Genomic DNA, 57,163 nt, shown 5'->3' on the forward strand with positions numbered 1-57,163 from the left:
GAGCCGCAGATCAAGGAAGAACAGCTTAATCTCGATACGGGTCGTCGCCCGGTCGATCTCATGGACCGGCGCGGTCCGGCGGTCTTTGCCCGCGATGGGGAAGGGCGGCGCATGGAGCATCCGACGCGGCTTCTGACATCGGAAAGCGGGCTGGCCGTGCTTGGTCAGTCGGGCCATTATCCCGAGATCGGCGACCTCGCGGCGCAACTGCGTGGCTGGCGATTTTATCACGGCTTCCGAAGCGACCGCGACGCTCCTGCACGCCAGCCTTCCATTGCGGCCACCGCAGCCATGCTGGACGAGGATGGCGGCAATCTTGCCTCAGTCTTTGCCACGCTTGCGCATATCCGTCAGGATACGGTCGATCTGGATCGCTTTATAGAAGAGGCGCTGGATGGTGCGAAACTGGTCGTTCCTTATCCGGAAGAAACCGCCAGTTTCGGCCTGAATTTTCCAGCTTTCCCGCCCCGCATCTTTCGACCCGGCGAATTGTCCGACGGACAGATTCGCCTATTGGCGCTGGCGGGCGCGCTTTTAGCCTACCGCCTGCCGCCATTGATCGCGCTGAACGAACCGGAAGCAAGCCTGCACCCGGACATGATCCCGTCACTTGCGAGAATGATCGCGCAGGCATCCGAGCGCAGCCAGATCTGGGTTGTAACCCATTCCAGCGCTCTTGCCAGCGCTATAGCCGAGCATTGCGGCAGCAGGCCGATTCGGGTCAGCAAGCAGGATGGTGAAACGGTTCTGGAATAAAAAAGCGGGCCGAAGCCCGCCTTTCATTTGTTTCGCAAAAATCGCTGATTAAGCGATCTTCTGACCGGTCTTCGCCCAATCGGCGAGGAAGGTTTCGAGGCCCTTGTCGGTCAGCGGATGCTTGACGAGCGCCTTGAGCGTTGCCGCAGGCGCGGTCACGACATCGGCACCGATCAGCGCTGCTTCCTTGACGTGATTGACGGTGCGAACCGAAGCGGCAAGAATTTCGGTGCGGAAATCGTAATTGTCATAGATCGTGCGGATTTCCGCAATCAGTTCCATGCCGTTGATAGCCATATCGTCGAGACGACCGATGAACGGCGAAATGAAGGTCGCGCCAGCCTTGGCTGCAAGAAGCGCCTGATTGGCCGAGAAGCAGAGCGTCATATTGACCTTGTGGCCATCGGAAGACAGAGCCTTACAGGCCTTCAGTCCGTCGAAGGTTACGGGCAGCTTGATGCAGATATTATCTGCATATTTGGCGATGTGGGCAGCTTCCTTCATCATCTGCTCATATTCGGTCGCGGCAACTTCGGCAGAAACCGGACCCTTGACGAAGGAGCAGATTTCCTTGGTAACTTCCTCGATATTGCGACCCGACTTCAGGATGAGGGATGGGTTGGTGGTCACGCCATCGACCAGTCCAAGGTCGTTCAGTTCGCGGATTTCCTTGACGTCCGCAGTGTCCACGAAAAACTTCATAACAGCGTTCCTCCATAGTGAGCGCGGGTGGTTTTGGGAGCTAAATCCGTTTAAGTCCCGGAAGGTGGCTTTTCTTTAGCGCAAAGCCGCGCCAAGGTCACGCGATCATGTCGAAAGATTCGCACGATATTGCTAACCCTGTTCTGGGCCTGTTTTCGGACGCGCTGCCGGGCTTCACGCCGCGCGTGGTTCCCGTGCTGGTGCCTATGCCAGCAGAACGGCCTTATTCTTATATGGTCCCGGAGGGCATGAACGTCCAGCCCGGGTCGATCGTGCGCGTCCCGCTCGGACCGCGTGAAGTCGCGGGCATCGTCTGTGAGGGCGAAACCGATGCGGTCGACGCCAAAAAGCTCAGAGCGATTTCCGAAGTGTTCGATTGTCCGCCGGTGGATGGCGAGATGCTCCGCTTCATGCGCTGGGCTGCGGATTACACGCTTTCGCCGCCCGGCATGGTGGCGCGTATGGTTTTGCGCGTGCCTGCCGCCTTCGACCCCGAGCCGTCTGTGCCGGGCCTGCGTTATTCCGGCGGTGAACCGGAGCGCATGACCGACGCGCGCGCCCGCGTGATGGAGCTTGCCCGCGACGGGCTTGCCTGGACCCGGTCGGGTCTCGCCCATGCGGCGGGCGTTTCGGCAACGGTCGTAGAGGGATTGAAGGCGCAGGGCGTCTTTGATGAAGTGATGCTGCCACCGCCCGCCGTAGTGGCGAAGCCCGACACGGATTATGCCCGCGCCACGCTCTCGGAAGACCAGCAGGCAGCTGCCGAAATGCTTTCTGATTCCGTCGCGGCGGATTGTTTTTCCGTTTCCCTCCTCGATGGCGTGACGGGATCAGGCAAGACCGAAGTTTATTTCGAAGCTGTCGCCAAGGCGCTCGATCAGGGCAAGCAGGTGCTGATTCTCCTGCCCGAAATCGCGCTGACACAGCAGTTTCTCGACCGCTTTCATGATCGTTTCGGTGCCAAGCCCGCCGAATGGCATTCAGACCTTGCGCCCCGCACCCGCGAGCGCGTCTGGCGTCAGGTCACGGAAGGCACGGTACGGGTGGTTGCGGGCGCCCGTTCGGCGCTGTTTCTGCCCTTCAAGGAACTGGGGCTGATCGTGGTCGATGAAGAACATGATCCGGCTTACAAACAGGAAGACCGGGTTTTCTACAATGCCCGCGATATGGCCGTCGTGCGCGGCCATATTGGCGGTTTCCCGGTGGTGCTGGCTTCGGCGACACCCTCCATTGAAAGTCAGGTCAATGCGGATCAGGGCCGCTACAAGCAGATCAAGCTTTACGGGCGCTATGCGGAAGCCGCACTCCCCGATCTTAAAACCATCGACATGCGGCGGTCACCGCCGCCGCCGGGACGCTTTCTGTCGCCCGCACTCACCGAAGCGGTCGGCAAGACCGTCGCGCGCGGCGAACAGGCCCTGCTGTTCCTCAACCGTCGCGGCTATGCGCCGCTGACATTGTGCCGGGTGTGCGGTCACCGCTTTCAGTGCCCGCAATGTTCAAGCTGGCTGGTCGAGCATCGCTTTCGCGGCCAGCTGATGTGCCATCAGTGCGGTTATCATGAGCCGACGCCGGAAGCCTGTCCCGAATGCGGCACGCTCGATCATCTGGTCGCCTGTGGCCCCGGCGTGGAACGGATCGCGGAGGAAGTTGCCGCGACGTTCAACGAAGCGCGAATCATAGTGCTTTCGTCTGATATGGCGGGCGGCGTGAAGCGGCTGCGTCTGGAACTCGACGCCATTGCGAAGGGCGAGGCGGATATCGTCATCGGCACGCAGCTCGTCGCGAAGGGGCACAATTTTCCCAATATGACGCTGGTAGGTGTGGTGGATGGCGATCTGGGGCTGGCCAATGGCGACCCGCGCGCCGCCGAACGCACGTTCCAGCTTCTCAATCAGGTGACGGGCCGTGCGGGCCGTACGGGTCGCAAGAGCCTCGGTTTGATCCAGACCTATCAGCCGGATCATCCGGTGATGCGCGCCATTGTCAGCGGCGATGCGGAAGCCTTTTATGCCCGCGAAATCGAGGAGCGGGAGCGCAGCGCTCTGCCACCATTCGGACGGCTTGCTGCGCTGATCATCTCGGCCGATAACCGCCCGGATGCGGAAAACCATGCGCGCGCGCTTCGCCGCGCCGCGCCGTCCTCTTCGGAGGTTTCCGTACTCGGTCCCGCTGAAGCGCCGCTGGCGCTGGTGCGCGGCAGGCACCGCTTCCGAATATTGATCCACGGGACAAAACGCGCGGATATTCAATCCTTTATCCGTGCTTTGCTGGCTGCATCACCCAAGGAGCGAGGCTCAATCCGGGTGCAGGTTGACATCGACCCGCAAAGCTTTTTGTAAGGTTGGGCAACTATCGACGTTCATGCAAGAAATAGGGGTTTGCTTCTCTAGTCGCTAGAGGATGCAGACTGGCTTTCAAGGTTCCAATGAGGCTTGAGACCAATGAAATATACCCCTTCCCAACCCGCGCAATCATCAGCGAAGAATGGTCCCGGATTCTGGCTGGTCGCCCTTTTTGGGCTGGTGGTCTGGACATTGTTAATGTGGTTTGCCTATTCCATCTCGGATGCTGTGATCGTCTGGATCAGCGGCAACGGAGCGGTTCTGGCCGAGACCGGAAAAAGCCTGATCGGCTCGGAAGTAACAGCGCTGCTGGATACGACCAAACTGGACCAGATAGCCGGTTCAGGTATTGAATTGCTGCAGAGTTTGCTTGCGCCAGCACTTGCGATCATCTGGGTGATCGGTGCCGTGGCCATCCTCTTCATCCGGTCGATTCTGGCGCGTATCATCGGGATGCGCGGTTCGCTGTCGCGCTGAGGACTGGCTCCATTGATGTGCGTTCATGCCGTGCGATCGGTTTTCGTTTGGGCAAAACTGGTTTATAGCCGTGCTGTTCAAATTGAGGGGTGATCGCGATGGAATTCTATCTTCCCACCACGACCGGCGAATGGCTCGCCTGGAGCTCGGCAGCCGTGACGGCCTTTGCGGGCATCGTCATGCTGTTTGCGCCCGGCATCACCATGAAGCTGTTGCGGTTGCAGCCGGTCAATGCGCGACCGGAAGCGTTCAGTTCCATCCGCGCCGTGCTGGCCGGTCCATATCTCGGTCTGGGGCTTGGCTGCCTCATTTTTGCACAACCCTTCTTGTGGGTTGTTCTGGGGGCGGCGTGGGGCTTCGCCCTGTTCGGGCGCTTCATCTCGATGATGTCCGATAATGTCGGACGCGGCGGCGGCACGATCTATAACTGGTTGGCAGGAATTGTAGAATTCCTTCTGGCCGCCGGGCCATTGCTCTACGCTTTTGGCTTCATCGGTTAACCCTGCGACTTTTTTGATCGGAAAACGCGACAAAACTTACACAAAAGTGCGGGATTCGCGTGTTGCGAGTCCGGTTCGTCTATGCTAGACGGCAATCACATTTCGGTGTTGACGTGCTCGCGCGTCAGTGGTTTTCCGGAAACATTCAATAAAATCATCGGCTTGGCGTCCTGAGCAACATTGGGCCCCAAAAGGATGGTTTCAACGTAGAGAGCAGGTTGTTCGTGGCTGAAACGTCTTCGCTCATTTCAGGTGTGGCACAGCGTTACGCCGGATCGCTTTTCGAGCTGGCGCTCGAAGCCAAGTCCGTTGCTGCTGTGGAGAAAGATCTTGTTCGTTTCGAGGCGCTTCTGAGCGGAAGCGAGGACCTCAAGCGTCTGATCTCCAGTCCGGTATTTTCTTCGGAAGACCAGCTCCATGCGATCGGCGCCATTGCCGACAAGGCGGGCATCAAGGGTCTGGTAGGAAATCTCCTGCGCGTCGTCGCAGCGAACCGCCGCCTTTTCGCCCTGCCGGGCATCATCGCCGCATTCCACAAGATTGCTGCTGAACATCGCGGAGAAGTTTCCGCCGATGTCACTTCCGCGCATGCGCTGACCGCTGCGCAGGAAAACGAATTGAAGGCAACGCTGAAGAGCGTGGCCGGCAAGGACGTGACGATTAACGTCACCGTCGATCCGTCGATCCTCGGCGGTCTTATCGTCAAGATGGGTTCGCGTCAGATCGACACGTCCCTTCGCACCAAACTATCTTCTCTCAAGCTTGCACTGAAAGAGGTCGGCTGATGGACATCCGCGCTGCGGAAATTTCCGCTATCCTGAAAGAGCAAATCAAGAACTTCGGCAAGGAGGCTGAGGTCTCCGAAGTCGGTCAGGTTCTGTCCGTCGGCGACGGTATTGCTCGCGTCTATGGTCTGGACAATGTTCAGGCTGGTGAAATGGTCGAATTCCCCGGCGGCATTCGCGGCATGGCGCTCAACCTTGAAAACGACAATGTTGGTGTCGTTATCTTCGGTGCCGACCGTGACATCAAGGAAGGCGACGTCGTCAAGCGTACCGGCGCCATCGTTGACGTGCCTGTTGGTCCGGGTCTGCTCGGCCGCGTTGTCGACGCTCTCGGCAATCCGATCGACGGCAAGGGCCCAATCGTTGCTACCGAGCGTCGCCGCGTCGACGTCAAGGCACCGGGCATCATCCCGCGCAAGTCGGTTCATGAGCCAATGTCGACCGGCCTCAAGGCTGTTGACGCTCTGATCCCGGTTGGTCGTGGTCAGCGCGAGCTGGTCATCGGTGACCGTCAGACCGGCAAGACCGCCATCATTCTCGACACCTTCCTGAACCAGAAGCCGATCCACGACAACGGCCCGGACAGCGAAAAGCTTTATTGCGTTTACGTTGCTATCGGCCAGAAGCGTTCGACTGTTGCTCAGTTCGTCAAGGTTCTCGAAGAGCGCGGCGCACTCGAATATTCGATCGTTATCGCTGCTACCGCTTCCGATCCGGCTCCGATGCAGTACCTCGCTCCGTTCGCAGGTTGCGCAATGGGCGAATACTTCCGTGACAACGGTCAGCACGCTCTCATCGGTTACGACGATCTGTCCAAGCAGGCCGTTGCTTACCGTCAGATGTCCCTTCTGCTTCGTCGTCCTCCGGGCCGTGAAGCTTATCCGGGCGACGTTTTCTATCTGCACTCCCGTCTTCTCGAACGCGCTGCAAAGCTCAACGACGAAAACGGCGCTGGCTCGCTGACGGCTCTGCCGGTCATCGAAACGCAGGGCAACGACGTTTCGGCCTTCATTCCGACCAACGTGATCTCCATCACCGACGGCCAGATCTTCCTCGAAACCAACCTGTTCTATCAGGGTATCCGTCCGGCTGTTAACGTCGGTCTGTCGGTTTCGCGCGTTGGTTCTTCGGCTCAGGTCAAGGCCATGAAGCAGGTTGCCGGTTCGATCAAGGGCGAGCTCGCCCAGTATCGTGAAATGGCCGCCTTCGCACAGTTCGGTTCGGATCTCGATGCCTCGACCCAGCGTTTGCTGAACCGTGGCGCGCGTCTGACCGAGCTTCTCAAGCAGCCGCAGTTCTCGCCGCTCAAGACGGAAGAACAGGTTGCTGTGATTTATGCCGGTGTGAATGGCTATCTCGACAAGATCGCCGTCAACCAGGTTGGCAAGTTCGAAGCAGGTCTTCTTTCTTCGTTGCGCACCGAGCACAAGGATGTGCTGGATGCGATCCGCGATCAGAAGGCACTCACCGACGACATCAAAGCAAAGCTCAAGGCAGCGGTCGACGCGTTCGCCAAGTCTTTCGCTTGAATTTTGTGACGGGATGAACGGATGCCTTCACTAAAGGATCTGAGAAACCGTATCGCCTCGGTCAAGGCGACGCAGAAAATCACCAAGGCGATGCAGATGGTCGCCGCGGCGAAGCTGCGCCGTGCCCAGGAAGCTGCGGAGGCCGCTCGGCCTTACTCGCAGCGCATGGGCGCCGTTCTCGCTAATATCGCGCAGAATGTCAGCGGCGAAGATGCACCGGCATTGATGGCCGGTACAGGTAAGGACGACGTGCATCTGCTCGTCGTCTGCACTGCAGAACGTGGCCTTTGCGGCGGTTTCAACAGCCAAATCGCACGCCTGGCGCGCGATCATACCCGCAAGCTCCTCGCTGAAGGCAAGACGGTCAAGATCATCACGGTCGGCAAGAAGGGCGCAGATATTCTGCGTCGTGAATTTGCCTCTCTGATCATCGACCACGTCAATTTGCGCGAAGTCAAGCAGCTCGCTTTTGTGCATGCCGACCAGATCGGCCACAAGGTGATCGAGCTGTTTGAACAAGGCGCATTTGATGTCTGCACCCTGTTCTATTCCGAATTCAAGTCGGTGATTGCACAGATCCCGACTGCGCAGCAGATCATTCCGGCTTCGGCTGGCGATGTTGCGCAGGCGGACGCTGCAGGCGATGCGATTTATGAGTACGAACCTGATCCTGCGGCGATCCTGAGCACGCTGATCCCACGCAACATTTCGGTCCAGATTTTCCGCGCACTGTTGGAAAATGTGGCGGGCGAAATGGGCGCGAAGATGAGCGCCATGGACAATGCGACGCGTAATGCCGGTGACATGATCAACAAATTGTCGATCACGTATAACCGTCAGCGTCAGGCTCAGATCACCAAGGAACTGATCGAAATCATTTCGGGCGCGGAAGCGCTCTAGGGTTTACCGCATGGTCTATCCGGGAAGTCTGCAACTTTTCGGGACCATGCTAACGGAAGGTAAGGATCGATGGCAAAAGCAGCGACCCCGAAAACTACCGCCGCGGCCGAAGCAAAGCCGGCAGCGGCGAAGAAGTCTCCAGCCAAGGCTACACCAGCTAAGGCGGCTGCCGCCAAGACGCCAGCAGCTCCCAAGGCTGCAGCGACCGGTGCAGTTGGCAAGATCACTCAGGTCATCGGCGCTGTTGTCGACGTACAGTTCGAAGACGGTCAGCTGCCGCTGATCCTCAACGCTCTGGAAACCGACAATCTGGGCAACCGCCTGGTTCTCGAAGTTGCGCAGCATCTGGGCGAAAACACCGTTCGCACCATCGCCATGGACTCGACCGAAGGTCTGGTTCGCGGTCACGAAGTGCGCGACACCGGCAACCCGATCATGGTTCCGGTTGGTGAAGAAACGCTTGGCCGCATCATGAACGTCATCGGCGAGCCGGTTGACGAAGCTGGTCCGATCAAGACCACTGCGCGCCGCGCGATTCACCAGGAGGCTCCTGAGTATATTGAACAGTCGACCGAAGCTGAAATCCTGGTAACGGGCATCAAGGTCGTCGACCTTCTCGCTCCTTACGCCAAGGGTGGTAAGATTGGTCTGTTCGGCGGCGCCGGCGTCGGCAAGACCGTTCTCATCATGGAATTGATCAACAACGTCGCCAAGGCGCACGGTGGTTACTCGGTATTCGCGGGCGTTGGTGAACGTACCCGTGAAGGTAACGATCTTTACCACGAAATGATCGAATCGGGCGTCAACAAGCTCGGTGGCGGTGAAGGCTCCAAGGCCGCACTCGTTTACGGTCAGATGAACGAGCCTCCGGGTGCGCGCGCTCGCGTTGCCCTTTCGGGTCTGACGGTTGCTGAAAACTTCCGTGACAAGGGCCAGGACGTTCTGTTCTTCGTGGACAACATCTTCCGCTTCACGCAGGCTGGTTCGGAACTTTCGGCTCTTCTCGGCCGTATTCCTTCCGCTGTGGGTTATCAGCCGACGCTGGCAACCGACATGGGCGCGATGCAGGAACGCATCACCACGACGACCAAGGGTTCGATTACCTCGGTTCAGGCAATTTACGTTCCTGCCGACGATTTGACCGATCCTGCACCGGCTACGTCGTTCGCTCACTTGGACGCGACCACCACGCTGAACCGTTCGATCGCTGAAAAGGGTATTTACCCGGCTGTGGATCCGCTGGAATCCACGTCGCGTATGCTCGACCCGATGATCGTTGGTGAAGAACACTACGCCGTTGCCCGTCAGGTGCAGGCGATTCTGCAGCGCTACAAGGCTCTTCAGGACATCATCGCCATCCTCGGCATGGACGAACTGTCGGAAGACGACAAGCTGACCGTTGCGCGCGCTCGTAAGATCGAACGCTTCCTGTCGCAGCCGTTCTTCGTTGCTGAAGTCTTCACCGGTTCGCCAGGCAAGCTTGTCGCGCTCGAAGACACCATCAAGGGCTTCAAGGGCCTTTGCGCAGGTGAATACGATCATCTTCCAGAACCGGCCTTCTACATGGTCGGCTCGATTGAAGAAGCGATCGAAAAGGCGAAGAAGCTGGCTGCTGAAGCCGCTTGATGAATTGAGTTTCCCGGTGGGCCGAAAGGCCCACCGAGACGACCTGTTCATTTGTTTGAGCACGATCTTTTCGCAAACCGGTTTCCAGTTTCGAGATCACGCTCAGGAAATTTAAGTGAGAACCATGGCTCAAGCTTTCCAATTCGAACTCGTGTCGCCTGAACGCCTCCTGCTTTCCGCGCAGGTGACGGAAGTCGTCATTCCGGGTAGCGAAGGCTATCTGACGGCTCTCGCCGGTCATTCGCCGCTGATGTCGACGATCATGCCGGGAGTCGTTTCGGTGAAGCTTGCCGACGGCAAGTCTGACTCTTATGTGGTTTTCGGCGGTTTTGCCGATATTACCCCGCAGAGCTGCACCGTGCTGGCCGAATCCGCAACGCATGTCGACGCCATTGAGCCGTCGGACATTACGCGCCGCATCGATGAAGCCCGTAAGGCGCTCGATGATGCGACTTCGCCGGAGCATCGCACCAAGGCCGAAATCTTCCTGCACCAGCTGATGACGCTGCAGGGCGCGGTTATACCGGGCTGATACGGTAGAAAATTCACATATATTTGGGAAAGCGGACTCTGGTCCGCTTTTCTTTTTTGGTTTTATTGTTCGTGTATATTTTTCTTATTTAAAATTTATTCATACTACCCGTTACTTCGGTTCTTTAATTCAGTCGCTCGCGAAGATCTTATTCTCGCACAACCTACCTTCAGCGGGTTTAAACTTCACGCTTGCGTGAGTTTTGCGTGCGGCCATTGAAAATGAACCGTGGGCCATTTATCCAGAAACACAATCGTTAGTTTACTAATATATAAGGCATCGGATATGAGCACCGCAGATCTCAGAGCAGAAATGATTGATGCCATGGCGAAGGTCAACCGCAGGCTTCGCACCGTTTTTGACGCCAGGGTAAAAGAGCGGGGCCTGACACTGGCGCGCGCGCGCACGCTACTGGCATTGATCGAGCAGGAAGGTCTTTATCAAAAGGAGCTGGCCGAAACGCTGGAGATCGAGAATGCGACCATGGTTCGTCTTCTCGATGGCCTGGAACGCCAGTCATTCATCGAGCGCCAGACGGTCGAGGGTGATCGCCGCGCCAAGCGGGTGGTGATGACCGAAGAGGGCAAGATTCTGGCCGAGCAGGTCGAAAAGCTTGCCGGTGATGTGCGTGAAGACCTGCTTGAAGGCGTGACCGACGAGGAATTGAGCGTGGCGCTGAATGTGTTGCGCAAAATGTCGGAATCAATGAACAAGACACATTGAGCGTCGCTCTCTTCGCACGACAACCAGCCGGGGCTAGCGTTCCGGCTTTTTCGTTTGCTCACGGTTTTGTGTAAATCTGCCCTTAAGCTGGTCTACTTGTGCCATTTTTCGGTCGCCAGTGCAGCGTTCACTGCACCCACAATTTTCAGGTTGGCTGCCGGGAGCGCCGGAAATGCGTTATTCGACTCAGACCCTTGTGGGCCTCATGGCTATTCTTTCCATCGTTTCGGTGCAGGCCAAAGATATGCGCCACGGTACCCGCCATTCCTATGCGCTGGCGCTCAACGATGTGAATACGGATGACGGCATGGTTTTCGACACCAATGCATCGACTTCGTTCGACGTGGCGACCGAGCGCACGCGAAGAAATGTTGTTTTGCGTTGAGCCGCCAGAGCATTTCCAGCAAAAGTGCGTAGCGCCTACGCGGGGAAATCAGTCCACTGGACTGATTTCTGCTCCCGCTTCGATACGTAGGATAATGCTTAAAAACAAATAAATAGAGCGGTTCCACGATTCCGTCTCAAACGTCAAATTCGAAAAATCCACTAGATACATATACTTGCTAGTGGTCTTTTTGATTCCAACATTTGCTCAGCGCGTGAACCGAGGGATGCAAATGTTGGAATCAGACCACTAGGTCAGGGGCAAGCGTGCGCAGATATTCCATCAGTTCACTTGCCGTATTGCTGGCGCGTTCCGGTTCGCGTGACACGATGGCCTCAATGAGCGCCGCATGGGCATTCGCTGAACCGGTGATGCTGGCCGAGGGCCGCAAACGGAACCAGAACCGGCGACTATGCGTCTGAAGCGGGGCCGCGAGACGGGTCGCATAAGGATTATTGGCCGCCGAGCCAAGCACGATGTCGAAAGCCTTGTCGGCATCAAGAAATGATTGCACATCTTCATTGGGAATTGCCTGCCGCATGGCGGCCGCTGCCGCTTCCAGCCGCTGATAGTCACGCGGGCTGCCGAAACGGGCGGCATCGCGCGCCAGCACACGCTCGACGCCTTCGCGGGCATCGAGAACCTTGGCGAAATCCTTGGGGTCGATGGGCGTGATCGCAATGCCGGAACGGGGGCGAACCTCCATCAGCCCTTCCCAGGCAAGCCGCTGAATGGCTTCACGCAGCGGCGTGCGGCCCATGCCCGTCAGCTCAATGAGCGTGCGTTCATTGACCACAGCTCCCGGCTCCAGCTCAAGCGTGACGACCATGCGTTCCAGCGTCTGATAGGCTTGCTCGGCAAGGCTTTCGCCGCCCAGGCTATCAATGGCGGGGATCGATTTGCCGGTGGCGCTCTTGATCGACCGTTCGCGGAGGCTCGTCTGTGTCATGTGGTCCAGTGTCTTCTATGATGGCAATTGACAGGAAACGATCCTACAAATATATCTCTGATATATCAATATCGACCAAGGTAATAGCCTTGCCGCACCCGTCCTCGCACTACCGGGTTTGAGCATAGTGTTATTCCGAAAATTTGTTGGACGGGGGATTTTCCCAATTTCAAAGTTAGCCTGATTTCGAACCAGCGTCGTGCCGGGCAGGGATCGATAGCGAATACGAAATCAGTTACCGGGAACCCGGTATTGACAAAGGCAGGGGCTCCATTCGTGATGACGCCTCGATCTGCATCGGTGGGGAGCCGCAAAAAGAATGAAATCTGATCCCAAAAATCAACAGAAAATGGGTCAGCAGGATATTGTTATCATCGGCGGCGGCATTGTCGGTTCTGCGACGGCAGCCTTGCTTGCCGAGGCCGGACGAAATGTCCTCGTCATCGATCGCACGGGCATCTGCGAGGAAACCAGTTCGGGCAACGCGGCGGCGCTTGCTTTTTCGGATATTCTGCCGATGGCGTCCAAGGGCGTCATGCGCAAGGTGCCGGGCTGGCTGATGGATCCGCTAGGGCCGTTTTCGATCCGCCCGTCCTATTTTCCGAAAATGGTGCCGTGGCTTTATCGTTTCTGGCGCGCCAGCAGCGCCGGGGCGCTGGAGAAAACCGCTGTCACACAGGCAAATATCATGCGGCTTGCGGAAAGCGAGATGCTGGCCCTGATCGACCGGGCCGGTCTGCGCGACCGCTTGCGGGAAGACGGCAATCTGGAGCTTTATGAATCCGAAGCGGAACTGACTGCCGCGTTGCCAAGCTGGGAAATTCGCGAGAAGGCTGGCATTGCGCACGAGCATGTCCACGGCGCGCGACTGGCCGAATTGCAGCCGGGCCTAAGCCCGCGCATTGTGGCGGGGACTTTCGTGCCCGGCTGGAAGAATGTCAGCGATCCGAAACTGTTCGGACAGGCCATCTGGGCCCATGCGGAGCGCCTCGGTGCGCGCTTCTCGAAAGCGAAGGTGACGAGCGCGCAACCGGCTGATGGCGGCGCGCGCGTGCGTCTTGAAGACGGCACGGAAATCAGCGCGAAGAACCTCATCGTGATGACGGGCGCCTTTTCGCGGGAATTCGCCAAGGGCTTTGGCGATGTCGTGCCGCTTGATACCGAGCGCGGTTACAACACCACGCTGCCGGTCGGTGCTTTCGATGTGAAGCGGCAGCTCACCTTCCCAAGCCATGGTTTTGTCATCACGCCGATGGCGACAGGCTTACGCGTCGGCGGCGCGGTTGAATTCGGCGGGCTTGATCTGCCGCCAAATTATGCGCGCTCCAAAGCTATGTTGACCAAGGCCTCCCGCTTCCTGCCGGGTCTCAAGACCGAAGGCGGACGCGAGTGGATGGGCTATCGTCCGTCCATTCCGGACTCTCTGCCGGTCATCGGACGGGCCTCATCTGGCGGCAATGTTTTCTACGGCTTCGGCCACGGCCATCTGGGGCTCACGCAATCTGCAGCGACGGCACGCCTCATCCGCGATCTGATCACCGGCGCGAAGCCTGCAATCGATATCGAACCATTCAAGCCTCAACGTTTTCGGAACTGACCATCATGGCAAGACATTCTTTTTTCTGCGTCGACGGACATACCTGCGGCAACCCAGTGCGCCTGGTGGCTGGCGGCGGCCCGAACCTCGAAGGTTCGACCATGATGGAGAAACGCGCGCATTTTCTGCGCGAGTTTGACTGGATCCGTACCGGCCTGATGTTCGAACCGCGCGGCCACGACATGATGTCTGGCTCGATCCTCTATCCGCCGACGCGCCCGGACTGCGATGTGGCGGTGCTGTTCATCGAGACCTCGGGTTGCCTGCCCATGTGCGGTCACGGCACCATCGGTACGGTGACCATGGCGATCGAGCAGGGCCTCGTGACACCGAAGACGCCTGGCAAGCTCAATCTCGACACGCCAGCGGGTCTCGTTGCCATCGAATATGAGCAGAACGGCCAGTATGTGGAGCGCGTGCGCCTCACCAATGTTCCGGCTTTCCTTTATGCGGAAGGCTTGGAAGTGGAATGCCCCGATCTTGGCACGCTCAAGGTCGATGTGGCCTATGGCGGCAATTTCTACGCTATCGTCGAGCCGCAGGACAATTACACCGACATGGCCGATTACAGCGCCTTGCAGCTGATCGCCTGGAGCCCTGTTCTGCGTCAGCGCCTGAATGAGAAATACAAGTTCCAGCACCCGCTGCTCGCCGATATCAATCGCCTGACGCATATTCTGTGGACCGGCAAGCCGACCAAGCCGGAAGCACATGCCCGCAATGCCGTGTTCTATGGCGACAAGGCCATCGACCGTTCGCCTTGCGGCACCGGCACATCGGCTCGCATGGCGCAGCTGGCCGCCAAGGGCAAGCTGAAGCCGGGCGACGAATTCGTGCATGAATCTATCATCGGTTCGCTGTTCCACGGTCGCGTGGAGCGGGCGGTGGAAGTCACGGGGCCTGAAACGGGCCAGGAAACCGTGTTGCCGGGTATTATTCCGTCAATTGCGGGCTGGGCACGCATGACCGGTTATAATACGATCTTCATCGATGACCGGGACCCTTTTGCTCACGGTTTCACAGTTGCATAAAAACGGGTACGGCTGGTCAAAAATGACCAGCCACCCTATTTCTTGCCTTTTGAGGCTTCGGGGAAAATATGGAATAACGCGCCCGTTTCGGTAGAAAAGGACGCATAAAGGGGCTTTTCATAGGGGACATAACCGGTTTGCGGAGAGATGAAGCAATTAGTCTTTTGTTTTAGACGAAAGGGCTTGCATTCCGTGATGCAGCCGTTAGGTGTAATCGACCGGGAAAAAAATGAGGGTGCACGAAATAATAATGCGCCAATAAGATTCCGGCTTGTAAAATGGGTGGCTTTTCGATGGAATATTTCCTCCAGCAGGTGATCAACGGGCTCGCGCTCGGTTCGATCTATGGCCTGATCGCCATCGGCTACACGATGGTCTATGGTATCATCGGCATGATCAACTTTGCTCATGGCGATGTCTTCATGCTCGGCGCCTTTATGGCGCTGATTGTTTTTCTCATCATCACAACTTTCATCGGGGCGCTGCCGATTGCGTTGCTGCTGCTTCTGATGATGGTGGTCGCTATGCTCATGACCGGCTTGTGGAGCTGGACGATTGAGCGCGTGGCCTACCGGCCGCTGCGCGGTTCGTTCCGCCTTGCGCCGCTGATCACGGCAATCGGCATGTCGATCGCATTGTCCAATTTCGTCCAGGTAACGCAGGGCCCGCGCAACAAGCCGGTTCCACAGCTTCTGAACGGCTCCTACAGCCTGTTCGGCACCGACGTCACGATTTCGCTGAAGCAGATCGTCGTGATCGTGGTCACCGCCGTGCTGCTGACGATCTTCTGGTACATCGTCAATCGCACGTCGCTTGGCCGCGCCCAGCGCGCCTGTGAGCAGGACCGCAAGATGGCCGCACTTCTCGGCATCAATGTCGACCGTGTGATTTCGCTGACCTTCGTGATGGGCGCCATGCTCGCAGCCGTCGCCGGTACGCTTTATCTGTCCTTCTACGGTGTGATTTCCTTCGCCGACGGGTTCATCCCCGGCGTTAAGGCGTTCACGGCCGCGGTTCTGGGCGGTATCGGTTCGCTTCCGGGCGCTGTTGTCGGCGGCCTGCTGATCGGTCTGATCGAAGCGCTCTGGTCGGCTTATTTCTCGATCGACTACAAGGATGTCGCGGCGTTTTCGATCCTGGCCATCGTGCTGATCTTCATGCCGTCGGGTATTCTTGGCCGTCCTGAAGTCGAAAAGGTGTAATCATGGCTGTACAGTCGAGTTCACGCCCGGATTCCCTTTTTGGCCGGGCCATTCGCGAGGGTATCGTCGCCGGTCTTCTGGCGCTGGGCCTCTTTATCCTGATCATCGGTTTCAAGACCGAGCAGAACATCAACAATGAACTGGTGCTGGTGCAGCGCTGGGGTGCACTGGCCGTCATGGTTGCGCTGGCGGCGGTGGGACGCTTCCTGTTCGTCGCCTTCCTGCAGCCGCAGCTGGAGGCGCGCAAGCTCGCCAAGAGCAGCCGGACGGTTGCCGCCACCGATGGCCAGTCATTCTTCCGCACCCATTTCTCCAAGCTCGGCGTTGCCTTCCTCTTTGCCTATCCGATCCTGATCGTTCTGGCGCTGGGCTGGCAGGGCTCGCTCAAATGGGTCGATAATTTCGGCGTCCAGATCCTCATCTATGTGATGCTGGCCTGGGGGCTCAACATCGTCGTCGGTCTCGCCGGTCTTCTTGATCTCGGCTATGTGGCTTTCTACGCGGTCGGCGCCTATTCCTATGCGATCCTGTCCAGCTATTTTGGCCTGTCCTTCTGGATGCTACTGCCCATGGCAGGCATTCTGGCCGCAACCTGGGGCATCATTCTAGGCTTCCCGGTCCTGCGATTGCGCGGTGATTATCTGGCCATCGTGACGCTCGCTTTCGGTGAAATCATCCGTCTGGTGCTAATCAACTGGACCGATCTCACCAAGGGCACCTTCGGTATTTCGGGTATCGCCAAGGCCACCTTCTTCGGTTTGCCTTTCAAGGCCGGCCCGGATGGTTTTGCCGCCCATATGGGAATTGCCTTCTCACCGGCGCATTACAAGTTCTTCCTCTATTACGTCATTCTGCTGCTGGCACTTCTGACCGCCTGGGTCACGATACGTCTGCGCCGCATGCCGGTTGGCCGTGCGTGGGAAGCGCTGCGTGAAGACGAAATCGCCTGTCGTTCGCTCGGCATCAACACCACGACCACCAAGCTCACGGCTTTTGCCACGGGCGCCATGTTCGGCGGTTTTGCAGGCTCGTTCTTCGCGGCGCGTCAGGGCTTCGTGAGCCCGGAATCCTTCGTGTTTCTCGAATCGGCGGTTATTCTCGCCATCGTGGTTCTTGGCGGCATGGGATCGCTCGTCGGTATCGCCATTGCTGCAATCGTCATGATCGGCGGCACGGAAATCCTGCGTGAAATGGGCTTCCTGAAGGCGATCTTCGGTCCCGATTTCACGCCTGAACTCTATCGTATGCTCATCTTCGGGCTCGCCATGGTGGTTGTCATGGTCTGGAAGCCGCGCGGTTTTGTCGGAAGCCGAGAACCAAGTGCGTTCCTGCATGAGAAGAAGATGGTGTCGGGTGCCTTTACCAAGGAAGGGCACGGCTGATGGCGGAGACAGCGAGAATGCCTGACAATGTTCAGAAAGACACTGTTCTTCAGGTTGAGCATCTGTCGATGCGCTTCGGTGGCCTTGTCGCCATCAACGATCTGAGCTTCGACGTGAAGCGTGGTGATATTACCGCGCTGATCGGCCCGAATGGTGCCGGTAAAACCACGGTCTTCAACTGCATCACCGGCTTCTACAAGCCGACTGGTGGCATGTTGACCATGCATCGCAATACGGGCGAGACTTTCCTTCTGGAGCGTCTTCCTGATTTCCAGATCACCAAGCAGGCCAAGGTGGCGCGCACCTTCCAGAATATTCGCCTGTTTTCGGGCCTGACCGTTCTGGAAAATCTACTGGTCGCGCAGCACAACACGCTCATGCGCTCGTCGGGTTACACGGTCCTTGGGCTTCTCGGCCTGCCGGGTTACAAGAAGGCCGCCAAGGAGGCTATCGAAAAGGCACGTTACTGGCTGGAAAAGATCAACCTCACCGCACGTGCGGATGATCCGGCTGGCGATCTGCCCTACGGCGATCAGCGCCGTCTGGAAATCGCCCGCGCCATGTGCACCGAGCCGGAAATCCTCTGCCTCGACGAACCGGCAGCAGGTCTCAATCCGCGCGAGTCGGCGGAGCTGAACAAGCTTTTGCTCGATATCCGCAAGGAAACGGGAACCTCGCTCCTGCTGATCGAGCACGATATGTCGGTGGTGATGGAAATTTCCGACCACGTGATCGTGCTGGAATATGGCACCAAGATTTCCGATGGATCGCCGGAAGAAGTCCGCAACGATCCGCGCGTCATCGCCGCTTATCTCGGCGTGGATGACGAGGAAATCGCCGAGCTGATCGATGAGGCCGACAAGCCCGGTACGGGCGATCCGGCGGATTTCATCGCGACCCAGCTTGCCGAAGAAGCGATCGAGCAGGAAAAATCGGCGGAAGTCGTGCAGTTCGCCGGTGGACTGGCCGCGCCACGCGATGGCAAGGCCGACAACCTGACGCTCGTCAAGGGCATCGGTGCGGTCAACGAGAAGAAGCTGAACGAGCACGGCATCTATCATTTCGATCAGATCGCCGCGTGGTCCGAGGCCGACATCAAGCAGGCCGAAACCTATCTGGAATTCGATGGCCGCATCGCCCGGGAAGACTGGGTGGGGCAGGCGGCGCAATTGGCCGCCGGTCAGGCGACCGAATTCTCGAGCCGCGTCGAAGCCGGTGATGTTCCGACGAGCCACAAGACCACTCCCGCAAAGGCGCCGCGCAGCCGCAAAGCTCCGGCCAAGCCGAAGAAGGGAGGCGAATGATGCAGGCTGAAACCATGCAGAAAAAGCAACCGCTTCTGGCTGTTGAAAAAGTCGAGACCTATTACGGTAACATCTGTGCGCTGAAGGGCATCGACCTGACGGTGGACGAAGGTGAAATCGTAGCCCTGATCGGCGCCAATGGTGCTGGCAAGTCCACGCTGATGATGACGATTTTCGGTTCGCCGAAAGCGCGCACCGGTCGCATTCTCTTCAACGGCAAGGACATTACGTCCATGCCGCCGCATGAGATTGCGAAGCTGCGTATCGCGCAGTCGCCGGAAGGGCGTCGCATCTTCCCGCGCATGACGGTTCTGGAAAATCTCCAGATGGGCGCGAGCCTCGACAATCAGCAATACTTCGAAGAAGACGTGAAGCTGATGTTTGACCTGTTCCCGCGTCTCAAGGAGCGTATCAGCCAGCGCGGCGGTACGCTGTCGGGTGGTGAGCAGCAGATGCTGGCCATTGCCCGTGCGCTGATGGCGCGTCCGAAGCTTCTGCTTCTCGACGAGCCGTCGCTTGGTCTCGCACCGCTGATCGTCAAGCAGATCTTCGAGGCAATCAAGGAACTGAACCGCACACAGGGCCTGACGGTGTTTCTCGTCGAGCAGAACGCATTCGGCGCGCTCAAGCTCGCCGACCGCGGTTATGTGATGGTCAACGGGTCGATCACGATGAGTGGTTCGGGCCGCGATCTTCTGGCTGATCCGGAAGTGCGCGCCGCCTATCTCGAAGGCGGAAGGCATTAAGGAGGAAATCATGCAGGGTATTCTCTACGAAGAACCGTCTTTCTGGCTGTTTTTCCTCATTACGTGTCTTCTCGGCGGCTGGGCTGCCTGGATGACAGGCCGCGCCTGCGCGCAGACCTGGCGCAGCCTGCCGCAGCTGCTGGTCTATCTGATCCCGCTGGGCGCTGCGGTGCGTTTCATCCACTTCGCGCTGTTTGAAGGCACGCTGCTCTCGCTGCACTATTATCTGGTGGACACGATCGTGCTGATGATCATCGGTGCGATCGGGTTCCAATATACGCGCACCAAACAAATGGTGCGGCAGTATGGCTGGCTTTATGAAAAAGCTTCGCCGCTGAGCTGGAAAGCAAAATAATTCGAAGCTTCGCCGTTCGCGGCGGAGCTTTTTTTACAAGATCACGTTGACAGTATCATGATTCAGCGTAGATATTGCTGAGTATTCAGCAAGATAATAATGCGATGCAAAACGTCGTATCGGGGTAAATACAAGGATGGGAGTTCCAAAAATGAAGAAGTATCTTTTTTCGGGCGTGGCTCTTGCTGCTGTGATGGCTTTTGGTGGCTCTGCATGGGCTGATGTACTTCTGGGCATCGGTGCGCCGCTGACCGGCCCGAATGCCGTTTACGGTGCGCAGATCCAGAAAGGCGCCGAAGCTGCTATCAAGGAGATCAACGATGCCGGCGGCATCAACGGCGAGAAGATCGCAATCACGCTCGGCGACGACGTTTCGGATCCGAAGCAGGGCATTTCGGTGGCTAACAAATTCGCTGCCGATGGCGTGAAATATGTTGTCGGTCACTTCAACTCGGGCGTTTCGATTCCGGCTTCGGAAGTTTATGCCGAAAACGGCATTCTCGAAATTTCGCCTGCTGCAACCAACCCGGTCTATACCGAGCGCCAACTGTGGAACACGTTCCGTACCTGCGGCCGTGACGACCAGCAGGGTATCGTTGCCGGTCAGTACATCTTCGACAACTTCAAGGATGCGAAGATCGCCGTCATTCACGACAAGACCCCCTATGGTCAGGGTCTTGCCGATGAAACCAAGAAGAAGCTCAATGAACTCGGCACCAAGGAAGCCCTTTATGAAGGCGTGAACGTCGGCGAAAAGGACTTCTCGGCGCTGATCGCCAAGCTCAAGCAGGCTGGCGTGACGGTTGTCTATTGGGGTGGCCTGCATCCGGAAGCTGGTCTGATCATCCGTCAGATGGCTGACCAGGGCCTCAAGGCCCAGTTCATCTCGGGCGACGGTATCGTGTCGAACGAACTGGCTTCGATTGCTGGCGACGCTGTTGCCGGTACGTTGAACACCTTCGGCCCGGATCCGCGCAACAACCCGGACAACGCCGACCTCGTCAAGAAGTTCCGCGACGCTGGTTTCGAGCCGGAAGCCTACACGCTTTATTCCTATGCAGCTGTTCAGTCGCTCGCTCAGGCCGCCAAGGCCGCGGGCAGCAACGACCCGCAGGAAGTTGCCAAGGCGCTGAAGGAAAAGGGCCCGTTCAAGACCGTGCTCGGCGATATTTCCTATGACGAAAAGGGCGATCCGAAGCTCCCGGGCTACGTCATGTACAAGTGGGAAAAGGGCGCTGACGGGAAATACACCTACATTCAGCAGAAGTAAAAACGCATTATTATTGCGTCAATGGAGAATGCCCGGTCATCGTGCCGGGCATTTTTCTTTTGTTTGCTAATATAAAATCTTAAAAAACAGAATGGTCTGATTGAGCGCGTTGATCTTGAGGGGGGGCAATGCGCGCGCAATTTTCTGTAAAAAATGTATTTAAAAACAGTGTATTATAACATTTCCGATACTCGACCTATTGTTGAATGACCTCCGTCGCATGACCTCATGCGAAAAACGCCGAAAGTTGAGGATTTCTACGCTTTACTTTTACGTCTCTGCGATTTTACCTAGCAAGGTGATTTTGCGTAGTGTGATTCTCTACGTTTAATCTCGCCTTCTGGGGAGGAGGCCGGTCATGCGGGCGGAGGTGCTTCATTTTCCCCCAAACTGCACCCGAAACGGGAATGCGGAATAGCCGGTTTCTTTCGACATAAAGAGACAGGGCAGTGCCGGTTCAGTTGGCAATGCTCGAAGTGGGAGTAATCGAAATGAAGAAGTCTTTGTTCTGCGGCGTTTGCCTTTCGGCTCTGGTCGCTTTTGGCGGCGCAGCCTTTGCCGATGTCATGCTCGGTGTTGGCGCGCCTTTGACCGGCAGTCAGGCCGCATTTGGCGAGCAGATCAAGCGTGGTGTTGAAGCTGCTGTCGCGGAAGCCAATGCCAAGGGTGGCATGAATGGCGAAAAGATCAGCATCGTTTATGGTGATGATGCCGCCGATCCGAAGCAGGGCATTTCGGTTGCAAACAAGTTCGTTGGCGATGGCGTTCAGTTTGTCATCGGCCACTTCAATTCCGGCGTCAGCATTCCGACATCGGATATCTATGCCGAAAACGGCGTGCTGATGATCGCACCGGGCACCACCAACCCGACCTTTACCGAGCGTGAACTGTGGAACACCTTCCGCACCTGCCGTCGTGACGACCAGCAAGGCATCGTCGCCGGAAAATACATGGCCGACCATTACAAGGATGGCAAGGTTGCGATCCTGCACGACAAGACGCCTTACGGTCAGGGCCTTGCCGACGAGACCAAGAAGTCGCTCAACGAGAACGGCATGAAGGAAACGCTTTATGAAGGCGTGAATCAGGGCGACAAGGATTTCTCGGCGCTGATTTCCAAGATGAAGGCCGCAGGCATCACGGCTGTCTATTGGGGCGGCATGCACCCGGAAGCTGGTCTTCTGATCCGCCAGATGGCCGATCAGGGCCTCAAGGCGCAGTTCATTTCGGGTGACGGTATCGTTTCCAACGAACTGGCTTCGATTGCGGGCGATGCGGTGGCTGGCGTCATGAACACTTTTGGCCCGGACCCGCGCGACGACAAGGCGAATGCAGACCTGATCAAAGCTTTCCGCGACAAGGGTTTTGAGCCGGAAGCTTATACTTTCTATGCCTATGCCGGTGTGCAGTCGCTGGTCAGCGCCGCCAATGCAGCAGGCAGCAACGATCCGCAGGAAGTTGCAACGGCGATGAAGGACAAGGGGCCGTTCAAGACCGTGCTGGGTGAAATCTCCTTCGACAAGAAGGGTGATCCAAGCCTGTCGCCTTACGTCATGTTCGAATGGCGGAAGGGTGAAGACGGCAAGTATAATTACTTCCAGAAGTAATTCTGCCTGATATATTGGCATAAATTGCTATAAAATTAATCAGAATGCCCGGCTTTTAGCCGGGCATTTTGTTTTTAATTGGTGGTTGCACAGTTTGTTTGCGCTTGATCATATTGCAAGGTAAGCAATGGCGCCTTCGTCTTTGCAGTTAGGGAGATCTGCCTTGCCTATCAGGAAAATTCTGGTCGCCAATCGATCTGAAATCGCAATTCGCGTATTCCGCGCCGCCAATGAGCTGGGGCTCAAAACGGTGGCCATATGGGCCGAGGAGGACAAACTTTCCCTGCATCGCTTTAAAGCGGACGAGAGCTATCAGGTCGGTCGTGGACCGCATCTGGCGCGCGATCTGGGGCCGATCGAAAGCTACCTGTCGATCGACGAGATCATCCGCGTCGCAAAGCTTTCCGGTGCCGACGCCATTCATCCGGGCTACGGCCTGTTGTCGGAAAGCCCGGAATTCGCCGAGGCCTGTGCCGAAAACGGCATCATCTTCATCGGTCCGAAGCCGGAAACCATGCGCCGTCTCGGCAACAAGGTTGCAGCGCGCAATCTGGCCATCGAAATCGGCGTGCCGGTGGTGCCAGCCACCGATCCGCTGCCGGACGATATGGAAGAGGTGAAGAAGCTTGCGGCACAGGTAGGCTATCCCGTCATGCTGAAAGCCAGCTGGGGTGGCGGCGGTCGCGGCATGCGCGCCATTCGTTCCGAAGCCGATATCGCCCGCGAGGTCACGGAAGCCAAGCGTGAAGCCAAGGCAGCCTTCGGCAAGGACGAGGTCTATCTTGAAAAGCTCATCGAGCGCGCGCGCCATGTCGAAGTGCAGATTCTGGGCGATACCCATGGCAACGCGGTGCATCTGTTCGAGCGCGACTGCTCCATCCAGCGCCGCAACCAGAAGGTCGTGGAGCGGGCGCCTGCGCCTTATCTCAACGATGCGCAGCGTCAGGAACTAGCCAATTACGGCCTGAAGATCGCCCATGCCACCGATTATATCGGCGCGGGTACGGTCGAATTCCTGATGGATGCCGATAGCGGCAAGTTCTATTTCATCGAGGTCAATCCGCGCATTCAGGTTGAGCATACCGTCACAGAGCAGGTGACGGGCATCGATATCGTCAAGGCGCAGATTCATATTCTGGAAGGTGCCGCCATCGGTACGCCGGAATCGGGTGTGCCGCGCCAGCAAGACATTCGCCTCAACGGCCATGCGCTGCAGTGCCGTATCACGACGGAAGACCCGGAACAGAACTTCATCCCCGATTACGGGCGCATTCAGGCTTACCGTTCGGCCTCGGGCTTCGGCATTCGCCTTGATGGCGGCACGGCCTATTCGGGCGCATTCATCACCCGCTATTACGATCCGCTTTTGGTGAAGGTCACGGCTTCGGGCGCGACGCCGCTGGAAGCCATCCGCCGTATGGACCGCGCGCTGCGTGAATTCCGTATTCGCGGCGTGGCGACGAACCTCACCTTCCTCGAAGCGATCATCAATCATCCGAAATTCCAGTCGAACGACTATACGACGCGGTTTATCGACACCACGCCGGAACTGTTCGAGCAGGTGAAGCGGCAGGACCGTGCCACCAAGCTTCTGACCTATATTGCCGATGTGACGGTCAACGGCCATCCTGAAACCAAAGGTCGCGCTAAGCCGGCTAAGGATGCTGCAAAACCACGCGTGCCATGGTTCGGCGATACGCCGGTTGCGGACGGCACCAAGCAACTTCTGGACAGTCTCGGACCGAAGAAGTTTGCCGAATGGGTACGCAATGAAAAGCGCGTTCTGGTCACCGATACGACCATGCGCGACGGTCACCAGTCGCTGCTGGCCACCCGCGTGCGCACCTATGACATTGCGCGCATCGCCAATACCTATGCGCAGGCTTTGCCGAACCTTTTCTCGCTGGAATGCTGGGGCGGCGCGACCTTCGACGTTTCAATGCGCTTCCTGACGGAAGATCCGTGGGAACGTTTGGCGCAGGTGCGCGAGGGCGCGCCGAACCTTCTCCTGCAAATGCTGCTGCGCGGCGCCAATGGCGTTGGCTACAAGTCCTATCCCGACAATGTGGTGAAGTATTTCGTGCGCGAAGCCGCGCGCGGCGGCATCGATCTGTTCCGCGTGTTCGACAGCCTCAACTGGGTTGAGAACATGCGCGTTTCGATGGATGCGGTGCTGGAGGAAAACAAGCTCTGCGAAGCAGCCATCTGCTATACGGGCGATATTCTGAACCCGGACCGGGCCAAATACGACCTGAAATATTACGTCAATCTGGCGAAAGAGGTCGAAAAGGCAGGCGCGCATATCATCGCGGTCAAGGATATGGCCGGTCTTTTGAAGCCCGCCGCTGCACGCGTCCTGTTCAAGGCGCTGCGTGAGGAAACCGATCTGCCGATCCATTTCCACACCCATGACACGTCCGGCATTTCCGCCGCGACAGTGCTGGCTGCGGTGGACGCGGGCGTTGATGTGGTTGATGCGGCGATGGATGCCTTGTCCGGCAACACTTCGCAGCCTTGCCTCGGCTCCATCGTGGAGGCGCTGCATGGTGCCGAGCGCGATCCGGGGCTTGATCCTGAATCGATCCGCCGCATCTCGTTTTATTGGGAAGCGGTGCGCAATCAATATGCGGGCTTCGAAAGCGATCTCAAGGGGCCGGCTTCGGAAGTCTATCTGCACGAAATGCCGGGCGGGCAGTTCACCAATCTGAAAGAACAGGCGCGTTCGCTGGGCCTCGAAACCCGCTGGCATGAAGTGGCGCAGGCCTATGCCGATGTGAACCGGATGTTCGGTGATATCGTCAAGGTCACGCCGTCCTCCAAAGTGGTGGGCGATATGGCGTTGATGATGGTCAGCCAGGATCTGGACGTCAGCGATGTCGAGAACCCGTACAAGGATATCGCCTTCCCGGATTCGGTGGTTTCGATGATGCGCGGTGAACTGGGGCAGCCGCCTTCGGGCTGGCCGGCAGCACTTCAGAAGAAAGTACTGAAGGGCGAAAAACCGTTCACCGTGCGTCCCGGCTCGCTGCTGGCCGCTGCCGATCTCGATGCGGAGCGCAACGGGTTCGAAGAAACCGTGGGCCGCAAGATCACCGATCAGGAGTTCGCTTCGGCACTGATGTATCCGAAAGTGTTCACGGATTTCGCAGCCGCGCAGGAAACCTACGGCCCGACAAGTGTTCTGCCTACGCCGGTTTATTTCTACGGCCTCAAGCCGGAAGAAGAAGTTTTCGTCGATCTGGAGCGTGGCAAGACGCTGGTGATCGTGAATCAGGCGATGAGCGAAACCGACGAGAAGGGCATGGTCACCGTGTTCTTCGAACTGAACGGCCAGCCGCGCCGCATCAAGGTGCCGAACCGCGCCAAGGGTGCCTCCGGCGGTGTCCGTCGCAAGGTGGAAACCGGCAATGACAAACAGGTCGGCGCGCCAATGCCGGGTGTCATCTCGACGGTCGCCGTTACCAACGGTCAGAAGGTTTCGCAGGGTGATGTGCTGCTTTCCATCGAAGCGATGAAGATGGAAACGGCAATTCATGCCGAGCGCGATGGCGTCATTGCCGAAGTGCTGGTGCGCCCCGGCGAGCAGATCGATGCCAAGGATCTCCTGGTCGTCTATTCGGAGTAATTCTTGGTTCAACGGAAGCGGGGCGATTTGGGGTCGCAGTACCCGACGCCTCCGTTTCCCTCATCCTGAGGAGCCGTTGAAAACGGCGTCTCGAAGGGCGAGGGAAATGCACGGCGCCTGCCCTCGTCCTTCGACAGGCTCAGGATGAGGGGGAGGCGTAGCGCCCGTCAGACCGAACGGTCGCTTTCGCAGCAGTGAAACCATCGGAAATCCCATGCCGCGCCTGTCAAAAGGCGCGGCATTTGTTTGCGCTTGCAGTATGTGCAAATTCTGATATGCATGTTTGTGCCGGTTTATGCATGTTTATGCTTGTTGGGAGAATTAAGTGGCGACGGAGCTTTTGCTTCACGAAAGACAGGCGCGTATTCAGGACCTGTTGCAGCAGTCGGGTCGCGTGCTGGCGACGGAGTTGGCTGAGAGCTTTGGCGTGTCGGAAGACACGATACGCCGCGATCTGCGTGATATGGCGGCTGCCGGTCTCTGCAAGCGTGTTTACGGCGGCGCTCTGAAAGCTGCACCGTCATCGCTGTCGCTGGCCGAGCGCGACGGGGAACGCACGGCGGCCAAGGCGGCGCTGGCGGGTGTGCTGCTTGGTCTGATTGAGCCGGGCATGACGGTGTTTCTGGACGCGTCCTCGGTCAACACGGCATTGTCGCGGCTTCTGGTGGAACGCGGCGAGGCGCTCACAGTTGTTACCAATACGCCGTCGATTGCGGCTATTTTGCTTCAGTCGTCGAAAATAGAGGTGATCACGATCGGCGGGCCGATTGATCGCCGTGTCAGTGCGGCGGTGGGCGCGCGGGCCTTGCGCGATGCGGAAACAGTGCGTCCTGATCTGTGCGTGCTGGGTGCCTGCGGCGTTGCGGCGGAAATCGGCGTTACGGCTCTTTTTCTGGACGATGCCGAGTTCAAGCGCACCATTGCCAGCCGCAGCCGGTCTGTCGTACTGGCAATCACCAATGACAAGCTTGGCACTGTTGCAGCGCATGATGTCGTCTCGCTGGATGATATTGGTGTCATGGCTGTTGAACAGGATGCCGATGAGAAATTGCTCGCGCCTTTTGTGGCGGCGGGCGTGAATATATTACGCGCGGCAACAGGCCGTGGCTGAGGGACATATGGAACAGGTTTCCGGACGGGAAGATACCGCGCCGTCGCGCGCGCCGATGATCACCAAAGAGCGTGTCGCTGTCGCGCTGCTCTTTCTGGCTAACGGCTATATTTTTGGCGGCTGGGCTCCGAAAATTCCAGAATTCGCCGCACGCCTTGGGCTGGATAGCGCAGGCATGGGGCTGATGATCCTCGTCTTCGGCGTCGGCTCGCTGGCCATGATGCCGGTGGCAGGCGCCTTGTCGGCGCAGCGCGGTTCCGGCGCGGTGGTGCGTATTTTCGCACTGGCCTTTATTCCGGCGCTACTGATCATCGCTCTGGTGCCCAATGTGGTCACAGCGGTCATCGTGATGTTTTATTTCGGTGGCACCATGGCTGCGATGGATGTGGCGATGAATGCCAATGCGGTCGCCGTGGAAAAATCCATGCGCCGCGCCATCATGTCGTCCTGTCATGCATTCTGGAGCCTCGGCGGGCTTATCGGCGCAGCGACAGGCGGCTTTCTCATCACGCAGTTCGGCTCGACTGTTCATGCGCTGGTCGCGACCATCGCTGCAGCGATAATGATTGCTGTCGCGTGGCCATCGATCATTGCCGACAAGTTCCACCATCCAAGCGGCGAAAAGCAGAAGCTCACCCTGCCGCGCAATCCGCTGCCCTGGCTGGTGGGTGTGATGGCCCTGTTCTCGATGGTGCCGGAAGGCGCGATCATCGACTGGAGCGCTTATCACATGCGCCAGGATCTGGGCGCGTCGGTCACGCTCGCGGGTTTCGGCTTTGCGGCCTTCTCCTTTTCCATGGCGGTGATGCGCTTTGCGGGCGATCTGGTGCGCGACCGTTTCGGTGCGGTGCGGACGCTGCGCGCCTGCACGACAATTGCTATTATCGGCATGCTGATCGTCGGCTTTTCCACCGATCCCTATGTGTCGCTGGTCGGTTTCGCCATCTGCGGCATCGGCATTTCCAACATGGTGCCGATAGCCTTTTCGATGGCCGGCAACATGCCGGGCGTGAATCCGAGCGTCGGCCTGTCGATTGCCACCACGCTTGGCTATTCCGGCATGCTGGTGGCCCCGTCGCTGATCGGCTTTGTTGCCAAACATAGCGGTTTCGGCGTGGTGTTTATCGCGCTGCCAGTCCTGCTTCTTGTTGTGCTGGCCTTTTCCAGCCTCGCCCGCTACGCCGACCAGAAGCATTAGTCTCTATTTTTACGCATTATCCAGCGCAAAACCGCTTCGCACTTTTGCTGGAAATGCTTTTTATTCCGCGGTCCAGCCGCCTTCGACCGGCAGGGCCGCGCCATTGATCTGCGCAGCGGCATCGGTGGCGAGAAAGGCGGCAAGCGCGCCGATCTGCGCGGTGGTGACGAATTCCTTCGTCGGCTGTTTATCGAGCATCACTTCGCGGATCACCGTTTCACGATCCATGTTGTGCGCTTTCATCTGATCGGGAATCTGCGCCTCCACAAGCGGCGTCAGCACATAGCCGGGACAGATGGAATTGGCGGTGATCTTCGCGGTCGCCAGTTCCAGCGCCAGTGTCTTGGTAAAGCCGACAATGCCATGCTTGGCCGCAACATAGGCCGACTTGAACGGCGAGGCGACCAGCCCGTGGGCGGATGCAATATTGATGATGCGTCCCCAGCCGCTCGCGCGCATATGCGGAATGGCGGCGGCGGATGTATGGAAGGCGGAGGTCAGGTTGATCGCGATGATGCGGTCCCACTGCTCGGTCGGGAATTCTTCCACCGGGGCGACATGCTGGATGCCCGCATTGTTGACCAGAATATCGGCGCTGCCGAAAGCCTTGACGCTATCGGCGATCAGCTTGCGGCAGTCGTCGCCCTTCGACATATCGGCTGCGATATAGACCACGCTTGCGCCATGTTCCTCGCCCAGCATGCGGGCAAGCGCATGATCTTCGTCGCGGTCGGTGAAGGAATTGATCACAACGTTGTGTCCCGCAGCCGCCAATGCGTGGGCGATGCCAAGGCCGATCCCTGAATTGGAGCCGGTGACAATAGCGGTTTTGCGGGCAGTTGCGTCGGTCATGGTCTGGCATCCTCGTTTATGATGGCGCGCATAATGAGAGGGCGACAATGCGTCGGCAAGTGATTATATAGATCGAAATCCTCATAAGTGCAGACCCAGTTAAGAACAGAGCAAAATGTCTTCCGAGACCGTCAGCTATTTCTCGCATCCTTTCCCTCGTCGCCAATCGGTGGGCGTCAGTGTCGGCGGCGTTGTCGTCGGCGGCAGCGCGCCGGTTGTCGTGCAGTCGATGACCAATACGGATACGGCGGATGTGGACGCCACCGTCGCGCAGGTCGCAGCCTTGCATCGCGCGGGTTCCGAGATCGTGCGCATTACGGTGGATCGTGACGAATCTGCTGCCGCCGTGCCGAAAATCCGCGAAAGGCTGGAGCGTCTCGGCCATAATGTCCCGCTGGTCGGCGATTTCCATTATATCGGCCACAAGCTGCTTGCCGATCATCCGGCCTGTGCGGAAGCGCTGGCGAAATATCGCATCAATCCGGGCAATGTCGGTTTCAAGGACAAGAAGGACAAGCAGTTCGCCGATATCGTCGAAATGGCGATCCGCTACGACAAGCCGGTGCGTATCGGCGTCAACTGGGGTTCGCTTGATCAGGAATTGCTGACCACCTTGATGGATCGCAATCAGGATGCGGGCGCGCCGTTGAGCGCACAGGAAGTCATGCGCGAGGCCATCGTGCAGTCGGCGCTGATTTCCGCCAATCTGGCCGAAGAGATCGGTCTCAGTCGCGACAAGATCATTCTGTCGGCCAAGGTCAGTCAGGTGCAGGACCTGATCGCCGTCTATACGATGCTGGCGCAGCGTTCCAATCATGCGCTGCATTTGGGGCTCACCGAGGCTGGCATGGGCACCAAGGGCATCGTCGCCTCGTCGGCTGCCATGGGCATCCTGTTGCAGCAGGGCATCGGCGACACGATCCGTATTTCGCTGACGCCGGAACCCGGCGGCGACCGCACCCGCGAAGTGCAGGTGTCGCAGGAGCTTCTGCAGACCATGGGCTTCCGCCAGTTCATCCCGATTGTCGCAGCCTGTCCCGGTTGCGGACGCACGACATCGACAGTGTTTCAGGAACTGGCGCAGACCATTCAGGACGATATCCGCCGCAACATGCCGGTCTGGCGTGAAAAATATCCAGGCGTGGAAGCGCTATCGGTCGCGGTGATGGGCTGTATCGTCAACGGCCCGGGCGAGATCGAAACATGCCGATATCGGTATTTCTCTTCCCGGCACGGGCGAAACGCCGTCCGCGCCGGTGTTTGTCGATGGCAAGAAGGTCACCACTTTGCGCGGCCCTGCCATTGCCGAAGAGTTCCAGAAGATGGTTGCCGATTATATCGAGAACCGTTTCGGCCTTGGGCAGAAGATGGCTGCCGGACAGAATTAACACTACAGTTGCATTCTTCGTGATGCCGGTCTGCAACGCGCAATTTCCTGCGCTCCGGTGCTCACGTACATTGAAGTACGCTCCGCTCCGGTGCTCAAAAATCACTCGTTTCGCGACGGCCTGACGAATTTGCAACTGTAGTGCTAAGCCGAGCAGGTTACTGCGCGCGTCGCAGCTTCTGGTGTTGTTTTTAGTGTTGCCGCCCAGAAGACGAGCGTGGCAAGGCTGATGCCTGCGCCAAGCAGGCACACGCCATTCCAGCCCGCACGGGCATAGACCCAGGTTGAAACCGCTGAGCCACTCGCACTGCCGATGGAATAGAAAACCATATAGGCAGCGGTCAGCCGGTTCTGCGCATCCGGGCGCACGCGATAGATCATGGCCTGATTGGTCACATGGACCGCCTGCAGGCCGAAATCGATGATCAGCACACCCGCGACCAGCCACAGCAAAGACTGTCCGAGCAGGGCGATGGGCGCCCACGCCACCAGCATCAATGTGAGTGCTACGCCGGTCATGCGCTGTGCATGGCCGCGATCCGCAGCACTCCCGGCCCGTGAGGCGGCCAGCGCTCCGGCGGCGCCCGCAAGGCCAAAGAGGCCGATCTCCGCATGGCTCAATTCAAAGGGCGGTGCACTCAGCGGCATTACCAGCGGTGCGAGCAGGGTGGTGATATCGGCAAAGATCAGCATGGCGATGATAGCGCGGATGCGCAGCACGGGCTCCTCTTTGAAAAGGGTTGCGAGCGAGAGGATCAGCGCCGGATAGGAAACGCTTGCGGCTTGTCGGGTCTGGCGCGGCAGGCTGCACCAGAGCATGAGGCCGATCAGCAAGGTAATCACCGCTGAACTGAGATAGACGCTGCGCCAGCCGCCAAGGTCGGTTAGCGCGCCTGCAACCGCGCGGGCGAGCAAGATGCCAAGCACGATACCGCTGGTCACAATCCCCACGACATGGCCGCGCCGCGCCGGTTCGGCAAGGCTTGCGGCATAGGCGACGAGGGCCTGTGTCACCACGGCAAGAAGGCCGGTCGCTGCCATCGCGAGAAAGAGCAAGGATGGTTGTCCGGCAATGCCTACGGCGGCAAGTGTCAGCGAGGACAGGAGAAAATGCGCGACGATCAGTTTGCGCCGGTCGAAGAGATCGCCGAGCGGCACCAGAAAGATCAGGCCCAGCCCGTAGCCGATCTGGCTGGCACCGACGATCAGTCCTGCCGTGGAGCGGTCTAGCCCTATATCGTCCGCCATCACATCCAGAAGCGGATGCGCAAAATAGACATTGGCAACGGCAAGACCGCTCGCAATGGCAAATAGAAGAAGCGTTGGGGTGGATAGCGATGGGCGCGCGTCACTGTTCGCGGCAGTTTGCGCTGCCGCGTCGGGAGAGATCTGCATGATGAGCTCCAGCAATTTTGGTTTTATTATGAAACCATTTTGCTTGTAGCGAAATAAGTTTTATATTGCAACCAAATTGAATGGATGGAGTGAGATGGTTCGCAAGAAGAGCCTGAAGGGCGACTATTGCCCCAGTGCGCGGGCGCTGGATGTGATCGGCGACTGGTGGTCGCTGCTGATCGTGCGCGAGGCCTTTGACGATGTGACGCGCTTCAGTGCCTTTCAGAAGAATCTGGGCATTGCGCGCAATATTCTGGCCGAGCGTCTGCGCAAGCTGACGGGCGAGGGCATTCTGGAAAGCGTGCCTGATCCCAATGGCGGCGCGCATCAGGAATATCGGTTGACTGCGAAAGGGCGCGATCTTCTGCCAGTGGTCGTCGCGTTACGGCAATGGGGCGAGAAGCATCTGTTTACGCCGGAGGAGCCGCATTCACGGCTGGTGGACAGCGTGTCCGGTCACGACATCGCAAAGCTCGACGTGCGCGCACAGGATGGACGCGTACTTTCCGTCGATGATGTCGTTCTGATCAAGGTTCGAGAGGACGATCTCTGAGTATCAGCTCTGGCGTTCGGCGATGAAGCGCGCGGCCTGCTTGAGAATGTCGGCATCCTTGCCGAACGGCGCGAGCAGGCTTTCCGCCTGGGCGACGAGGCCGGACAATTGCTTGCGCGTCCAGTCGATGCCATGCAACGCCACAAGCGTGGCCTTGCCAGCAGCCGCATCCTTGCCCGTTGCCTTGCCCATTGCAGCGGCGTCTGCCGTCACGTCCAGAAGGTCGTCGGCAAGCTGGAAGGCGAGACCAATGGCCGAACCGAATTCCGCCATGCGTTCGCGATCTTCGCAGGAGGCGTCGGCGATGATGGCTCCTGCTTCGCAGGCAAAGCGGATCAGCGCGCCGGTCTTCATCGCCTGAAGCGTGATGATACCGGCTTCGTCTGGCTTTTTTGTCTCGGCCATCAGATCGAGGGCCTGCCCGCCCGCCATTCCGCCAAGGCCGGAAGCGCGGGCAAGGGCGGAAACCAGTTTTACGCGCACGGAGGAATCGAGATCGGTCTCGTCAGCGGCAATAATGTCGAAGGCGTAGGTGAGGAGGCTGTCGCCCGCGAGAATCGCAGCCGCTTCATCAAACGCCTTATGCACTGTCGGCTGGCCGCGGCGCAGATCATCGTCGTCCATGGCCGGAAGATCATCGTGGACAAGCGAATAGCAGTGGATGCATTCCAGTGCAGCCGCGACCCGCAAGACGGCATCGCCGCTCTTGCCGAACAAGGCCGCACTTTCCACAACGAGGAACGGACGCAGTCTTTTGCCGCCATTCAGCACACCGTGACGCATGGCCGCGATCAGCCGTTCCGGTCGGGCGATCTCGCCGGTGCGCAGGCGCTCGTCAAGAAGCCCGATCAGCGTCGTCTCTACTTCGTGGGCGCGACGGTTGAGGGCATCGGTGAATTCGACAGTCACATTTTCCATGATGATCGGCATGGACGAAAGCGCTAATTTGGTCAACTGGGCATATCGATCAGCACAGGCTTTTTCATCAGACGGTCATCAAACGTTGTGTTTCCAGCTTGTTTCCAACGCAGGATTATGGAATCGGGTTCTATATTATTAAAGAATGGTTTATGTCGCTGGGGGAGTACATCAGGCGGTGGACGTGGCCAAAATCATCATCAAGAGCAAAAACGGGCGCAATTACCTGGCTGATCCCGTGTGGGGGCGCCGGATTGTTCTCGCCTTCCGCTTTCTGGTGGTGCTGGCGGTGTTGCCCCTGTTTCTCCTGCTTGTCTATTCGGTTCCCTTCGTGCGCCCGGTCTCGATGCTGATGGTGAAGGACTATGTCCTGTTGCAGGATGTGGACCGGCGATGGGTGAGCATCGACGATATTTCCCCGCATTTGATCAATTCGGTCATGATGGCGGAAGACGGTCAGTTTTGCAGCCATGGCGGCGTGGACTGGCATCAACTGAGCATCGTGCTGGATGATGAGGGCGGCCCAAGCCGGGGTGCTTCCACCATCACCATGCAGACGGTGAAGAACCTCTTCCTGTGGAATGGACGCTCCTTCATTCGCAAGGGGCTGGAATTTCCGCTGGCGCTGGCCGCCGATGCAATCCTGTCGAAGCGGCGCATCATGGAGATTTACCTGAATATCGCCGAATGGGGACCGGGCATTTATGGCATCGAAGCCGCCGCCCAGCATTATTTCAAGCGACCGGCGGCAAAGCTCAATGCGCAGCAGGCAGCCCTTCTCGCGGTGACGCTGCCCAATCCGGCGCTGCGCAATCCGGCCAAGCCGACCCGCAACATGCAGCGCCTCGCACGGGTCGTTGCCGGTCGCGCGGTGCGCTCCGGCCCCTATGTGACCTGCGTACAATAAATGCCGGTCATGAAAAAAAGATCAGACTCCGGCTGGTCAAAGCCCGCAAGAGCGTGTATAGGCACCTGACTTTCCGGAATTTTGTCCGCTGTGACAGGCTCCACCGGGGCCGTGCCGGACGTTTATTGACCGATCAGTGGAGCTGGATCCATGGCAGTACCTAAAAGAAAAACGTCTCCGTCGAAGCGCGGCATGCGCCGTTCGGCTGACGCTCTGAAGGCCCCGACCTATGTCGAGGACAAGAACTCGGGCGAACTTCGTCGTCCGCATCATATCGATCTGAAGAGCGGTATGTATCGCGGCCGTCAGGTCCTCGAAGCTAAGGAATAGGTCTGACGCTGCGGTTACCGCGGCTAGCAGACAGGTTTCAAAAACGCCGTTTCCGGGAAACCGGGAGCGGCGTTTTCTTTTTATGATTTTTTTTGAAAAATTGTTGAGGTTCGTAATATAGTTAATATTTACTTTTACCTTTTTGATAAAAAAACAAAATTAAGCCGCATTTACGGTCAATATTATCAATTGTATGTTGTTTATTTAATAAATTTATCGGTTATGAAAATGGAAGAATATTTCAAATCTGCAATTTTAAACTCTGGAATTTCATTCAGCTGCGTCGTTTCACTGTTCGATGTAATCGACAATGCGAGCTATAATGAATTTCATTCAACGAATATGTCAGATACACCCAGTTTGAATGGGCATTTGGACGAAGATGGCGCCACGGCCATTACGCATTTCGCGCTCAATAATCTGGGATAACTGATGCGATGTGAAGGCCGCGAGTATTTCGCGGCCTTTCTCATTTTGTGCTCAGCCTGCATCCGCAGCAAAGCCTGCCTTTTCTATACCCGCGATCGCGACAGCTTCGTCATTGTCGGACGTATCTCCTGAAACACCGACAGCGCCGATAATTTCTCCATCGCTATTCTTGATGATGACACCGCCCGGCACAGGCACGATTCTGCCGCCGGAGACGCCCGAAAGACCTTCCAGAAAATGCGGGCGGTCCTTGGCCTGATTGTGCAGCCAGCGCGAACCACTTCCGACCGCCAGAGCGCCGAAAGCCTTACCGGATGCGATTTCGAAGCGCAGGATCGACGTGCCGTCCTGACGCTGAAACGCCTTGAGATTGCCGCCAGCATCGAAAACCGAGACCGCCAGCGGCTTGAGCTTCAGTTCGGCGGCCTTGGCAAAGGCCGTCGCGATGATGGAATTGGCCTGATCGAGCGTGAGTTGGACCATGGGGAACTCTCCTGTTTCAATGCAGCTAGTTTAGCGCCTGTCGGATGATCCGCATCCGCTAAAGTACCTCCTTTTCGGAGAAACAGCTTTTCGCTTTGCTGAAGGTTTGATGTAGTCCTTGCCAAGGCGCGCTTTTTGGTTTTTCTCTGTCGCAACAGTTTGTCACGGAGGAATAGCATGACTGCCGCAACCGATCCGAAAGCTATCGTTATCGCCAGCGCCGCGCGTACGGCGGTGGGCTCCTTCAACGGTGCTTTCGCCACTGTTCCCGCCCATGAGCTGGGCGCAACGGTCATCAAGGCGGCTCTCGAACGGGCGGGCGTTGCTGCTGACGATGTCGATGAAGTCATTCTCGGACAGGTGTTGACGGCAGGCGAGGGGCAGAACCCGGCGCGTCAGGCTGCTATGGCGGCTGGCTGCCCGAAAGAAGCAACGGGCTTTGCGATCAACCAGCTTTGCGGCTCGGGCCTGCGCGCCGTTGCGCTCGGCATGCAGCAGATTCAGTCGGGCGATGCGAAAGTTATCGTCGCTGGCGGTCAGGAATCGATGTCCATGGCGCCGCATTGCGCGCATCTGCGCGGCGGCGTGAAGATGGGCGATTTCAAAATGATCGACACCATGATCAAGGACGGACTGACCGATGCGTTTCATGGCTATCACATGGGGATCACCGCAGAAAACATTGCGCGCCAGTGGCAACTGACCCGCGCCGATCAGGATGAATTCGCGCTCGCGTCCCAACAGAAGGCGGAAGCGGCGCAGAAGGCCGGAAAGTTCGAGGATGAAATCGTCCCGTTCACCGTCAAGACGCGCAAGGGCGATGTTGTCGTTTCATCCGACGAATATATTCGTCCGGGCGCGACCCTCGAAGCGCTGACCAAGCTGAAGCCAGCTTTCGACAAGGAAGGCACGGTGACGGCGGGCAATGCATCTGGCCTCAATGACGGCGCTGCGGCAGTCGTGCTGATGGAAGCCGAGGAGGCAAGCAAGCGTGGCGTCAAGCCGCTGGCGCGCATCGTTTCCTGGGCAACGGCTGGCGTCGATCCTTCGATCATGGGTACGGGTCCGATCCCAGCCACGCGCAAGGCGCTGGAAAAGGCTGGCTGGACGGTGGCCGATCTGGAACTGGTGGAAGCCAATGAAGCTTTCGCCGCGCAATCCTGCGCCGTGGTTCGTGATCTGGGTCTCAACCCGGAAATCGTCAACGTGAATGGCGGCGCAATTGCTATCGGTCATCCAATTGGCGCTTCCGGCGCGCGGGTGCTGACCACGCTGCTTTATGAAATGAAACGCCGCGATGCCAAGCGCGGTCTCGCGACACTCTGCATCGGTGGTGGCATGGGCGTTGCCATGTGTGTCGAGCGCGACTGATCAACTTACCGATCAGGCTTTATCTTAGGGGCAGGCTGTGGGTTTCCGCAGCCTGCCTTTTTATGTCCGCAAACACAGGTTTGATAGCGAATGAGGGATAGGGCTGTTTTGGATTACCCGCTCAAAGGTTAACGCCAAACGCCTTCTCTGTTCGTTTTAGGGTGTATCGTTGCGTCAGCTGATGTTTCAATATGGTGCGGTTTGGCAAAAGCCTACCAGATGTGGTGAGAACAAAGAGGGAAAATTGATCGATCACCGATTCGTCGCCGATTCGTTCCGGCTTTGGCCTGAAGGTTAATGAAAACGGCTTTGGCGGCTTGATTTTCGATAACCAACTATTAGGAATTGTTAAGTTTTCTTTAAGCTGCTCAAACTGTCATCGCTCACTCTTGACGCGCTTTGGTCAAAAGTTAACGGCGATGGTGTTTTGTTCTGTTTATGTCAGGACGTTGCGCATGGGAGACTCAGCATATGGTGCCTATCGACAATCCGGTTACCATATGTTGCCGTGAACAAAAGGCGAAGGAATCAGAGTCAGCGATTCGTAGCCGATTCGTTCCAGAGTCGTTCTATTCGTTAAATTGGACCCTTTGTTAAAATCGGGCGTTTGGTAAAACTGTCAGGCTGCCTCTGTAAAAACTCGGGCGGCTTAAACTTAACAGGAGCGCTTTCGGCCAAGGTCGTATAGTGCTATCGCAACACACGACAATCGGCACCCCAGTTGCATGTTGGGGTGCTTGTACCGGGAATCAATTATTGGCATGAACCAACGCCCTGCCCATGATTTGCCGCTGAGCTTGAGCGGTCGCGACGTGACTGCGGTGCTGGGGCCGACCAATACAGGCAAAACCCATCTCGCCATCGAGCGCATGCTGTCGCACGGCAGCGGCATGATTGGCCTGCCGCTGCGCCTTCTGGCGCGTGAGGTCTATAATCGTGTCGTGGAGCGGGTGGGCGTCGCCAATGTCGCGCTGGTCACGGGCGAGGAAAAGATCGTCCCGCCCACTGCGCGTTATTCCGTCTGCACCGTCGAAGCCATGCCGCGCCGCACCGATGTGGCATTCGTCGCCATCGACGAGGTGCAACTCGCGGGCGATCTGGAACGCGGGCATATTTTCACAGATCGCATTTTGCATCTGCGCGGACGGCAGGAAACACTCCTGCTCGGTGCCGCCACCATGCGCGCCATTCTGGAAAAGCTCCTGCGCGGCATCAATGTGGTGACGCGTCCGCGCCTGTCGCATCTGGCCTATGCCGGTTCCAAAAAGATCACGCGCTTGCCGAACCGTTCGGCCATCGTCGCTTTTTCCGCCGACGAGGTTTACGCCATTGCCGAGCTGATCCGTCGCCAGCGCGGCGGGGCTGCGGTGGTCATGGGGGCTTTGTCGCCGCGCACACGCAATGCGCAGGTCGAGCTTTATCAGTCCGGCGATGTGGACTTTCTGGTCGCGACCGATGCCATCGGCATGGGGCTCAATCTCGATGTCGATCATGTGGCCTTCGCGCAGAACCGCAAATTCGACGGCTATCAGTTCCGTGATCTGACGCCAGCCGAAGTGGGGCAGATTGCCGGTCGTGCCGGTCGTCATCTTCGCGATGGCACATTTGGCGTGACGGGGCAGGTGCAGCCCTTCGACGACGAGATGGTCGAACGGGTGGAAGCGCATAATTTCGATCCGGTGAAAGTGCTGCAATGGCGCACGGAGCGTTTCGACTTTTCGTCGATTGAAGCCTTGCGCCGATCACTGGAAACACCGGCACCAGTCGAGGGGCTGGCCAAGGCTTTGCCGGCTGTCGACCAGCAGGCGCTTGAAAATCTGTCGAAAGACGGAGAGATTGTGCGCCTCGCGACAACACCGGCGCGGATTGAACTTTTGTGGGATGCCTGTGCACTCCCGGATTATCGTAAGATCGCACCGGCACAACATGCCGATATCATTGCGTCTATCTATCAGGATCTAGTGCGCCGAGGGAGCGTCGATGAAGATTATATGAGCGAACAGGTGCGCCGCGCCGACAGTACAGAGGGGGAAATCGACACTCTGTCGCACCGCGTGGCGCAAATTCGAACCTGGACTTTTGTGTCGCACAGGCCCGGATGGCTTGCCGATCCGACACACTGGCAGGAAAAGACGCGCGAAATAGAGGACAGATTGTCCGACGCGCTTCATGAAAGGTTGACGAAACGCTTTGTAGACCGCAGGACAAGCGTGCTTATGAGGCGCCTGAGAGAGAATGCCATGCTTGAAGCAGAAATCAGCCCGGCCGGAGACGTGAGTGTCGAAGGCCACAATGTTGGGCAACTGGAAGGATTCCGTTTCACCGCCGACGTCCAGGCCGAGGGGCCAGACGCGAAGGCGGTGAAGACGGCTGCGCAAAAGGCGCTGGCCGCCGAGTTCGATCGCCGTGCGGAGCGCTTTGCGGCTGCTCCCAACGGAGACTTCGCACTTGGTTCGGACGGTGTGTTGCGCTGGGTCGGTGCAACCGTTGCAACTTTGGTCGCCGGTGACGACATTATGAAGCCGCGCACGGTGATCCTTGCCGACGAACAGCTCACCGGTCCGGCACGGGACAAGGTTGCTGCGCGCATCGATCGTTTCGTGGCTCACCACATCGAAACCGTTCTGAAGCCTCTGACCGATCTGGCCGGCGCCGATGCGCTGACCGGCATGACGCGCGGTCTCGCTTTCCAGATCGTTGAGAATCTCGGCATTCTCCAGCGCCGTGAGGTGGTGGAGGAAGTGCGCGGTCTCGATCAGGATTCGCGTGCGGCACTGCGTCGCCTCGGCGTGCGCTTCGGCGCCTATCACGTGTTCATGCCCATGCTGCTGAAGCCGGCTCCCGCCGGTCTCATCACGCTGCTCTGGGCCTTGAAGAACGATGGCCGCGAGCGTGCCGGTTACGGCGATGTGGTCAATGTTCTGGCCGCTGGTCGTACCTCAGTTGTGGTCGATCCGGCTTTCGATCCGATGTTCTATCGTCTGGCAGGCTATCGTGTGCTGGGCCGTCGTGCGGTTCGCATCGATATTCTGGAGCGTCTTGCCGATCTCATCCGTCCGGCTCTGGCCTGGCGTCCGGGTTCGGGTACGCGTCCGGATGGCGCTTATGACGGCGGACGTTTCATCGTCACGCCTGCCATGATGTCGATCCTCGGTGCGACCACCGAAGACATGGAAGAAATCCTGAAAAGCCTGGGCTATCGCCATGAGGCGATGGAAGCTGGCGATGTTGCCGCCAAGCTTGCGGAACTGGATGCGTTCGCTGCCGAAGCTGCCGCCAAGGATGCAGGCGCTGCCGTTTCTGCTGTTGCAGCGGAAGCGGAAAAGCCTGCCGTGCCTGCGGCGGAACCGGTGCCTGCGCCGGTTGTCGCTGTTGAAGTGAAGGCCGAAGAGACCGCACCTGTGGCGGAAGCGCCTGCTGCTGAAGCCGCTGCACCTGCCGGTGACGCGGTTGCGGAAGAGCCGAAGCCGGTTCTCCTGTGGCGTCAGGGCCGTTTCGAAGGTCGTAGCCGCAATCAGGACCAGAACAACCGTCAGCGTCATGGTGGCCAGCACAATCGCGGCCAGCAAAACGAGGCGCGCAAGTCCGAAGGCGGCGACGAGCAAAATGCGCGTGGCGGCAAGCGTTTCGACAAGAACAAGCGCCACAACCATGACGGCGAAGGTCAGGGCAAGCGCGAAGGCTTCAAGGGCAAGCCGCGTGACGGTGGCGGTCGTGATCGCCAGCCGAAGCGCGATCACGCTGCCCCCCATGGCGCGTCTAATGGCAACAAGCGTTTCGAACAGGAACGTCCGGCACGGATCGATCCCGACTCGCCGTTTGCCAAGCTGCTGGCTCTCAAGGAGCAGATGAAGAAGTAAGATGACCGGCGAACACAGCGGAAGACAGCGTATCGACAAGTGGCTGTTTTTCGCGCGCGTGGTCAAATCAAGATCGCTGGCGGCGAAACTCGCCGTCGGCGGCAAGGTCCGGGTCAACCGGGATAAGATCGAGCAGGCCGCTCATCAGGTGAAAATCGGCGATGTGCTGACCATCACGCTTGATCGCCGCATCCTCGTTTACAAAGTGCTTCTGCCCGGCGAGCGGCGTGGTCCTGCTCCGGAAGCCCAGCTTCTCTATGAAGATTTGTCGCCAGCGCCAGCCTCTTCGTCCGAGATGACGGCGGCTGCCCTGCCGCAGCGCGAAAGCGGCGCGGGACGCCCCACCAAGAAAGAACGCCGCGATACGGACCGTCTGCGCGGGATTTGATCTGGACGCGTTGCCGCAGCGTTGAAGACAGCTGCGATGGAAATTGCGCCGTAAAGTGTTTTGACGAAAGTGTTTTCTACGCTTAGGGATTGAGACGAAAAGCCGTTTCTGCTGTGTGGCCTATGCTTACAATGCGGCGATTGCACCCTTGTCAGAGAGAGATAAAATCGCTACCTCACGCTGTGTCACGAAGAACATGGCGATGAAAAGGGTCGGATGATCCGGGATTGCTCCATGGGTCGTGATGTCGTGGCGAGATATTCCGTGACGCAGCCATTCCCATGGACCTGTCGAAATATCGGCGCAAATAAACAGGATAGACAAGCCTCCACTCGGGAAGAGGGGCGGTAACAGGAGTTCGACGATGACTTATGTCGTGACCGATAATTGCATTCGCTGCAAATATACGGACTGCGTCGAGGTCTGTCCGGTCGATTGCTTCTATGAAGGCGAGAACATGCTCGTCATCAATCCTGATGAATGCATCGACTGCGGCGTGTGCGAGCCTGAATGCCCTGCCGAAGCGATCAGCCCGGATACTGAGCCTGGCCTCGACAAGTGGCTGGAGCTGAATACGGAATATGCGGCGAAGTGGCCCAATATCACCGTCAAGAAAGATGCCATGCCGGAAGCCAAGGAAATGGACGGCGTCACGGGCAAGCTCGAAAACCATTTCTCCCCGGAGCCCGGCAGCGGCGACTAGGCCCAAAGGCCCGTCTATCGTCTTGTCATCGCATGTAGATTAGCTTTGCCTTTCACTTGCTTTTTCTACACGAAGGCGGCAAAAGACGAATAAAATCACGGGAAAGCACCGGCAAAACAGGTGTATTGAGTTGCCAGACGAGACATATCTGGCAATTTGTTGATTCTTTCGCGAAATTGTGTTAGCCTGCACCAATAATTTCGGTGACTGGACGTCAATTCGTGGCGCAAAAGCGTTTTTTCTCAGAAAGGCTGATGTTTTTTACCGGGCTAAAATTGGCACCGGGGTGGATGATTGCGATCAAACGCAAGGTCCTGAAAAGTTGTTGGCTTCTCAGGGCGGTTTTATGCGCCGCAACACCATTCCGTTCCTGCTCCTTTTCTTGCCCGTTAGAGAAAATCTGCCGTTAGAGGCGTTTCCGGTTCATCGCATGTTGCAGTCAGATGAAAAGCATCTGACGCCGCATAAATGCGCCTAACAGCGGCTCAGAGTGCCGATCTGCTTATGAGATCGACTTGCTCTGGCGCCGACAACAGCTTCCGCGCTTCTCAGAAGTGCGGTCGGGTATCATGTGTCAACCGGCGGGTCGCGCCGGGCACAACAGGGAGTATTGAAGCGTATGTCATCCCAGCAGAAAAAATCCGCAATCCGTGGTGGTTTCAAGACCGGTGAGTCGATTGTGTATCCGGCTCATGGCGTTGGTCAGATCGTAGCGATCGAAGAGCAGGAAGTGGCTGGTCACAAGCTTGAACTTTTCGTGATCGATTTCGAAAAAGACAAGATGCGTCTGAAGGTTCCGGTCGCCAAGGCCGCAACCATCGGTATGCGCAAGCTGTCGGAAACGGATTATGTGGAGCGTGCTCTGAAGGTGGTGCAAGGTCGTGCTCGTGTGAAGCGTACCATGTGGTCGCGCCGCGCGCAGGAATATGATGCGAAGATCAATTCCGGCGATCTGATCTCGATTTCGGAAGTCGTGCGCGATCTTTTCCGTGCCGAAAACCAGCCGGAGCAGTCCTATTCGGAACGCCAGCTTTATGAAGCTGCGCTCGACCGCATGGCTCGCGAAATCGCAGCCGTCAACAAGCTGTCGGATACCGAAGCTGTCCGTCTGATCGAAGCCAATCTGGCCAAGGGTCCGAAGCGCGGCAAGGCCGATGCTGAAGCCGACCTTGAAGACGATGAAGTCGAAGCTGCATAAGTTTTGCTTTTCTTGATGTTTAAAAAAGCCCGGCGAAAGCCGGGTTTTTTTATTTGTGCTGTTCAAAGCGCCTCGTTTCACGCTGGTCTGATTATGTTGGGCGGTGGCGAATATTTGCTTCAAAGTGGAATTGTTTTCTCAAGCGATTGTTTACCCCAGCCGGCTTTTGTCAGCGTTGTCAGATATTTATACTTTTCGAAGGGAACCAGATCGCTTTTCGCGCGTTGTGAAAAGATACCAGTTCGTAATGGGTCTGTTTTGCGGCGTTTGAACGTGTGCCTCAAGACTGTTCCGAGAGGGCGTTCTGAACGACTTATGTAAGTGTTCAATTGTTCTTCGTGTAACTGGCATATCCTTCAGCCTGGCGTCCAGAAGGGTGCCAGTTCAGAACAGGAGAACCAGATGAAGCCGTCATCAATAAGCAGTTCTTCCGCAGTTCCCGCACCTCGCATGCTTCCGGCTGCGCGTAATCTCCCAACGCCAGCCTCATCCTCCCAATCCATGATCCGCAGCGCAATGTCGGCTCCTTATCTGGAGCGCGAAGAGGAGCGGGCTCTCGCCATTCGCTGGAAAGAATTGAAAGACCAGGATGCCCTGCATCGCATCACATCCGCGCATATGCGCCTTGTGATTTCCATGGCCGGGCGTTTTCGCAAGTTCAAGCTGCCGATGAATGATCTCATTCAGGAAGGCTACGTCGGTCTTCTGGAGGCCGCCGCCCGTTTCGACCCGGACCGGGAGGTGCGCTTCTCGACCTATGCTTCCTGGTGGATCCGCGCATCCATGCAGGACTATATTCTGCGCAACTGGTCCATCGTTCGCGGTGGCACGAGCTCGGCGCAGAAAGCCTTGTTCTTCAACCTTCGCCGTCTGCGCTCGAGACTTGCCCAAGCTGACGACAGCATGACCAAGGCCGAAATCTATCGCGAGATTTCGGATCAGCTTGGCGTTTCGGCCACCGATGTGGAGTTCATGGACAGTCGCCTGTCCGGGCCTGACAGCTCACTGTCCGCTCCGGTCAACAATGATGAGTCCGGGGCTTCGCGGCGCATGGACTTTCTGGTCGACGATCATCCGCTTCAGGATGAAGTTGCCGAAAGCTCCATCGATATGGAACGCCGGAACCAGTGGCTGCATGTGGCGCTGCACTCGCTCAATGAGCGCGAGCTGCACATCATCCGCGAGCGGCGTCTGGACGATGATGGCGTGACACTGGAGGCGCTGGGCGAAAAGCTCGGTATTTCAAAGGAACGTGTGCGCCAGATCGAAAGCCGCGCGCTGGAAAAGCTCAAGATTGCTCTGCTCAGCCAGCATGAACTGGCAGCCTATCAGGCTTGAGAAGCGGATAAATCAGGCAACGCAAGAAAAGGGGCGGTTCGACCGCCCTTTCTTTTGGGGTCAGGACTTGTCGCCTTCGAGGCGGTTTGTCCAATCTTCGACCTTGCGGTTTTCCAGACGGCGCACCGCATAGCGCTTCCAGCTATCAGCCAGATGCGGGATATTGGCCATGAGCGCCAGCTCGTCGTAATTCAGCATATCAACATAAAGCAGATGCCAGACGCGGTGCAGCGACCATTCCGGTGAAAGACGGTCGACCAGCACTATGCTGTCGCCAGTCTCCGCTTCCCCTTCTTCCAGCACGCGATAATACCAGCCGGTACGTCCGGTCTTCTGGACGCGGATTGCCATGTCCGGCGTTTCGAAACGCGCATTAAGCTTCCAGCAGGGCTGACGTCCTTGCGACACTTCGACTAGCGCGGTTCCGAAACGGAAACGGTCGCCGACAGCGACGTTGTGTTCGTCGAGGCCGGTGGTGGAAATATTCTCGCCAAAAGCGCCTGCTGCGCCGAGGCGGTGATTGTCGCCGATATCCTTGCGCCACAGGGCGTAATGATCGCGAGGATAATGATGCAGCGCCTTCTCCGGCCCGCCATGCACCTTGCGGTCGCCTTGCTTATCGCAATCCAGCCCGACCGATGTGACACGGACCTTGCCGGTGACGGGGCGCTTGTCGATGGCGCTTGGCGCGTTGCGGGGACCGAGCGGAGCGATCTGGCCTGCAAGCAGGGCGTCGATGCGGGTTTCCATGTTACTCACTGATGATTTTCACGCGGTCGCCGACCGAGACGGTGGCGCCGGCTGGCATGGCGTTGAGCAGGCGGAACAGTTCCAGCTTGCGCGTGGTGCCCTGAACCCGTGACGAAAGGCTCGCCATGGTGTCACCCGGTTTCACCGTCACAACGCGGATGCGCAGCGGCTTGATGGCGTTCTGCTCGGCAGGTGTCAGAAGACGGAAGGACTGCGTCACCGTCTGCGAGGCCGGAAGCAGCGCGGTGCTGCCCTTTGGCGCGGCGGTGAGGAAACGATAGACCTTGTCGTTTGCGCCAATCACCACGATGTCGAACTGCCAGCGGTCGGCAGCGGCACGTGCAGTTGCGGCTGGCAATCCATTGACGGTGGTTGACTGAATGGAGCTTTCATCCAGCCCCGTGACCCAGCCCGATTTGATATAATCGGTGAGGCTGGAACCGGATGGCAGGGATGCGCCGTCAAACCGGATCGCCACTTCGCCGGGACCGCTCGCCATGACCGCGGTGGCGGAATTGTCGATGGTGAAGCCGTCAGGCGCGCGGAACGTTACGCCGAGCTTCGGATGGATGAAGGTCTGTTCGCGAATATAACCCTCATTGGGCGAGTCGCCGTAAAGCAGCCCGTCAATGCCATTGAGGAACGAATCACGGTCGGTTGTGCCGACGCCCGGCGCGCCGATACGGCGGGCATGGCCGAGCGCCAGTTCGATGCGTTGCGGCGTTGCCGGATGGCTCGCGAGGAAGTCGAGGCTGGCATCGGTCGCGCCCGATACGGAACGGAAACCGGTATAGGCTTCCATCGACTGCAGGAAACGTGCCGAGGCGAATGGATCATACCCCGCTTCGCCGATCATCTTGATGCCGATGGCATCGGCTTGCAGTTCCTGATTGCGCGAGAACTGGGCAAGCCGCAGCTTGCCGCGAATGAGCGCTTCACGGCTGGCCGATTCATTATGCAGCACTTCGCTGGCCACGCGACCGGCGATCTCGGTTTCCGCTTCCTTTTCCTGCCGCAGAATGCCGTGATTGGCGACGACGTGGCCCATTTCATGGGCGATTACGGCTGCGACTTCCGAGGAATCATTGGCGAGCGCCAGCAGGCCGCGCGTCACATAAAGATAGCCGCCGGGCAGGGCAAAGGCGTTGATGTTGGGCGAATCGAGAATGGTGATGCGGTAGGTCTGCTCCGGCTTGTCGGAAACGGTCGTGAGCTTGCCCACGATCTTCGCGACCATGCGCTCCAGCCGCTGGTCCTTATATTCGCCGCCATAGGTGGCGAGGATGCGCGGATGCTGTTGCGCGCCGATCTGCGCCAGCTTGTCGTTGCGCGTCACATTATCGACCGTCACCGGATTGTCCGATGGCTGCAAGCCGAGATCCTTGCTGGAACTGATCGACTGGCAGCCGGAAATCAAGGCGACAGCAAACAAGCCAAAGCCAATGGCTGCTTTCCGCCAATTGCGCTGCGCCCGTTCTGGCAGGGAGACTGGAAGACACAGGGAGGCCCGGATACGGGTCTTGTGACGGAACAGTATTTTATCCTCGCGATTCATAGATCATCAGGTCGTCCGCAAATCTAGTCACAGACCAGCAGACGTACAAGCGGCCCAATAGAGTTGAATACGGTTCTTCCGGGCGGATTGCGAACAAAATATGTCCGCTACCGTAACTCTATTTGAGATTTACCCGCGCTTGTCACCGATATAGCGCCGCAGCGCTTCAGGTCCAGTCTCCGACAGGAGGTCGCGAGCGTGGCCTTGCGCCGCAACCGCACCATTTTCGATAAACAGCAATTGCGCATCGAGATAGAGCGCATCTTCCGGCGTGTGCGTAACCATCAACACAGTCATGCCGGTTTCGCGGCGCAATTCATTGACGAGATCGAGCATCTGATGGCGCAATGCTGGCCCAAGCGATGCAAAGGCTTCGTCCAGCAGCAGCACCGGGCGTTCGCGAACAAGTGCGCGGGCAATCGCCACACGCTGGCGTTCGCCACCGGACAGGGCTTCGGGCTTGCGCTGCTCCTTGTCCTTGAGGCCGACGCGGGTCAGCGCTTCGGCGATGGCTGCGCGGTCGCTATCCGTCAGTTTCAGGTTTGGTGCGCGACCAAGGCCGATATTTTGCGCGACGGTGAGATGGGCAAACAGGTTGTTTTCCTGAAACACCATCGAAACTGGCCGCTCCGGCGGCGGCAGTCGGGTCACATCGACACCGCCGATGGCAATGGTGCCGGATGAGGGCGTCTCAAAACCGGCAATGAGGTTCAGGAGCGTGGATTTTCCCGAGCCGCTTGGGCCCACAATGGCCGCAATGGCGCCGCCCGCGATCGTCAGGTCGAAGCGCATTGCGGTTTCGCCATAGCTGAAGCGCACGTCGGTAAGGCGGATGTCGGCGGATGCAGTCATGCGTTGAAATTCACTTTCCGGGATATGGCAGCACGGTCGGCAAGCATCATCAGACCAAGGCAGAGAAGCCCCAGAATGAGCGCCAGACCGGCGGCATCGAATGTGCGGTAACTGCCCATGCGCTGCAAGAGAAGATAGGGCAGGGTCATCAGCGCATCGCTGCCGAACAGTGCGATTGTGCCAAGATCGCCGATGGAAAGCGCCATGGCGAAAGCGAAGGCCATGCCGAAAGGCTTGCGGATCGACGGCCAGTCGATGAGCCGCAGCCGGTTGAAGCCCTGAATACCAAGCTGGGCGCAAAGCCGGTTGTGGCGCGCTGCTGCCGTATCCCAGGCCGGGCGCAGCAGGCGAACGGCAAAAGGCATGGCCATGGCCGCGTTGACCGTCACCACCATCACCGGCGCAATTGTGAAGGGATCGGTGATGTGGCGAAGCAAGATGAACCATCCTGCACCGATCACGATGGGCGGCATGACGAGAATGAGGCTCGCGCCGGTATCGAACAGGCTGGCTATCCGGTTGCTCCTGACCGCTTCCCGCGCTGAAACCAGCGCCAATGAAAGGATGACCGACAAAGTGGCGGCAGAAAAACCGAGCGCAAGGCTCGTGACGATGGCCCGCCAGACGGTCCTTTCGCTGAGCAGGCGGGCGAGGTCGGCAGCGAGGCCAGACACGACCACGCCGGCAATCGGCAAGGCGACATAAAGAAAGCCGATGAGAATGGCGACGATGTTGAACAGGCATTCGCCCCCGGAAGGCTTGCCGTAGCGGCGTGGTGTTGCCGTGTGGGTAAAGCCTTCTTCGGAAGGACGACCGGTCAGACGCAAGGCCAGCAGGATCAACAAGGTCAGGCCGAGCTGGGTGGCGGTGAGCGCAACCGCACGCGCCGGGTCGAAATCGAAATGCAGGCTTTGATAGATCGCCACTTCCAGCGTTGTGGCGCGCGGGCCACCGCCGAGCGTCAGCACGGTGGTAAAACTCGTCACGCAGAGCATGAAGATCAGCCCCGCCATGCCGGGCAGGCTGCGGCGGATAACCGGCCACTCGATCAGCCGGAAACGGGCGCGGTTGCCCATGCCAAGCTGGGCCGCGAGTTTCCAGTAATCGGCGGGTATCGATTCATAGGCGGCGAGGATGAGCCGCACTGCCAGCGGCATGTTGAAGAACACATGCGCGATCAAAATGCCGGTAATGCCATAGATATCCGGCTGGAAAGGGTATCCCACGGCGTCCGACATATGAGCGATGAGGCCGTTGCGGCCATAGATACTGGTCACACCCAGCACAGCGACGAGGGCAGGCAGTGCGAGCGGCAGAGCGAAAAGCCGCAGGATAAGGCCGCGTCCGGGAAAATGCGCTTCCGAATGGAGGGCGCGGGCAACGGGGATCGCGAAGGCGACCGAAAGCAGGCTGGATGCGATGGCTTGTGTGATGGTGAAACGGGCGGTTCGCCAGAGATAGGCATCGAAATTTGCGGCGGCATCGAAGCCGCCGCTGGCCTCAAAGGCAAGTGCGACGAGCGCACCACCGGCCAGCACGGCAAGGAAAGCCAACGCCAAAGCCCCCGCGATGGGTTTCATCGCGGGGGTGGGGTGCGTAGCTTTGCTTGCCGGAGCGTTTATCATTTGCTGGTGGCTGCCAGCCATTCATCGACCCAGGCCTTGCGGTTCTTCGCAACCTCGTCGGATGGAATGAGCAGGGTCTTTTCCGGCTTCGGCAAAGCGTCGAATGCGGCGGGCAACGGCGTCGAGGTCTTGCCTGCCGGGAACATCCAGTTGGTTTCGGGAATCACATCCTGAAAGCCGGGGCCGGTCATGAAGGAGAGGAATTTCTGCGCCAGCGGGTTCTTGGCGCCGGTCGTCGTCTGGGCGGCCAGTTCGATCTGCAGATAATTGCCTTCCGGAAAGGCCAACGCCTTGTAGCGATCCGTCTTCTCCGCGATGACATGATAGGCGGGCGAACTGGTATAAGAGAGCACCATCGGCGCTTCACCCTTGGTGAAGAGACCATAGGCTTCCGACCAGCCCGGCGTGACGGTGAGAATGCGCTTTTGCAGCTTCTGCCAGGCGTCGTCCGCCTGATCGCCATAGACGGACTTCATCCACAACAGCATGCCTAGGCCGGGCGTCGAGGTGCGCGGGTCCTGAAGCACGAGCTTCTGCGACGGGTCGCCTTCGACCAGTTCTTTCAGGCTCTTGGGCGGATTGGGCAACTTTTCCGAATCATAGACGATGGCGAAATAGCCATAGTCATAGGGTACGAAAATATCGTCCTTGAAGCCGCCCGGCACGCTGACATTGCCAAGATCGATGCCGCTTGGCGCAAAGTAGCCGCTGGCGCGCGCTTCCGTGGTCAGATTGGTGTCGAGACCCAGCACGATATCGGCCTTGGTGTTGCCGCCTTCGAGCTTCAGCCGGTTGAGCAGCGCCACGCCATCGGCGGAAGCAACCCAGTTGATCTCGCAGTCGCATTCCTTCTCGAAGCTTTCCTTCACCTTGGGACCGGGGCCCCATTCGGAAATGAAACTGTCATAGGTGTAGATGGTGAGCTTATCTTTCGCCTGCGCTGCGGGCGTAAGGCTTACCGCTGCCGCGAAAGAGAAGGCCAGCAAAGATAACAGCCGCATAACGGCACGTCCTTTCATCAAGTTAAAAGGATATAGCGCCGCTTGGGTTCAGGAACACAATCATCACCGAAAGGTTGGAACTTGAAGCTGCAACTTTTCGGGATCGTGCCGCAGAGCAGCATCTAATCCCTCCGCCGGTGCAAACCGGATCAGGTTCGGCGGGTTGGCTTTTTGAAAAGCCTCTCAGCCATCTGCTTGCGCCGATGGCACCCCGTTAGAGCGTTGCGACATTAATATGTCAGGCCGTGAAGGGCAAGAGAGGCAAAACCATCGACAAGTCGGGCACAACGGACTTCCGGCTGCGATTCGCCCATGATATGAGCGACTTATGAGCACATTCGTCATCCTTCTCGGCGGCGATCTCGTCGTAACCGAACGGCTGCGGCAGCAGATAGCTGGCGCGCGCATTCTTGCCGCCGACGGCGGCATTCGTCATGCGGCGGCATTGGGCGTCGAGCCAGAACTTTGGCTTGGCGATTTCGATTCGACGCCACAAGCGCTCGTTGAACAATATGCGCATGTGCCGCAAAAGACATTTCCCCGCGCCAAGGACATGACGGACGGTGAACTGGCTTTCGAGGAAGCGTTTGCCCGTGGCGCAACGCGCGCCATTTTGTGCGGCGCTTTCGGCGGACAGCGCACCGATCACACGCTTCTGCATCTCACCATGGCGACGGCGCAGGCGGAAAAGGGGCGGAACGTCTTTCTTTCCAGCGGTGCGGAAGAAGCCTGGCCGGTGACATCCGGCGAATTTGCCTATGATTTTCCAGATGGTACGCTGTTCAGCGTCATCAGTTTCTCGGCTTTGGACGGACTTTCAATCACAAATGCCGAGTGGCCGTTAGACAACGTGACCTTGCCTTTTGGTTCTTCGTGGACTGTTTCCAATATAGTGCGTGGAACACTTCGTATTACTGTGCGTTCTGGCTTAGCGATACTTGTCGCAAACTTAAGTTCTGAACACGCCAACAGTGTGCCGCTAACCTTACCGATTGAAAAGGCTTGACGCTCGATAGCGAAACGTATTTCAAATGCAGCAAGCGGGTAAATTCGCTAACGCCGAAATTGGGGACGCAAAATCGGCACCTGAAATGTCAACTTTGACAGGAGATTGTTTGATGAAATCACGTCTTTCCATGATTGCGGTTGCCGGGGTGCTCGCTTTGTCAACAGCAGCCTGCACGACCAACGAACAGCGTACGGCTGGTTACGGCGTTGGCGGTGCAGCAATCGGCGCTCTCGCCGGTGGTGCAATTGGCGGCAATGGCCGTGGCGCTCTCACGGGTGCAGCGATCGGCGCTGTCGCCGGTACGCTGGTGGGCGCTGCCCAGTCGCGCAATGGCGTGCAGTACTGCCGCTATCGTGACAATTACGGCCGCATCTACGAAGCGCGTTGCCAATAAGTTCGCGCTACTAAGCTCGGCAAGCTCGCAGAGCTTGAGCCAGCTTAGGCTTGAAAACCAATCACGGCAGGCCGGGGAAACCCGGCCTGTTTGTTTTTCATGCCTCTTTCCTATCGATCCATTTGACAGAACGGCTTTTGTCGCGGACAAGCAGGGCGGAATTTCAAAGCCCATCGCGCGAACCGCCCAGAAAGCCTCAGAAGAACCATGGCACCACCGCTCCTTCGTCTAGACCAGATCAAGCTCACCTTCGGCGGCACGCCGCTTCTGGAGGATGCGAGCCTTTCGGTGAGCGAGGGCGACCGCATCGCGCTGGTCGGGCGCAATGGTTCTGGCAAATCCACGTTGTTGAAGATCGCCGCAGGCATGGTCGAGCCGACCTCGGGCGAAGTGTTCAAGCATCCGGGCGCGACGATTCGCTATCTGCCGCAGGTGCCGGACATGGACGGTTTTGCCAGCGTGCGCGCCTATGTCGAAGCGGGACTCGGACCGACCGACGATCCGCATCGCGTGACCTATCTTCTGGAGCATCTGGGCCTGACCGGCGAAGAAAATCCGGATCATCTTTCAGGTGGCGAAGCGCGCCGCGCAGCGCTGGCGCGTGTGATCGCGCCGCAGCCTGATGTGCTTTTGCTGGACGAGCCGACCAACCATCTCGATCTGACGACGATCGAATGGCTGGAAGGCGAGTTGCGCCAGATCCGTTCGGCTATCGTGCTGATCTCGCATGACCGTCGCTTTCTGGAAAATGTCAGCCGCGCGACCGTCTGGCTTGACCGTGGTATCACACGCCGTCTGGAGCAGGGATTCGGTCATTTCGAGGAATGGCGCGACAAGGTTCTGGAAGAGGAAGAGCGCGATCATCACAAGCTTGGCCGCCAGATTGCCCGTGAAGAGCACTGGCTGCGCTATGGCGTGACGGCGCGCCGCAAGCGCAATATGCGCCGCCTTGGCGAACTGCATTCCATGCGCGCCGATTTCCGCAACCACCGCAAGGCGCAAGGCACGGCGGTTCTGACCGCCAGCGATTCCAAGGAATCCGGCAAGCTGGTGATCGAAGCCAAGGGGCTGAACAAGGCCTATGGCGACCGCGTGCTGGTCAAGGATTTCTCGACCCGCGTACAGCGCGGCGACCGGATCGGTCTGGTTGGACCGAATGGTGCCGGAAAAACCACGCTGCTTTCGCTTCTGACTGACAAACTTGCGCCGGATTCCGGTACGCTTCGGCTGGGCGTCAATCTGGAAATGGCCGAGCTTGACCAGAAGCGTGACAGTCTCAATCTGGATGAGACGCTGTCGCATTATCTGACCGATGGGCGTGGGGAGAACCTCGTCATCAATGGCGAGCAGCGCCATGTCGTTTCCTACATGAAGGATTTTCTGTTCCAGCCGGAACAGGCGCGCACGCCGATCCGCGAACTTTCCGGTGGCGAAAGAGCGCGTCTGATGCTGGCCCGTGTGCTGGCCCGTCCGGCCAATCTGCTGATCCTCGACGAACCGACCAACGATCTCGACATGGAAACACTGGATCTGTTGCAGGAACTGGTGGCGGGTTTTCCGGGCACGGTCATTCTGGTCAGCCATGATCGCGATTTCCTCGACCGCACCGTGACATCGGTGATTGCGCCGGAAGGCGATGGCCGTTGGCTGGAATATGCGGGCGGCTATGCCGACATGATGGCGCAGCGCAAGGAACAGGCGCTGGAGCGTCGCAACGTGAAGACAGCGACTGCCCGCGATAAGAGCGACGACAGCGGTGACGAGGCTTCGCAGCCGAAGCGTGAGGAAAAGCGCAAGCTTTCCTACAAGCAGAAATTCGCGCTGGAAACGCTGCCGGGCAAGATGGACGCCTTGGGCAAGGAAATCACCGTGCTCGAAGGCAAGCTTGCCGATCCGCAGCTTTACGCCAAGGACCCGACGCTTTTCGCCAAGACCGCCGATCTTTTGGAAAAGAAGCGCAGTGAGAACGCGGCCATAGAAGAAGAGTGGCTGGAACTCGAAATGCTGCGCGAGGAGATTGAAGGTTAATCGAACCTGCCGATATGTCGACGAGGATGGTCTGCAAATGGCAATTTGCGACGCTTCCGGTGCTCACGTACATTGAGTACGCTGCGCTCCGGGTCTCGGAAATCACCATTTTCGCCTCATCCTGGCCGACATATATGCCAACTGGATAGGACTTTTAAGCGCTTGCCTTGTTGAGCAGGGCCAGATCGTTTTTGCTGAGCTTCAGCTCGGCGGCGCTGATCAGTTCTCCTAATTGGGTCAGGCGCGTGGCGCTGGCAATCGGCGCAGTGATCGACGGGTGAGCAACCAGCCAGGCGATGGCCACCTGCGCCTGCGTGGCGTCGACACTGCGGGCCACCTGGTCCAGCGCGGCGATGATCCGCGATCCGCGATCCGTCAGATATTTCTCAACCGACTTGCCGCGAGCGCTCTGGCCAAGATCGTCGGCAGAGCGGTATTTGCCGGTCAGAAAACCGGCGGCCAGCGCGTAATAGGGAATGACGCCAATTTCATTGTCGCGGCAGATGGCTTCCAGCCCATCCTCGAACCCCGACCGGTCATAAAGATTATAGAGCGGCTGCAAGGTTTCGTAGCGCGGCAGGTTGTGCTGTTTTGCAACGTCCAGCGCTTCCGTTAGCCGCTCCGGCGTCAGGTTGGACGCGCCGATGGCGCGCACTTTGCCCGCATCGATCAGCTCTTTATAAGTTCCGAGCGTATCCTCGAACGGTGTTTCAGGATCGTCCCAATGGGACTGGTAAAGATCGATATAGTCGGTCTGCAGCCGTTTTAGGGAGGCGTCCACGGCTTTGCGAATATAAGCGGGTGAAAGCCCCTTTTCGTCCGGCCCCATTTCCGAGCCGACCTTGGTGGCGATGACGACCCTGTCGCGCAAGCCGCGGGATTTCAGCCAGTTGCCGATGATGGTTTCGGATTCGCCGCCGACATTGCCATTTGCCCAGGCGGAATAGACGTCCGCCGTATCGATGAAATTCAGTCCTGCATCGACAAAACGGTCGAGCAGCGAAAACGACGTCGCTTCATCGACCGTCCATCCAAAGACATTGCCGCCGAAACAGAGCGGCGAAACTTTCAGTTCGGTACGTCCGAGCTTCTTATATTCCATGGACCCAATCCCCTTCCTCTGAATGCGAATCAGGCGTGATCCGCCGGGTTCCGATTTCAGGAAGAAGGGGTAAAAGCTCCGGGTAGAGCTTTGGGTCAGCCCATGCCAAGCGCGTCCATATAGAGCTGGAGCATCGCTTCTTCTTCCTGACGTTCATGGTCTTCTTTTTTACGCAGACGAATAATGGTCCTCACGACCTTGCTGTCAAACCCCGAACCCTTCAATTCCGCGTAAACTTCCTTGATATCGTCGGCGATGGTCTTTTTTCTTCCTCGAGGCGCTCAATGCGCTCGATGAAGGCACGCAATTGGCCGACGGCAATGGTTTGGGCTTCGCTGGTAATGTCGTCGCTCACGCGGCTTCTCCAATTCTTGTCTTGATGGGTGCGAACAGCGCGGAGGCACGATTTCGCATGTCTGAAATTCTGCACCGGTTTTCCCGCGAGTCGCGGGCAAAATTAAGAGCCTTTTCGATGCCCGGCACGATTTATGGGGCCAAACCTTGTGGAAGAGTGTGGAACACTGTGGAAAAGCGGTGGTTCACGCCACCGTGCCGGTGCGCGAGCCGAAATGCCGGACCTCGTGCATGCCGTCGAGCGTGTTGATCTGCCGCAGCATCGGAGCAAGCCGTTCCGCCCATTCCACCGCTCCGGCCTCGTCTGCGATCAGATCCTGCCGCACCTCGATCAGCACATGGGCAAAGCCCTTGGCCGTGGCGTGGCGATACATGGCGTCGTTGCGCAATGCGCCGTCATAGGGCTCGTTGTCGCCGACCACCAGACCGGGCTCGGCGCGCAACAGCGACAGAAGCGGCGCGACGGCGCGGTTGTCCTTGTCCCACAGTAGGCCGATCTGCCAGGGGCGGGCCCTGTCTTTCCAGCGCGGTGTGAATGAATGGATGGATACGATGAAGGGCGCATGTCCGCTTTCGCGTTCCACGCGGGCACTCATTTCCGTCACAGCCTCATGATAGGGACGGTAAAAACGGGTCAGCCGATCTTCCCGCTCACCCGCCGACATCGGATAATTGCCGGAAATAACCGCGCCATCCGATAGCTGCATGATGAGCGTCGGGTCATCCTCGCCGCGATTGGGATCGATCAGCAGACGGGAAAAGCCGCCAAGCACTGCGGGCGCCTGAAGGCGGCCAGCCAATGCCCGCGTCAGGGCTTCGACACCGATGTCATAAGAGATATGACGGTCGAATTCGCTTTCTTCCAGACCCAAACTACCGTATTCGGCAGGCACGTCGCGCCGTGCGTGGTCGGCGGTCAGAAGCAGGCCGAGGCGAAAATCGCCTTCAATCCTGTAAACGGGCGAGAACGAAGTGGCTGACGGTTTTGCGAACGACACGGATTGAATTCCCAGGAACAATTCGGGATTGATTTTCATCGGGCGCGGGAAGCTGTTTCAGGTCTGTCATGAGAAAGCCGGGATTGCAACGATCATTCTTTCGTCATGTGCTTTCTTCTCGGCGGGACTGCGTTGACATCACCGGCGAAACTGCCGAAAAGAGAGCGACCGAAATGGGATTTCCAGACGTGAAACAAAAGCGATTGCGGGCTGAAGGGGTTCGGCGGATGCGACTTCCACACTTCCTGGCTGTATTTTCCGCCGTGTTGCTTGGTGCGCTCGGCATGACCTCTGTGGAGGCGCGGGCCGATTTCCGCGTCTGTAATTCGACGCAGAATCTTGTCGGCGTCTCCATCGGTTACCGGGCCAAGACCGGCTGGGTAACGGAAGGCTGGTGGCATATCGAAGGCTCGACCTGCAAAACGCTGATCGAAGGCCCGCTGACGTCGCGCTATTATTATCTCTATGCCGAGGATGCCCAAGGCGACGGCCGCTGGCAGGGCAATGTGAATATGTGCGTCGCGGAAAAGGAATTCCGCATCTCGGGCGTGCAGGATTGCTACGCGCGCGGCTTCCAGCGCAACGGCTTCCAGGAATATGATACCGGGGAACAGTCGAGCTGGATGGTTCAGCTTGCAGACGAAACACCGCCGGAAACCCCCACTGTTACAGGAACGAATAGTCAATGAAGCGCAACCGCAAGGTCAAGATTCTCGCAACGCTGGGTCCGGCGTCTGGCGAGGAAG

52 protein-coding genes, 2 pseudogenes and 1 riboswitch (2 of these 55 only partly in view) are annotated in these 57,163 nt (G+C 58.1%); of the genes and pseudogenes, 39 read left to right on the forward strand and 15 right to left on the reverse strand.

Features of this window, described 5'->3' with window-relative positions; translation table 11 throughout:
- Positions 1–756 carry the 3' portion of an AAA family ATPase gene (locus tag QLQ11_RS10165; protein ID WP_109369822.1) on the forward strand. Its footprint begins 339 nt before the window's first position, so only the last 756 of its 1,095 coding nucleotides appear in the window; its start codon lies off the left edge, out of view; it ends in the stop codon at positions 754–756.
- A 48-nt stretch (positions 757–804) separates the two neighbouring features.
- Here the strand turns inward: QLQ11_RS10165 and fsa are convergent, their stop codons facing one another.
- Entirely contained in the window at positions 805–1,458 is a 654-nt protein-coding gene (gene fsa / locus QLQ11_RS10170) for a fructose-6-phosphate aldolase (protein ID WP_109369821.1), read from the reverse strand.
- A gap of 107 nt (positions 1,459–1,565) precedes the next feature.
- Between fsa and QLQ11_RS10175 the strand changes: the two genes are divergently transcribed.
- From QLQ11_RS10175 to QLQ11_RS10220, 10 genes are all read left to right on the forward strand, one after another.
- Positions 1,566–3,800: a primosomal protein N' gene (locus QLQ11_RS10175; protein WP_371835870.1), complete on the forward strand. Its 2,235-nt coding sequence runs from the start codon at positions 1,566–1,568 to the stop codon at positions 3,798–3,800.
- A 102-nt stretch (positions 3,801–3,902) separates the two neighbouring features.
- A complete protein-coding gene (locus tag QLQ11_RS10180) occupies positions 3,903–4,280 on the forward strand; it encodes a hypothetical protein (protein ID WP_124915896.1) in 378 nt (125 codons plus the stop codon).
- 98 nt (positions 4,281–4,378) lie between these two features.
- Entirely contained in the window at positions 4,379–4,780 is a 402-nt protein-coding gene (locus QLQ11_RS10185) for a DUF4345 domain-containing protein (RefSeq protein WP_109369818.1), read from the forward strand.
- A gap of 224 nt (positions 4,781–5,004) precedes the next feature.
- Positions 5,005–5,565, forward strand: a complete 561-nt coding sequence (locus QLQ11_RS10190; RefSeq protein WP_109370319.1) for a F0F1 ATP synthase subunit delta — start codon at positions 5,005–5,007, stop codon at positions 5,563–5,565.
- The gene (gene atpA / locus QLQ11_RS10195; RefSeq protein WP_124915895.1) at positions 5,565–7,094 is read left to right on the forward strand and encodes a F0F1 ATP synthase subunit alpha; all 1,530 of its coding nucleotides are present in this window, start codon (positions 5,565–5,567) and stop codon (positions 7,092–7,094) included. Before QLQ11_RS10190 ends, atpA begins: the two co-directional genes overlap by 1 nt.
- Positions 7,095–7,115: 21 nt before the next feature.
- Positions 7,116–7,994, forward strand: coding sequence for a F0F1 ATP synthase subunit gamma (locus QLQ11_RS10200; RefSeq protein ID WP_109369817.1), 879 nt, complete (start codon positions 7,116–7,118; stop codon positions 7,992–7,994).
- Positions 7,995–8,063: 69 nt separating this feature from the next.
- Positions 8,064–9,620, forward strand: a complete 1,557-nt coding sequence (atpD, locus tag QLQ11_RS10205; protein WP_283735953.1) for a F0F1 ATP synthase subunit beta — start codon at positions 8,064–8,066, stop codon at positions 9,618–9,620.
- Positions 9,621–9,744: 124 nt separating this feature from the next.
- Positions 9,745–10,152 carry a F0F1 ATP synthase subunit epsilon gene (locus QLQ11_RS10210; RefSeq protein WP_078339547.1) on the forward strand — a complete coding sequence of 136 codons (408 nt, stop codon included), beginning with the start codon at positions 9,745–9,747 and terminating at the stop codon, positions 10,150–10,152.
- Between the two features lie 285 nt (positions 10,153–10,437).
- The gene (locus QLQ11_RS10215; protein ID WP_109369815.1) at positions 10,438–10,875 is read left to right on the forward strand and encodes a MarR family winged helix-turn-helix transcriptional regulator; all 438 of its coding nucleotides are present in this window, start codon (positions 10,438–10,440) and stop codon (positions 10,873–10,875) included.
- A gap of 172 nt (positions 10,876–11,047) precedes the next feature.
- Complete coding sequence (locus QLQ11_RS10220) at positions 11,048–11,260, forward strand: hypothetical protein (RefSeq protein WP_109369814.1); 213 nt, start codon at positions 11,048–11,050, stop codon at positions 11,258–11,260.
- Between the two features lie 241 nt (positions 11,261–11,501).
- Here the strand turns inward: QLQ11_RS10220 and QLQ11_RS10225 are convergent, their stop codons facing one another.
- A complete protein-coding gene (locus tag QLQ11_RS10225; RefSeq protein WP_371835871.1) occupies positions 11,502–12,209 on the reverse strand; it encodes a GntR family transcriptional regulator in 708 nt (235 codons plus the stop codon).
- A gap of 319 nt (positions 12,210–12,528) precedes the next feature.
- Between QLQ11_RS10225 and QLQ11_RS10230 the strand changes: the two genes are divergently transcribed.
- From QLQ11_RS10230 to QLQ11_RS10285, 12 genes are all read left to right on the forward strand, one after another.
- On the forward strand, positions 12,529–13,806 hold the full coding sequence (locus QLQ11_RS10230) for an FAD-binding oxidoreductase (RefSeq protein WP_109369811.1): 1,278 nt from the start codon (positions 12,529–12,531) through the stop codon (positions 13,804–13,806).
- A 5-nt stretch (positions 13,807–13,811) separates the two neighbouring features.
- A complete protein-coding gene (locus QLQ11_RS10235) occupies positions 13,812–14,837 on the forward strand; it encodes a 4-hydroxyproline epimerase (RefSeq protein ID WP_109369810.1) in 1,026 nt (341 codons plus the stop codon).
- Positions 14,838–15,130: 293 nt separating this feature from the next.
- A complete protein-coding gene (locus QLQ11_RS10240) occupies positions 15,131–16,039 on the forward strand; it encodes a branched-chain amino acid ABC transporter permease (RefSeq protein WP_109370318.1) in 909 nt (302 codons plus the stop codon).
- A 2-nt stretch (positions 16,040–16,041) separates the two neighbouring features.
- On the forward strand, positions 16,042–17,421 hold the full coding sequence (livM, locus tag QLQ11_RS10245) for a high-affinity branched-chain amino acid ABC transporter permease LivM (RefSeq protein WP_109369809.1): 1,380 nt from the start codon (positions 16,042–16,044) through the stop codon (positions 17,419–17,421).
- Positions 17,422–17,438: 17 nt separating this feature from the next.
- Positions 17,439–18,725, forward strand: coding sequence for an ATP-binding cassette domain-containing protein (locus QLQ11_RS10250; protein WP_371831116.1), 1,287 nt, complete (start codon positions 17,439–17,441; stop codon positions 18,723–18,725).
- On the forward strand, positions 18,725–19,471 hold the full coding sequence (locus QLQ11_RS10255; RefSeq protein ID WP_109369807.1) for an ABC transporter ATP-binding protein: 747 nt from the start codon (positions 18,725–18,727) through the stop codon (positions 19,469–19,471). The genes QLQ11_RS10250 and QLQ11_RS10255 overlap by 1 nt, the downstream gene beginning before the upstream one ends.
- Positions 19,472–19,481: 10 nt before the next feature.
- Positions 19,482–19,826, forward strand: coding sequence for a DUF6867 family protein (locus tag QLQ11_RS10260; protein ID WP_109369806.1), 345 nt, complete (start codon positions 19,482–19,484; stop codon positions 19,824–19,826).
- A gap of 151 nt (positions 19,827–19,977) precedes the next feature.
- Positions 19,978–21,096, forward strand: coding sequence for a branched-chain amino acid ABC transporter substrate-binding protein (locus QLQ11_RS10265; protein WP_109369805.1), 1,119 nt, complete (start codon positions 19,978–19,980; stop codon positions 21,094–21,096).
- Between the two features lie 491 nt (positions 21,097–21,587).
- Complete coding sequence (locus tag QLQ11_RS10270; RefSeq protein ID WP_109369804.1) at positions 21,588–22,703, forward strand: branched-chain amino acid ABC transporter substrate-binding protein; 1,116 nt, start codon at positions 21,588–21,590, stop codon at positions 22,701–22,703.
- 127 nt (positions 22,704–22,830) lie between these two features.
- Positions 22,831–26,328 (forward strand): pyruvate carboxylase, encoded by a 3,498-nt coding sequence (gene pyc, locus QLQ11_RS10275; protein WP_109369803.1) that lies wholly within the window; start codon positions 22,831–22,833, stop codon positions 26,326–26,328.
- 325 nt (positions 26,329–26,653) lie between these two features.
- Positions 26,654–27,439 carry a DeoR/GlpR family DNA-binding transcription regulator gene (locus QLQ11_RS10280; protein WP_109369802.1) on the forward strand — a complete coding sequence of 262 codons (786 nt, stop codon included), beginning with the start codon at positions 26,654–26,656 and terminating at the stop codon, positions 27,437–27,439.
- Between the two features lie 7 nt (positions 27,440–27,446).
- A complete protein-coding gene (locus tag QLQ11_RS10285) occupies positions 27,447–28,637 on the forward strand; it encodes an MFS transporter (protein ID WP_109369801.1) in 1,191 nt (396 codons plus the stop codon).
- 60 nt (positions 28,638–28,697) lie between these two features.
- On the opposite strand, the gene QLQ11_RS10290 is transcribed toward QLQ11_RS10285, so the two are convergent.
- Positions 28,698–29,489, reverse strand: coding sequence for a 3-hydroxybutyrate dehydrogenase (locus QLQ11_RS10290; protein ID WP_109369800.1), 792 nt, complete (start codon positions 29,487–29,489; stop codon positions 28,698–28,700).
- A gap of 115 nt (positions 29,490–29,604) precedes the next feature.
- On the opposite strand from QLQ11_RS10290, the pseudogene ispG reads away from it, so the two are divergent.
- Positions 29,605–30,877: pseudogene (gene ispG, locus QLQ11_RS10295) on the forward strand (flavodoxin-dependent (E)-4-hydroxy-3-methylbut-2-enyl-diphosphate synthase).
- A gap of 143 nt (positions 30,878–31,020) precedes the next feature.
- Here ispG and QLQ11_RS10300 read toward each other — a convergent pair.
- Positions 31,021–32,271: an MFS transporter gene (locus QLQ11_RS10300; protein WP_109370317.1), complete on the reverse strand. Its 1,251-nt coding sequence runs from the start codon at positions 32,269–32,271 to the stop codon at positions 31,021–31,023.
- A gap of 94 nt (positions 32,272–32,365) precedes the next feature.
- Between QLQ11_RS10300 and QLQ11_RS10305 the strand changes: the two genes are divergently transcribed.
- The gene (locus tag QLQ11_RS10305) at positions 32,366–32,824 is read left to right on the forward strand and encodes a helix-turn-helix domain-containing protein (protein ID WP_121538609.1); all 459 of its coding nucleotides are present in this window, start codon (positions 32,366–32,368) and stop codon (positions 32,822–32,824) included.
- A 3-nt stretch (positions 32,825–32,827) separates the two neighbouring features.
- On the opposite strand, the gene QLQ11_RS10310 is transcribed toward QLQ11_RS10305, so the two are convergent.
- Entirely contained in the window at positions 32,828–33,742 is a 915-nt protein-coding gene (locus QLQ11_RS10310) for a polyprenyl synthetase family protein (RefSeq protein WP_109370316.1), read from the reverse strand.
- Between the two features lie 184 nt (positions 33,743–33,926).
- Between QLQ11_RS10310 and mtgA the strand changes: the two genes are divergently transcribed.
- The gene (mtgA, locus tag QLQ11_RS10315) at positions 33,927–34,649 is read left to right on the forward strand and encodes a monofunctional biosynthetic peptidoglycan transglycosylase (RefSeq protein ID WP_171318714.1); all 723 of its coding nucleotides are present in this window, start codon (positions 33,927–33,929) and stop codon (positions 34,647–34,649) included.
- Positions 34,650–34,799: 150 nt separating this feature from the next.
- Positions 34,800–34,979 carry a 50S ribosomal protein L32 gene (rpmF, locus tag QLQ11_RS10320; protein ID WP_006467787.1) on the forward strand — a complete coding sequence of 60 codons (180 nt, stop codon included), beginning with the start codon at positions 34,800–34,802 and terminating at the stop codon, positions 34,977–34,979.
- 480 nt (positions 34,980–35,459) lie between these two features.
- Here rpmF and QLQ11_RS10325 read toward each other — a convergent pair whose 3' ends face one another.
- Entirely contained in the window at positions 35,460–35,891 is a 432-nt protein-coding gene (locus QLQ11_RS10325; RefSeq protein ID WP_109369795.1) for a heme-binding protein, read from the reverse strand.
- 177 nt (positions 35,892–36,068) lie between these two features.
- Between QLQ11_RS10325 and QLQ11_RS10330 the strand changes: the two genes are divergently transcribed.
- The 3 genes from QLQ11_RS10330 (at position 36,069) to QLQ11_RS10340 (ending at position 41,510) form a co-directional block, all read left to right on the forward strand.
- Positions 36,069–37,262 carry an acetyl-CoA C-acetyltransferase gene (locus tag QLQ11_RS10330; RefSeq protein WP_109369794.1) on the forward strand — a complete coding sequence of 398 codons (1,194 nt, stop codon included), beginning with the start codon at positions 36,069–36,071 and terminating at the stop codon, positions 37,260–37,262.
- A 761-nt stretch (positions 37,263–38,023) separates the two neighbouring features.
- A complete protein-coding gene (locus QLQ11_RS10335) occupies positions 38,024–41,122 on the forward strand; it encodes a helicase-related protein (RefSeq protein WP_124915890.1) in 3,099 nt (1,032 codons plus the stop codon).
- 1 nt (position 41,123) lies between these two features.
- On the forward strand, positions 41,124–41,510 hold the full coding sequence (locus QLQ11_RS10340; RefSeq protein WP_109369792.1) for an RNA-binding S4 domain-containing protein: 387 nt from the start codon (positions 41,124–41,126) through the stop codon (positions 41,508–41,510).
- Between the two features lie 126 nt (positions 41,511–41,636).
- Here the strand turns inward: QLQ11_RS10340 and QLQ11_RS10345 are convergent, their stop codons facing one another.
- Positions 41,637–41,834, reverse strand: a complete 198-nt coding sequence (locus QLQ11_RS10345; protein WP_124915889.1) for a hypothetical protein — start codon at positions 41,832–41,834, stop codon at positions 41,637–41,639.
- Positions 41,835–41,874: 40 nt separating this feature from the next.
- On the opposite strand from QLQ11_RS10345, the gene fdxA reads away from it, so the two are divergent.
- The 4 genes from fdxA to QLQ11_RS10365 all read left to right on the forward strand — a co-directional run bounded on the left by fdxA (position 41,875) and on the right by QLQ11_RS10365 (position 44,749).
- A complete protein-coding gene (fdxA, locus tag QLQ11_RS10350; RefSeq protein WP_109369791.1) occupies positions 41,875–42,213 on the forward strand; it encodes a ferredoxin FdxA in 339 nt (112 codons plus the stop codon).
- A gap of 178 nt (positions 42,214–42,391) precedes the next feature.
- The gene (locus QLQ11_RS10355) at positions 42,392–42,691 is read left to right on the forward strand and encodes a hypothetical protein (protein ID WP_371835872.1); all 300 of its coding nucleotides are present in this window, start codon (positions 42,392–42,394) and stop codon (positions 42,689–42,691) included.
- A 141-nt stretch (positions 42,692–42,832) separates the two neighbouring features.
- Complete coding sequence (locus QLQ11_RS10360) at positions 42,833–43,411, forward strand: CarD family transcriptional regulator (protein WP_109369790.1); 579 nt, start codon at positions 42,833–42,835, stop codon at positions 43,409–43,411.
- 402 nt (positions 43,412–43,813) lie between these two features.
- Positions 43,814–44,749, forward strand: a complete 936-nt coding sequence (locus QLQ11_RS10365; RefSeq protein ID WP_109369789.1) for an RNA polymerase factor sigma-32 — start codon at positions 43,814–43,816, stop codon at positions 44,747–44,749.
- Positions 44,750–44,809: 60 nt separating this feature from the next.
- On the opposite strand, the gene QLQ11_RS10370 is transcribed toward QLQ11_RS10365, so the two are convergent.
- The 5 genes from QLQ11_RS10370 to thiB all read right to left on the reverse strand — a co-directional run bounded on the left by QLQ11_RS10370 (position 44,810) and on the right by thiB (position 50,532).
- Positions 44,810–45,499 (reverse strand): MOSC domain-containing protein, encoded by a 690-nt coding sequence (locus tag QLQ11_RS10370; protein WP_109369788.1) that lies wholly within the window; start codon positions 45,497–45,499, stop codon positions 44,810–44,812.
- Position 45,500: 1 nt separating this feature from the next.
- Positions 45,501–46,931 carry a cell division protease CdlP gene (gene cdlP, locus QLQ11_RS10375; protein ID WP_371835951.1) on the reverse strand — a complete coding sequence of 477 codons (1,431 nt, stop codon included), beginning with the start codon at positions 46,929–46,931 and terminating at the stop codon, positions 45,501–45,503.
- Positions 46,932–47,183: 252 nt separating this feature from the next.
- Positions 47,184–47,906: a thiamine ABC transporter ATP-binding protein gene (gene thiQ, locus QLQ11_RS10380; RefSeq protein WP_109369787.1), complete on the reverse strand. Its 723-nt coding sequence runs from the start codon at positions 47,904–47,906 to the stop codon at positions 47,184–47,186.
- The gene (gene thiP, locus QLQ11_RS10385; protein ID WP_371830923.1) at positions 47,903–49,552 is read right to left on the reverse strand and encodes a thiamine/thiamine pyrophosphate ABC transporter permease ThiP; all 1,650 of its coding nucleotides are present in this window, start codon (positions 49,550–49,552) and stop codon (positions 47,903–47,905) included. The genes thiQ and thiP overlap by 4 nt, the downstream gene beginning before the upstream one ends.
- The gene (thiB, locus tag QLQ11_RS10390) at positions 49,528–50,532 is read right to left on the reverse strand and encodes a thiamine ABC transporter substrate binding subunit (protein WP_109369785.1); all 1,005 of its coding nucleotides are present in this window, start codon (positions 50,530–50,532) and stop codon (positions 49,528–49,530) included. The genes thiP and thiB overlap by 25 nt, the downstream gene beginning before the upstream one ends.
- A gap of 109 nt (positions 50,533–50,641) precedes the next feature.
- A riboswitch (TPP riboswitch) is annotated at positions 50,642–50,756 on the reverse strand.
- 104 nt (positions 50,757–50,860) lie between these two features.
- Here thiB and QLQ11_RS10395 point away from each other — a divergent pair.
- The 3 genes from QLQ11_RS10395 to QLQ11_RS10405 all read left to right on the forward strand — a co-directional run bounded on the left by QLQ11_RS10395 (position 50,861) and on the right by QLQ11_RS10405 (position 53,963).
- Complete coding sequence (locus QLQ11_RS10395) at positions 50,861–51,538, forward strand: thiamine diphosphokinase (protein WP_109369784.1); 678 nt, start codon at positions 50,861–50,863, stop codon at positions 51,536–51,538.
- A 112-nt stretch (positions 51,539–51,650) separates the two neighbouring features.
- The gene (locus tag QLQ11_RS10400; protein ID WP_109369783.1) at positions 51,651–51,935 is read left to right on the forward strand and encodes a glycine zipper domain-containing protein; all 285 of its coding nucleotides are present in this window, start codon (positions 51,651–51,653) and stop codon (positions 51,933–51,935) included.
- 207 nt (positions 51,936–52,142) lie between these two features.
- Entirely contained in the window at positions 52,143–53,963 is a 1,821-nt protein-coding gene (locus tag QLQ11_RS10405; protein WP_283735951.1) for an ABC-F family ATP-binding cassette domain-containing protein, read from the forward strand.
- A 154-nt stretch (positions 53,964–54,117) separates the two neighbouring features.
- Here the strand turns inward: QLQ11_RS10405 and QLQ11_RS10410 are convergent, their stop codons facing one another.
- The 3 genes and pseudogenes from QLQ11_RS10410 to QLQ11_RS10420 all read right to left on the reverse strand — a co-directional run bounded on the left by QLQ11_RS10410 (position 54,118) and on the right by QLQ11_RS10420 (position 56,456).
- Positions 54,118–55,065, reverse strand: a complete 948-nt coding sequence (locus tag QLQ11_RS10410) for an aldo/keto reductase (RefSeq protein ID WP_109369781.1) — start codon at positions 55,063–55,065, stop codon at positions 54,118–54,120.
- A gap of 95 nt (positions 55,066–55,160) precedes the next feature.
- Positions 55,161–55,420, reverse strand: a pseudogene (locus tag QLQ11_RS10415) (DUF2312 domain-containing protein).
- Between the two features lie 184 nt (positions 55,421–55,604).
- Positions 55,605–56,456, reverse strand: a complete 852-nt coding sequence (locus tag QLQ11_RS10420; protein ID WP_109369780.1) for an N-formylglutamate amidohydrolase — start codon at positions 56,454–56,456, stop codon at positions 55,605–55,607.
- Positions 56,457–56,644: 188 nt separating this feature from the next.
- On the opposite strand from QLQ11_RS10420, the gene QLQ11_RS10425 reads away from it, so the two are divergent.
- Both QLQ11_RS10425 and pyk read left to right on the forward strand, forming a co-directional pair.
- Positions 56,645–57,106, forward strand: a complete 462-nt coding sequence (locus QLQ11_RS10425; RefSeq protein ID WP_109369779.1) for a DUF1036 domain-containing protein — start codon at positions 56,645–56,647, stop codon at positions 57,104–57,106.
- Positions 57,103–57,163, forward strand: the 5' end (the start) of a protein-coding gene (pyk, locus tag QLQ11_RS10430) for a pyruvate kinase (protein ID WP_109369778.1). 1,376 nt of this gene lie beyond the right edge of the window; only the first 61 of its 1,437 coding nucleotides appear in the window; it begins with the start codon at positions 57,103–57,105; its stop codon lies off the right edge, out of view. The genes QLQ11_RS10425 and pyk overlap by 4 nt, the downstream gene beginning before the upstream one ends.

It is taken from the genome of Ochrobactrum sp. SSR (assembly GCF_030067775.1).
GTDB classification, from domain to species: Bacteria; Pseudomonadota; Alphaproteobacteria; order Rhizobiales; family Rhizobiaceae; genus Brucella; species Brucella teleogrylli.

Bases quoted from the DNA above. Each gene is read 5' to 3' on its own strand.
- livM (WP_109369809.1), top strand. From the start codon at position 16,042: ATGGCTGTACAGTCGAGTTCACGCCCGGATTCCCTTTTTGGCCGGGCC.
- fsa (WP_109369821.1), bottom strand. From the start codon at position 1,458: ATGAAGTTTTTCGTGGACACTGCGGACGTCAAGGAAATCCGCGAACTG.
- QLQ11_RS10250 (WP_371831116.1), top strand. From the start codon at position 17,439: ATGCCTGACAATGTTCAGAAAGACACTGTTCTTCAGGTTGAGCATCTG.
- QLQ11_RS10310 (WP_109370316.1), bottom strand. From the start codon at position 33,742: ATGGAAAATGTGACTGTCGAATTCACCGATGCCCTCAACCGTCGCGCC.
- QLQ11_RS10400 (WP_109369783.1), top strand. From the start codon at position 51,651: ATGAAATCACGTCTTTCCATGATTGCGGTTGCCGGGGTGCTCGCTTTG.
- QLQ11_RS10200 (WP_109369817.1), top strand. From the start codon at position 7,116: ATGCCTTCACTAAAGGATCTGAGAAACCGTATCGCCTCGGTCAAGGCG.
- thiP (WP_371830923.1), bottom strand. From the start codon at position 49,552: ATGGCTGGCAGCCACCAGCAAATGATAAACGCTCCGGCAAGCAAAGCT.
- QLQ11_RS10230 (WP_109369811.1), top strand. From the start codon at position 12,529: ATGAAATCTGATCCCAAAAATCAACAGAAAATGGGTCAGCAGGATATT.
- rpmF (WP_006467787.1), top strand. From the start codon at position 34,800: ATGGCAGTACCTAAAAGAAAAACGTCTCCGTCGAAGCGCGGCATGCGC.
- QLQ11_RS10360 (WP_109369790.1), top strand. From the start codon at position 42,833: ATGTCATCCCAGCAGAAAAAATCCGCAATCCGTGGTGGTTTCAAGACC.
- QLQ11_RS10175 (WP_371835870.1), top strand. From the start codon at position 1,566: ATGTCGAAAGATTCGCACGATATTGCTAACCCTGTTCTGGGCCTGTTT.
- QLQ11_RS10325 (WP_109369795.1), bottom strand. From the start codon at position 35,891: ATGGTCCAACTCACGCTCGATCAGGCCAATTCCATCATCGCGACGGCC.
- QLQ11_RS10260 (WP_109369806.1), top strand. From the start codon at position 19,482: ATGCAGGGTATTCTCTACGAAGAACCGTCTTTCTGGCTGTTTTTCCTC.
- QLQ11_RS10235 (WP_109369810.1), top strand. From the start codon at position 13,812: ATGGCAAGACATTCTTTTTTCTGCGTCGACGGACATACCTGCGGCAAC.
- QLQ11_RS10335 (WP_124915890.1), top strand. From the start codon at position 38,024: ATGAACCAACGCCCTGCCCATGATTTGCCGCTGAGCTTGAGCGGTCGC.
- QLQ11_RS10365 (WP_109369789.1), top strand. From the start codon at position 43,814: ATGAAGCCGTCATCAATAAGCAGTTCTTCCGCAGTTCCCGCACCTCGC.
- QLQ11_RS10210 (WP_078339547.1), top strand. From the start codon at position 9,745: ATGGCTCAAGCTTTCCAATTCGAACTCGTGTCGCCTGAACGCCTCCTG.
- atpD (WP_283735953.1), top strand. From the start codon at position 8,064: ATGGCAAAAGCAGCGACCCCGAAAACTACCGCCGCGGCCGAAGCAAAG.
- fdxA (WP_109369791.1), top strand. From the start codon at position 41,875: ATGACTTATGTCGTGACCGATAATTGCATTCGCTGCAAATATACGGAC.
- QLQ11_RS10410 (WP_109369781.1), bottom strand. From the start codon at position 55,065: ATGGAATATAAGAAGCTCGGACGTACCGAACTGAAAGTTTCGCCGCTC.
- QLQ11_RS10305 (WP_121538609.1), top strand. From the start codon at position 32,366: ATGGTTCGCAAGAAGAGCCTGAAGGGCGACTATTGCCCCAGTGCGCGG.
- atpA (WP_124915895.1), top strand. From the start codon at position 5,565: ATGGACATCCGCGCTGCGGAAATTTCCGCTATCCTGAAAGAGCAAATC.
- QLQ11_RS10240 (WP_109370318.1), top strand. From the start codon at position 15,131: ATGGAATATTTCCTCCAGCAGGTGATCAACGGGCTCGCGCTCGGTTCG.
- QLQ11_RS10395 (WP_109369784.1), top strand. From the start codon at position 50,861: ATGAGCACATTCGTCATCCTTCTCGGCGGCGATCTCGTCGTAACCGAA.
- thiQ (WP_109369787.1), bottom strand. From the start codon at position 47,906: ATGACTGCATCCGCCGACATCCGCCTTACCGACGTGCGCTTCAGCTAT.
- QLQ11_RS10370 (WP_109369788.1), bottom strand. From the start codon at position 45,499: ATGGAAACCCGCATCGACGCCCTGCTTGCAGGCCAGATCGCTCCGCTC.
- QLQ11_RS10425 (WP_109369779.1), top strand. From the start codon at position 56,645: ATGCGACTTCCACACTTCCTGGCTGTATTTTCCGCCGTGTTGCTTGGT.
- QLQ11_RS10420 (WP_109369780.1), bottom strand. From the start codon at position 56,456: ATGAAAATCAATCCCGAATTGTTCCTGGGAATTCAATCCGTGTCGTTC.
- QLQ11_RS10300 (WP_109370317.1), bottom strand. From the start codon at position 32,271: ATGCAGATCTCTCCCGACGCGGCAGCGCAAACTGCCGCGAACAGTGAC.
- QLQ11_RS10330 (WP_109369794.1), top strand. From the start codon at position 36,069: ATGACTGCCGCAACCGATCCGAAAGCTATCGTTATCGCCAGCGCCGCG.
- QLQ11_RS10270 (WP_109369804.1), top strand. From the start codon at position 21,588: ATGAAGAAGTCTTTGTTCTGCGGCGTTTGCCTTTCGGCTCTGGTCGCT.
- QLQ11_RS10290 (WP_109369800.1), bottom strand. From the start codon at position 29,489: ATGACCGACGCAACTGCCCGCAAAACCGCTATTGTCACCGGCTCCAAT.
- QLQ11_RS10285 (WP_109369801.1), top strand. From the start codon at position 27,447: ATGGAACAGGTTTCCGGACGGGAAGATACCGCGCCGTCGCGCGCGCCG.
- QLQ11_RS10255 (WP_109369807.1), top strand. From the start codon at position 18,725: ATGCAGGCTGAAACCATGCAGAAAAAGCAACCGCTTCTGGCTGTTGAA.
- QLQ11_RS10405 (WP_283735951.1), top strand. From the start codon at position 52,143: ATGGCACCACCGCTCCTTCGTCTAGACCAGATCAAGCTCACCTTCGGC.
- QLQ11_RS10180 (WP_124915896.1), top strand. From the start codon at position 3,903: ATGAAATATACCCCTTCCCAACCCGCGCAATCATCAGCGAAGAATGGT.
- QLQ11_RS10265 (WP_109369805.1), top strand. From the start codon at position 19,978: ATGAAGAAGTATCTTTTTTCGGGCGTGGCTCTTGCTGCTGTGATGGCT.
- thiB (WP_109369785.1), bottom strand. From the start codon at position 50,532: ATGCGGCTGTTATCTTTGCTGGCCTTCTCTTTCGCGGCAGCGGTAAGC.
- QLQ11_RS10340 (WP_109369792.1), top strand. From the start codon at position 41,124: ATGACCGGCGAACACAGCGGAAGACAGCGTATCGACAAGTGGCTGTTT.
- QLQ11_RS10215 (WP_109369815.1), top strand. From the start codon at position 10,438: ATGAGCACCGCAGATCTCAGAGCAGAAATGATTGATGCCATGGCGAAG.
- pyc (WP_109369803.1), top strand. From the start codon at position 22,831: ATGGCGCCTTCGTCTTTGCAGTTAGGGAGATCTGCCTTGCCTATCAGG.
- QLQ11_RS10185 (WP_109369818.1), top strand. From the start codon at position 4,379: ATGGAATTCTATCTTCCCACCACGACCGGCGAATGGCTCGCCTGGAGC.
- QLQ11_RS10225 (WP_371835871.1), bottom strand. From the start codon at position 12,209: ATGACACAGACGAGCCTCCGCGAACGGTCGATCAAGAGCGCCACCGGC.
- QLQ11_RS10220 (WP_109369814.1), top strand. From the start codon at position 11,048: ATGCGTTATTCGACTCAGACCCTTGTGGGCCTCATGGCTATTCTTTCC.